The sequence below is a fragment of the Uliginosibacterium sediminicola genome, assembly GCF_039631295.1.
GTDB classification, from domain to species: domain Bacteria; phylum Pseudomonadota; class Gammaproteobacteria; order Burkholderiales; family Rhodocyclaceae; genus Viridibacterium; species Viridibacterium sediminicola.
Map to the genome: position 1 here is coordinate 1 of NZ_JBDIVE010000008.1, position 57671 is coordinate 57671.

43 protein-coding genes, 1 pseudogene and 1 CRISPR repeat array (1 of these 45 running past the window's edge) are annotated in these 57671 nt (G+C 60.3%); of the genes and pseudogenes, 7 read left to right on the forward strand and 37 right to left on the reverse strand.

The genetic code is table 11. From position 1 onward, the window contains the following. From ABDB84_RS14045 to ABDB84_RS14130, 18 genes are all read right to left on the reverse strand, one after another. Positions 1-368: hypothetical protein (locus tag ABDB84_RS14045; protein WP_345920379.1), on the reverse strand; the 368-nt coding region annotated here is incomplete at its 3' end. After that, positions 359-613, reverse strand: a complete 255-nt coding sequence (locus ABDB84_RS14050) for a hypothetical protein (protein WP_345920380.1) — start codon at positions 611-613, stop codon at positions 359-361. The genes ABDB84_RS14045 and ABDB84_RS14050, both read right to left, overlap by 10 nt. Beyond that, the gene (locus tag ABDB84_RS14055; protein WP_345920381.1) at positions 610-1053 is read right to left on the reverse strand and encodes a hypothetical protein; all 444 of its coding nucleotides are present in this window, start codon (positions 1051-1053) and stop codon (positions 610-612) included. Before ABDB84_RS14055 ends, ABDB84_RS14050 begins: the two co-directional genes overlap by 4 nt. Before the next feature lie 153 nt (positions 1054-1206). Then, on the reverse strand, positions 1207-2493 hold the full coding sequence (locus ABDB84_RS14060; RefSeq protein WP_345920382.1) for a hypothetical protein: 1287 nt from the start codon (positions 2491-2493) through the stop codon (positions 1207-1209). Positions 2494-2583: 90 nt separating this feature from the next. Beyond that, positions 2584-5076, reverse strand: a complete 2493-nt coding sequence (locus ABDB84_RS14065) for a type VI secretion system Vgr family protein (protein ID WP_345920383.1) — start codon at positions 5074-5076, stop codon at positions 2584-2586. After that, on the reverse strand, positions 5076-5630 hold the full coding sequence (locus ABDB84_RS14070) for a DUF3592 domain-containing protein (RefSeq protein WP_345920384.1): 555 nt from the start codon (positions 5628-5630) through the stop codon (positions 5076-5078). Before ABDB84_RS14070 ends, ABDB84_RS14065 begins: the two co-directional genes overlap by 1 nt. Further along, positions 5627-6820, reverse strand: coding sequence for a formylglycine-generating enzyme family protein (locus ABDB84_RS14075; protein ID WP_345920385.1), 1194 nt, complete (start codon positions 6818-6820; stop codon positions 5627-5629). Before ABDB84_RS14075 ends, ABDB84_RS14070 begins: the two co-directional genes overlap by 4 nt. An 11-nt stretch (positions 6821-6831) precedes the next feature. Then, on the reverse strand, positions 6832-8940 hold the full coding sequence (locus ABDB84_RS14080; RefSeq protein ID WP_345920386.1) for a hypothetical protein: 2109 nt from the start codon (positions 8938-8940) through the stop codon (positions 6832-6834). A gap of 57 nt (positions 8941-8997) precedes the next feature. Beyond that, positions 8998-12093 carry a type VI secretion system Vgr family protein gene (locus ABDB84_RS14085; protein WP_345920387.1) on the reverse strand — a complete coding sequence of 1032 codons (3096 nt, stop codon included), beginning with the start codon at positions 12091-12093 and terminating at the stop codon, positions 8998-9000. Between the two features lie 33 nt (positions 12094-12126). Further along, positions 12127-12573, reverse strand: coding sequence for a T6SS effector amidase Tae4 family protein (locus ABDB84_RS14090; RefSeq protein ID WP_345920388.1), 447 nt, complete (start codon positions 12571-12573; stop codon positions 12127-12129). 51 nt (positions 12574-12624) lie between these two features. Further along, positions 12625-15342: a type VI secretion system ATPase TssH gene (gene tssH, locus ABDB84_RS14095; RefSeq protein ID WP_345920389.1), complete on the reverse strand. Its 2718-nt coding sequence runs from the start codon at positions 15340-15342 to the stop codon at positions 12625-12627. A gap of 32 nt (positions 15343-15374) precedes the next feature. Further along, the gene (tssG, locus tag ABDB84_RS14100) at positions 15375-16502 is read right to left on the reverse strand and encodes a type VI secretion system baseplate subunit TssG (RefSeq protein WP_345920390.1); all 1128 of its coding nucleotides are present in this window, start codon (positions 16500-16502) and stop codon (positions 15375-15377) included. Beyond that, positions 16466-18307: a type VI secretion system baseplate subunit TssF gene (tssF, locus tag ABDB84_RS14105; RefSeq protein WP_345920391.1), complete on the reverse strand. Its 1842-nt coding sequence runs from the start codon at positions 18305-18307 to the stop codon at positions 16466-16468. The genes tssG and tssF overlap by 37 nt, the downstream gene beginning before the upstream one ends. Before the next feature lie 13 nt (positions 18308-18320). Further along, positions 18321-18806: a type VI secretion system baseplate subunit TssE gene (gene tssE / locus ABDB84_RS14110; RefSeq protein ID WP_345920392.1), complete on the reverse strand. Its 486-nt coding sequence runs from the start codon at positions 18804-18806 to the stop codon at positions 18321-18323. Between the two features lie 134 nt (positions 18807-18940). Then, positions 18941-19450, reverse strand: a complete 510-nt coding sequence (locus ABDB84_RS14115) for an Hcp family type VI secretion system effector (protein ID WP_345920393.1) — start codon at positions 19448-19450, stop codon at positions 18941-18943. Positions 19451-19491: 41 nt separating this feature from the next. Then, positions 19492-20973 (reverse strand): type VI secretion system contractile sheath large subunit, encoded by a 1482-nt coding sequence (gene tssC, locus ABDB84_RS14120; RefSeq protein ID WP_345920394.1) that lies wholly within the window; start codon positions 20971-20973, stop codon positions 19492-19494. Positions 20974-20976: 3 nt separating this feature from the next. Then, on the reverse strand, positions 20977-21483 hold the full coding sequence (gene tssB, locus ABDB84_RS14125) for a type VI secretion system contractile sheath small subunit (protein WP_345920395.1): 507 nt from the start codon (positions 21481-21483) through the stop codon (positions 20977-20979). Between the two features lie 87 nt (positions 21484-21570). Continuing rightward, positions 21571-22128 carry a tetratricopeptide repeat protein gene (locus ABDB84_RS14130; RefSeq protein WP_345920396.1) on the reverse strand — a complete coding sequence of 186 codons (558 nt, stop codon included), beginning with the start codon at positions 22126-22128 and terminating at the stop codon, positions 21571-21573. Between the two features lie 486 nt (positions 22129-22614). On the opposite strand from ABDB84_RS14130, the gene tssJ reads away from it, so the two are divergent. Genes tssJ through ABDB84_RS14160 form a run of 6 tightly spaced genes read left to right on the forward strand, consistent with a single transcriptional unit; the run spans position 22615 to position 30466 of the window. Then, entirely contained in the window at positions 22615-23250 is a 636-nt protein-coding gene (gene tssJ, locus ABDB84_RS14135) for a type VI secretion system lipoprotein TssJ (RefSeq protein ID WP_345920397.1), read from the forward strand. Between the two features lie 31 nt (positions 23251-23281). Further along, positions 23282-24631 (forward strand): type VI secretion system baseplate subunit TssK, encoded by a 1350-nt coding sequence (gene tssK, locus ABDB84_RS14140; protein ID WP_345920398.1) that lies wholly within the window; start codon positions 23282-23284, stop codon positions 24629-24631. Next, positions 24628-25407, forward strand: a complete 780-nt coding sequence (gene icmH / locus ABDB84_RS14145) for a type IVB secretion system protein IcmH/DotU (RefSeq protein WP_345920399.1) — start codon at positions 24628-24630, stop codon at positions 25405-25407. Before tssK ends, icmH begins: the two co-directional genes overlap by 4 nt. Before the next feature lie 58 nt (positions 25408-25465). Next, a complete protein-coding gene (locus ABDB84_RS14150) occupies positions 25466-28381 on the forward strand; it encodes a type VI secretion system Vgr family protein (protein ID WP_345920400.1) in 2916 nt (971 codons plus the stop codon). After that, positions 28378-29742, forward strand: a complete 1365-nt coding sequence (locus tag ABDB84_RS14155) for a LysM peptidoglycan-binding domain-containing protein (protein WP_345920401.1) — start codon at positions 28378-28380, stop codon at positions 29740-29742. The genes ABDB84_RS14150 and ABDB84_RS14155 overlap by 4 nt, the downstream gene beginning before the upstream one ends. Then, positions 29717-30466 (forward strand): hypothetical protein, encoded by a 750-nt coding sequence (locus tag ABDB84_RS14160; RefSeq protein WP_345920402.1) that lies wholly within the window; start codon positions 29717-29719, stop codon positions 30464-30466. Before ABDB84_RS14155 ends, ABDB84_RS14160 begins: the two co-directional genes overlap by 26 nt. Before the next feature lie 131 nt (positions 30467-30597). Here the strand turns inward: ABDB84_RS14160 and ABDB84_RS14165 are convergent, their stop codons facing one another. Both ABDB84_RS14165 and ABDB84_RS14170 read right to left on the reverse strand, forming a co-directional pair. Further along, entirely contained in the window at positions 30598-31233 is a 636-nt protein-coding gene (locus tag ABDB84_RS14165; RefSeq protein ID WP_345920403.1) for an HD domain-containing protein, read from the reverse strand. Between the two features lie 8 nt (positions 31234-31241). Further along, positions 31242-31997, reverse strand: a complete 756-nt coding sequence (locus tag ABDB84_RS14170; RefSeq protein ID WP_345920404.1) for a hypothetical protein — start codon at positions 31995-31997, stop codon at positions 31242-31244. 24 nt (positions 31998-32021) lie between these two features. Here ABDB84_RS14170 and ABDB84_RS14175 point away from each other — a divergent pair. Further along, positions 32022-32264, forward strand: a pseudogene (locus ABDB84_RS14175) (transposase); the annotation flags it as partial. 27 nt (positions 32265-32291) lie between these two features. On the opposite strand, the gene ABDB84_RS14180 reads toward ABDB84_RS14175, so the two are convergent. The 17 genes from ABDB84_RS14180 to csy3 all read right to left on the reverse strand — a co-directional run. Then, a complete protein-coding gene (locus tag ABDB84_RS14180) occupies positions 32292-32816 on the reverse strand; it encodes a hypothetical protein (protein ID WP_345920560.1) in 525 nt (174 codons plus the stop codon). Beyond that, complete coding sequence (locus ABDB84_RS14185; RefSeq protein WP_345920405.1) at positions 32813-34339, reverse strand: LysM peptidoglycan-binding domain-containing protein; 1527 nt, start codon at positions 34337-34339, stop codon at positions 32813-32815. The genes ABDB84_RS14180 and ABDB84_RS14185 overlap by 4 nt, the downstream gene beginning before the upstream one ends. Then, complete coding sequence (locus ABDB84_RS14190; protein WP_345920406.1) at positions 34336-34461, reverse strand: hypothetical protein; 126 nt, start codon at positions 34459-34461, stop codon at positions 34336-34338. The genes ABDB84_RS14185 and ABDB84_RS14190 overlap by 4 nt, the downstream gene beginning before the upstream one ends. A 91-nt stretch (positions 34462-34552) precedes the next feature. Beyond that, complete coding sequence (locus ABDB84_RS14195; RefSeq protein ID WP_345920407.1) at positions 34553-35887, reverse strand: DUF2345 domain-containing protein; 1335 nt, start codon at positions 35885-35887, stop codon at positions 34553-34555. Positions 35888-36101: 214 nt separating this feature from the next. Next, positions 36102-37013: a T6SS immunity protein Tli4 family protein gene (locus tag ABDB84_RS14200; RefSeq protein WP_345920408.1), complete on the reverse strand. Its 912-nt coding sequence runs from the start codon at positions 37011-37013 to the stop codon at positions 36102-36104. Next, positions 37010-38785 (reverse strand): alpha/beta hydrolase family protein, encoded by a 1776-nt coding sequence (locus ABDB84_RS14205; protein ID WP_345920409.1) that lies wholly within the window; start codon positions 38783-38785, stop codon positions 37010-37012. Before ABDB84_RS14205 ends, ABDB84_RS14200 begins: the two co-directional genes overlap by 4 nt. A 17-nt stretch (positions 38786-38802) precedes the next feature. Then, complete coding sequence (locus ABDB84_RS14210) at positions 38803-41889, reverse strand: type VI secretion system Vgr family protein (protein WP_345920410.1); 3087 nt, start codon at positions 41887-41889, stop codon at positions 38803-38805. Further along, entirely contained in the window at positions 41886-42830 is a 945-nt protein-coding gene (locus ABDB84_RS14215) for a hypothetical protein (RefSeq protein ID WP_345920411.1), read from the reverse strand. Before ABDB84_RS14215 ends, ABDB84_RS14210 begins: the two co-directional genes overlap by 4 nt. A gap of 45 nt (positions 42831-42875) precedes the next feature. Beyond that, positions 42876-43778, reverse strand: a complete 903-nt coding sequence (locus tag ABDB84_RS14220; RefSeq protein WP_345920412.1) for an OmpA family protein — start codon at positions 43776-43778, stop codon at positions 42876-42878. A 5-nt stretch (positions 43779-43783) separates the two neighbouring features. Further along, positions 43784-44785, reverse strand: a complete 1002-nt coding sequence (gene tagF, locus ABDB84_RS14225; RefSeq protein WP_345920413.1) for a type VI secretion system-associated protein TagF — start codon at positions 44783-44785, stop codon at positions 43784-43786. A 7-nt stretch (positions 44786-44792) separates the two neighbouring features. After that, positions 44793-48590, reverse strand: coding sequence for a type VI secretion system membrane subunit TssM (gene tssM / locus ABDB84_RS14230; RefSeq protein WP_345920414.1), 3798 nt, complete (start codon positions 48588-48590; stop codon positions 44793-44795). Between the two features lie 22 nt (positions 48591-48612). Beyond that, positions 48613-50046 carry a hypothetical protein gene (locus ABDB84_RS14235; protein WP_345920415.1) on the reverse strand — a complete coding sequence of 478 codons (1434 nt, stop codon included), beginning with the start codon at positions 50044-50046 and terminating at the stop codon, positions 48613-48615. Positions 50047-50125: 79 nt separating this feature from the next. After that, positions 50126-50395, reverse strand: coding sequence for a PAAR domain-containing protein (locus tag ABDB84_RS14240; RefSeq protein ID WP_345920416.1), 270 nt, complete (start codon positions 50393-50395; stop codon positions 50126-50128). A gap of 24 nt (positions 50396-50419) precedes the next feature. Then, the gene (locus tag ABDB84_RS14245; protein ID WP_345920417.1) at positions 50420-51262 is read right to left on the reverse strand and encodes a M15 family metallopeptidase; all 843 of its coding nucleotides are present in this window, start codon (positions 51260-51262) and stop codon (positions 50420-50422) included. A 319-nt stretch (positions 51263-51581) separates the two neighbouring features. Further along, the gene (gene tssA, locus ABDB84_RS14250) at positions 51582-52673 is read right to left on the reverse strand and encodes a type VI secretion system protein TssA (protein WP_345920418.1); all 1092 of its coding nucleotides are present in this window, start codon (positions 52671-52673) and stop codon (positions 51582-51584) included. A gap of 181 nt (positions 52674-52854) precedes the next feature. Beyond that, positions 52855-56912: a CRISPR direct-repeat array (repeat unit 28 nt; unit sequence TTTCTGAGCTGCCTATTCGGCAGTGAAG). Between the two features lie 127 nt (positions 56913-57039). Next, positions 57040-57603, reverse strand: coding sequence for a type I-F CRISPR-associated endoribonuclease Cas6/Csy4 (gene cas6f / locus ABDB84_RS14255; RefSeq protein ID WP_345920419.1), 564 nt, complete (start codon positions 57601-57603; stop codon positions 57040-57042). A 1-nt stretch (position 57604) separates the two neighbouring features. Continuing rightward, positions 57605-57671: the 3' portion of a type I-F CRISPR-associated protein Csy3 gene (gene csy3 / locus ABDB84_RS14260; protein WP_345920420.1), read on the reverse strand. 959 nt of this gene lie beyond the right edge of the window; only the last 67 of its 1026 coding nucleotides appear in the window; its start codon lies beyond the right edge, outside the window; it ends in the stop codon at positions 57605-57607.

The following is a 57671-nucleotide window of genomic DNA, read 5'->3' on the forward strand; positions in this document are numbered from 1 at the left end:
GGTGCTCGGTTGGCAAAGCCGTACTCGCAACTGTGGGGATCGTTCGGGATGTCTGGCCAGTAGTCGTGAATCAGCACGTTCGTGATTCGCCAGCCTCTCATGGGGTCCCTCTTTAGGTAGAAAATGTTGCGACCAAAGGGCATTGACGGTGGTTTGTCGTTTTTTTGGCCATTTGGATAAACTACAACTTTCGCAGTATCGCCACTGACAATTGGTGTTTCGATCAAGGCTTTTGGAATCGCTTCGCTTCGAGTGGAGGGCGATAAGCTCTCGTCATCAAGGTACGGAAATCTATACCGTGCTTGACAGGTTGTATTTTTATTGCCATCTTTTTTTACTAAGCTTTCATCAAAAAAAATTAATAGCAAGGAGCATTTTTTTCTGGGAAGTATTTTGAGTTTTTGTCTATATTTTTCTGATTTATTTTAAATGCCGACAGGTTTTTTTTGTCGAACTCTCCGTACTCGAAGGTTGCGGGATCATAAGAGTACATGTTTTCAATTAGCTCCCTGATCTCTTTTTTTGAGTTGCTTGGCAGCTCTTCTCCTTGCACGTTCATCGTGGTGATGGCTAGCCACGCTATTAAAAAATTAATATATATTTTTGTTTTCATTTAAGTATCTCCTCAGACAGGTATTTTTCAAATAAACTCAGTAGATAAGTCATATCCATTGGTTTGTTGTCTGCAGTGAGTCGATGTGCGTTCTGGCTGCCGCCCGGCAAGCTTGTCCACTCGCTAGCCAATGAGGGTTTACCCTTTGATGTTTTGACTTCTAAAGCCTCTTTAATTTTACCAGTCCGAATCAGGTGCAGAACGCCCCGGTCTTCAAGTTTTATTACAGCGATTCGATCCTGAATGAGCGGACTAAATTTCTCTCCCTTTGCTGGTATAAGGCCTTTATCAATCAGCTCCTTCCATGTGCTCGCTAGCACCTGGTAAGCGCCTGCTGCAGTAGAGAACGGGCTGGCGGGTGGCGGCAGTTCCTCCCATGGATGGGTCTTGTAGCCGTTGAATCGACGGCGCGACGTATTCGGCGTGTCGTAGTTGAGCATCTGGTAGCGCTTACTGTCGTCAATCTCTGCTTGGCACTCAAATTCTCGGATGCAGCGAAGAAACGCGCGAATGCGCTGAGTAGGGACGGGGTCAAATATTTTTCTAAAAATGCGGATATTGACGTAGTTGGGGTAAAACTGGCCCTCCGGAAATTAGCCAGATTTATTTGCCTTCCGCGTATCGAACCAACGAGGATGCATACTCACCGGCAAGTGATCACTGATGTAGGTTTCGTAGTCACGGATGTCGATATGACCGTAGTTCGGGAGTTTGTCATTCTGCTTTTCGGTCTTTCGTTTGGCCCATGTCTCATCTGACCATGCATAAACAATCACGTCACCTGCTGCAGCCCAGCGAGCATCCGGGACAGAATCAGTGACGTCGACAAAATCCACGCCTTTGGCTGTGAGTGCAGCGCCTGCAAGCGACGCGCATTCTTGATGTGCTGCGGAGAGTTTTGCCCCCAGAACGCCATCTACGATCTTGCTTTTAGCCAAGGCAACCTTAACGTAGGTGTAGCAGAGACCAATAGAGCGGGAAGATTCCTTTTCGTTCGCTTTGTGCTCGAACTTGCGCTTGGCCATGGACTCCAGAACACCAGCAGTACCCTCTTTGTACCAATATTCCGTTTGCGTCTTTGCAAATTCCAGAAGCTCCTTCACTTGCTGTTCCATGCTGGCACTCACTTGCACGTAAGCCTTCGCTGACGTGCCTTGTGCGGCATTCGCGCCCCACAGGTTGAGTGTCGGCAAGCGCCAGCTTCCCCACCAGTCTTTGGCCTTGTTCACAAAGACCGCCATGGGGTGTCCATGCTCATCGCGGCCGGGTTTGGGCTTGTCTTTTTGAGCGGACGCTCCGGAAATTTTTTGTGGGGAAGATGTCGCAGTCTGTTTGGCGGGCGCCGCAGGCTTGCTCTTTGGCATTTCAGCCGCCACGGTGGGCTTGCTCACGGGTTTTGATGGAGTCTGCGCTGGATCAGCTGGCAGGTTCTCGTTTGATGTGCCGGCAGTTGAGCCTGTTGGTGCGGCGGGCTGAAGGTCTCCGGCGTCTGCCTGAACAGGCCTGGGAATCGCTTCTTTCGCCGTCCCTGCTGAGCCTTCGTGCTTCTCGGTGGTGGTCTCCACGACGAGACTGGGGCTGATGGCTGTCAGCAGCCCGTCGGTGGCGGGCATGACAGATGTGCCGATTTCTTTGTAGCTTTTGTCGAAGCGTTGCACCGCTAACGTGAGCACTTCTCCCGCTGGGGCTTGAACGGGAGCGATCCGACCATCCGCATCCGTAAATGCGGTCAACTCGCCACCGCTCCAGCGGACGTTCACGCCCAGTTTGACGATGGGTTCGCCGTCCAGGGCAAGCAGACGGACGACGAGCTTGGCAGGCTGACCCAGTGATGAGTTCGAGGCGGATTCGCTCTCATCGTTGACGACCGGCTCGTCCAATGAAGACTGCGGCGCTTGCTTTGAAGGGCTCTGTTCCAGAACGGGGCGTATTCATATCTACTCTCTTCGCGGCTCTGATTCGGGGGCGGCTCAAGGATGCTCAAGGTCTTGCAGCAAGGTCCATTCGCCAGTCTTGACGACGACTTTCAACTTCTCAACCTTGCTGGTGAAGATGCGGTCGGTGCTGCCGTCTGGTTTGAGTTGGCCCGCTGCGAGCTTTTGCCCCTTTTGATCGAAGACCTCGTAAGCCATGCCGGTGTGCAGGGCTTGTGTATCCGGGTCCAGTCCCAAGACACCCGCAAGGTTCAGGCGTTGACTGAAGCGGCCATGCTCGGCCGGTGGCGGCAAGTCGACCGAACTCGACCCAAGGCTTGGAGTGATGACGGCCGCACTCTTCGCCCCCGTCAAATTCCGCTGACTGCCCAGCAAGGACACCTTGCCCGGCGCCGTGAGCGTGATGTTCCCGCCCGAGATCTGTATCGACGCACCGCCCGCCGTGAGCTGCAGGTCGTTCTTGCCCTGCAGCAGCACGTCCTTGGTTGTGGAGGTGATCGTCACTTTCTTGTCGGCGTTGAAGTCGGCCTTGTCGCTTTGCGCTTGCACACTCAGCTTGCCTTTGGCGGCGTGGAGCATCAGGCCTTTGTCTTGTACCGGGCGGCTGCCGTCGGAGGCTTTGCCGTAGGTGTAGAGCGCGATGCCGTCCTTCACCGCCCAGGCGCTCTTGCCTTGTGCGGCGAGGTGGATGTCTTGCGCGGTGAGGCTGAGCGTAGCGCCGGCGTTGAGGATGGCGTCCTTGGGCGTGAGCGCGCCGATGCCGGCGGGCGATTCGGCGACGATCATGGGTTCGCTCCAGGCGGGCACGGTGCCCCCTCCGCCGCCAACGGCGGCGGTGCCACCCTGTGCGCCGCCCAGCTGTTCGCTGGCGGTGCTGCCGGTTTCGGTGGTGTCCAGGATTTCCTGACTCTTGGCGAGCGCTTCGGCTGCAGCGAGTTTCTCTGGCGCCGGGTCGCCTTGCAGATCAGCCTTCTGCTTCTGCGCCGATTCGGCCAGCGTCTTGACGAGGCTCAGCGCTGCGTCGAGCTGGTTGATGGCGAGGCTCGCGTCCATTTGAGTGCCGCTGGCGTTGTTGCGCGCATCGGTGCTGAGCAGCAGGCCGCTGCCGGCGCGCAGTGCGCCGGACTGCAGCGTGGCGAGCTCGGCGCCGTGAGCGCGGTAGGTGAGGCGCTGGTTGTCGGTCTGGTGGCGGATCGCGCCGAGGCTCAAGCAACTGGCGAATTGCGTGGTGGCGAGCTGCGTGCGCGGCTCGTTGGGCGTGAGGTCGAAGACCAACTGGTTGTAGCCACCGCTGCCGGACTGGCTGGCAGACATGGCTTGGGTCTTGATGCCAGCGAGCGTGTCGGGGTGGGCGTGGCGCTCGCCGCCTGCGGCGGCGTGGGAGTGGGGTGTGGGGAGTGGGGAGTCGGTCGAATCGCCCGCAAACCACGCGGGGGCGTTGCCGGTGGCTGCGCCTGCGCCGCTGGTGACCTGGTTGTTCTGAGCATTCGCGGAGCCTTGCCCGTTGTAGAGCGTGCCGACCACGACCGGGCGGTCGATGTCGCCCTCGATGAATTCCACCAGCACCTCTTGCCCCACGCGCGGGATGAAGTGGCCGCCCCAGTTGGCGCCGGCCCACGCGGTCATTACGCGCACCCAGCTCCAGGCCGCCTTGTCGCCCGAGGCATCTTCCGCGCCCGAAGGATGCGTGAGGCGGCTGTGACTCTGCTTGCCACGCTGCCAGTGGAACTGCACGCGGATGCGGCCGTCGCGGTCGGTGTGTACGGGCTGGTTTGCATCGCCGACGACGATGGCCGATTGCGCGCCGCGCACGCTGGGGCGGGGGCGCAGAGTGACGCCGCGTGCATCTTGTGCGATGGGCCGGAAGGGGACGGGCGCGGGGAGGAGGGTGAAGTGGTTGGTGTAGAGCGGGGAGTGGGGAGTCGGGAGTGGGGAGTCGGGGGGGGGTGTGAGTCCCTTGGTCAGGCTGGGGTTGAGGTTGTTGCGGGCTTGATGGGTGACGCGAATGAGGGCGTAGCGGTTGCGGTCCGCTGGGTCAGTGTCGGCCGGCATGTCCGCATCGAAATGATTGTCGAGCGTAAAGGTGGTGCCGGGCGAGAGCGTGCGCACGGTGCCGCTGCCGGTGAGGGCTTGGCGTGCGGCTTCGAGCGCTTCGATCTGGCGGGCGGCGTAGCGCTCGCCCTGTTCGCGCGTGGGCCAGATGTAGGCGCCAGGGGCATCGAAGCGCGTGAGCGGCATGTCGGCCACCGCTTCGTCAGGCGTGCTGCTGGCGGAGGCGCTGCGCGTGTCGAGGCTGCGATAGTCCCAGCTGGCGATTTCGATGCTGTGGGTGGCGAGGCTGCGCTGCGGCACGATGGACTGAATGGTGTCCTGCGACTCGGTGGCGTTGGCGCGGTGGAAGCGGATGCGCGCCTGCGCGTTCTCAGTGAAGGCGTCGCGGTGGTCGGCGATGACCATCGTGTGTGAGGCGCCTTCGAGTGCACCGGTGGCGGCGTGCTCGAACCAGTAGTAGAGGCCTTCCTCGGCCATCAGGCGTTCGATGAAGGCGAGGTCGGTTTTGTCGTTTTGCGGGAGGGACTGATTTTGCGCCGCTTCGCAGTCTGTGGGTTGGGCTTGGCTGACCAAACGATGAAGACTGCGATGCAGCCCCAGATTGTGAATCCAGCACCCATAAAAAGCGCTATAGCGCTGCCGAACCAAGGATCTGCTGCATTGGCAAGTCGAACACGTTGCGGACTACCGTCATCGGCATCCTGTACGTACAGGAGGATGGTTTGACCGATTGCGTAGTTTGAGGAGCTGTCGCGCGTGTCGGGCTCATAAAGCCTCACGCGTCCATTTGAATCACGGTATTCCACTATTGGTGCGTAAAGCGCTAATCCTCTCTCCCCGATCCGAGGGCGAGAGACCGAGCGATCCACGACAACACCTTGGACTTCGTGTGCGCGGGCCAGGAAGCGCGTTGTGCTCACCGCTTGAAAAACGCCACCGACCAGCAAGCCAATTCCGACAAGCAGCAGGATTGAACTTGCGGCCAACTCGATCGCAATCTGCTTGAACGGGTTTTCCCGGGCTTTACTCACTTTCGCCAGGGCTTTGGGTCGTTCAGGGCGCAGCGGAAGGAGCTGGTTCTCTCGGGGTTGTCGATCTCCCATGATTCACGGCCCATCAGTGTATGAAAGATGCTGTACGCCCCCACTCGTGCCACCTTTTTGCTACCTGTCGCTGGACCTGTTGGATTGCGTTTCGCGCTTACGTTGTAGTAGTTCTCGTCATACCAGTCGGCTACCCACTCGCGACTCCCGCTGCTCACCACGTCTTGCATGCCGATCCGGTTTTCACCATTGAGGCTGGGGGGGCGGGGCGACAGAATGTCGTTGCTCTTGCCCGCTTTGGCCTGAATGGTTGGCAAAATCTCATCCACCATGTCGAAGTCGGGCTGGTACTTGTTCTGCCATTTCAAGCCCGGCCAGTGATACATGGGGTAGGCAATCAGCTTGCCACCTTCGCGCGCGGCGTATTCCCATTGCGCTTCGCTTGTTAACGCAAAAGGCTTGCCGGTCAGCTGACCCAACCAGCGGCAGTAGCCATCTGCATCGGCCCACTGCACGCCACCCACGACGTAGCCAGGACGTTGAGAGGTGACGTAGCTTTCGCGCAAAAGCGCTGGCCTACCCGTATCTCGCAAGAACAATTCATACTCGCCATAGGTCACCCGGCCCTTCATGATCGAGTAGCCGTCCAGGATGACTTCATGCGCTGGGTTGTCGCTTTCGCCACTCAAAGTCAGCTTGTCCTTGAACACCAGAGGACCGAAGTCACCCATGATGAATTTGCCGCCCTTAAGGTGGATCATGCGCGTCTTGAGCGAAGCAATCAGCGCATCCAGCTCCGCTTTGTCGGGCTTGCCCAGGGAGCGATAGTAGTCCAGCAAAAATTGTTCGTTGTCGCGCAAAGGGTGTCTCGGTGACTTGGGAAAACCATAGCCCTTCAAGGCCAAGAATCGCTCGCGCTCTTCATAGCTGGGCAACGGTATCCGTGCCAGACGAATGAGTTCCTGACGTTGCTCTTCGACTGTTTTTGGCAGCGTGGCCAGCATCGCCCGTTGTTTCTCGCTAGGCTGCCAGCGCGCCAAAGGATCTTCAGTCTGCGGCCGGTCCTGAGCGGCAGGAGCGGGCGCGACGAGGCTATCTTGGGCGCACGCCGTGCCGAAGAACCAGATGCCTAGCATAGAAAACACTGCGGTCACAGAGTGGCGCAAGGTGATAGACATTGTCCCGACCCTCAAACGATACGGTTGTTGTTGTTACCGAAGCCTGAGCGCTGCCAGGCGATGTGTGTGCCCATCCCGTTAGAGAAGCGATAAGCCGGGTCGTCCGCAAATGCCAGTTCGTATCCGGGGGTCGGTACACTCTTGAGGGCGACTAGTACGCTGTTTATGGCGTCTACTCCTCCAGCAAGCGCCGCGAGGCGCATTCTTCCGGCATTTTGATCCACGCGAGTATCCATCGTGGTGGCGATGCGTGAGGTGATGTTGTCGGCTTCTTGCGTAGTTTGCGCTGCGCTGAACAGCCAACGTGAGAGGTCCTCTATATCCTTCCTCAGTTCTTGAAAATCTTGTTTCATCTGCTCAAGCAGGCCCAACAACAGCGCCTTGGCTTCGGCTACCGAAGTCAGGACGTAGTCTTTCGACGCCTTAATGCGATTCAGCACTTCTTTCGAAGCAGTATTCACGAGATTCTTCCACGCTTCGATTAGTTCATCGACCTCTCGACCCAAATACGCAGAGAGCTTCTTGCCTTCGGCAATCGCCAGCGCCTTCATATAGACAAAGGCTTTCCAAGCCCGGTCCCCGAAGTACTTCAGATTCTGATCCAGCGCATTAACCACCTGGTGCTTGAACCACAGATCGAACTCGACGATGTGTTCCACCCCGATCTCTGCATCGATGCTGCCCTTCAAGCCTAGACCCACACAGGCCCCCAACTTCATCTTGATGCGAAATTTTCCGTCTGTGTAACCGATCTCGAACATCGCGGCACCGCCAATACCAGCTTGCCCTTTGCCTTCAGCATTGATCTTCGCAAATGGCTTGAACTCGGTGGACTTCTCCTTCTGCCATTCCACCGCGCCGCCGATCTTGCCACCTGCTTCAGCCCCCGCAAAAGCGCTCAGTTCCGCCTTGCCGCCAACTTCGGCCTCCACCTTCGAGTCAACTCTGGCTTTCGGGTTGGCCACTGCGGCAGCAGTTTTTTTGGCTGGTACGCCTTTGACTCCCTGCGTCATGTCGGCCTTGAGTTTGAACTCCAGCCCTCCCTCTGCCAGTACGCTGGCGCCGCATGTGGCGCTGACCTCCCCCGTGATAAGCAGGCGCACGTAGCCCAGCTCCAGCTCTTGCTTGCCGCCTTTTGCGTTCTTGCCTGCTGCGACGTGTAAGTGCAGGCCTTTCTTCGCGGGCAGGTACAGGCTTAGATCGCCCTGCGCTGAGGCAAGGTCGACGCCTGCACGTGCAGAGCCGGTGAACTTTGCGCCAATTTCTCCGCGCCCTTGGAGTAGCTTCTTGAAGCTCTCCGTCGAGAGTTCTGAGCTGGCTGTGCCGCCAACGCCAGCAAAGAATCGCAACAGGGATGCTCCTCCAGAAAACTGCAGGCAGGCTTCGTCCGGGGTGTCTTTGTCGGCTTTATCTTTTGCGGCCTTCGCATCATATTTTGCATTGAAGGCTTCAACAAACTCGGGCGCCCAGCCTGCCGCCCATGATTTGAACAAGTCTGCTTCCGTCAGCTTTCCCTTCAGCGGGACCGACCTGAACGCGTCCCCCAGCTTTTTTGCATCGAGCTTATAAGCGCCGCTTTCATCCTTTGTGTAGAAGGATTTGAGTTTGGTCGCATCGCCAGGCAGGTTGTGATAGGTGCGAGTTTTGTTCTTGACCTTGTCTGAGCGTAAGAAAGTAACGCGTCTGGTCTTCGAGAGTTTTTGGCCTTTGCTCGTCGCGAGTGGGAGCAGCTCCATCAAACCGCTGGCACCGTCGTTGAACTTGGGTAGGTCCTTGAATTCTTTAAACATGGCCTCACGCGCCCTCTCTTGGGCCGCAGTCGCCTGCTCCAGCGCTTTCTGTGACTCATGTTTCTGCGCCGCGTCAGCACTTGCCTCTGCAACTTGAAGCGCCTGGGTGGCAGCATAGACCTGTTCCCCGCTTCGGAGCAGATCGTCCGCCAGTTTGCTTAGCAGCTCGGCTTCCTGCCGAATGTCTGCAACATTCTCAGGGGGGCACTCCAGAATTTCGCCGGTGGCCGGGTTCAAGAAGTACAACGGATCGGGCTTGACCAAGCCCTGAACCACCGACTGCGGGGTGGTGTTGCACGTCCCTGTGCAAATTGCGTCAGCAGCTGCCATTTCGTGGATTCCTCACGCGTAAATATTGGTGTTCGAGCTTGGTGGGTTTGGGCTGCTTTAGCCTCGATGAACCTCAAGCACATCGGCCTTTTGTGCGAACACCCGTCGAGTCTTGCCCGAGGAGTCCGTCACGCCTTCGGCAACCACATCGCCGGCGGCATTGACGATGCGATATGGCTCACCGGCCAACGGCTGCCCAGTCAGCTCATCGATCAGTTGGAACTGCTCGTCATACCTTTCGCGTTTGCTGCGTTGGATGCTCAAGTCTCCGCCCTGCGCCAATGTCGCCGATCCACTCGCACTCTTCGCCCCCGTCAAATTCCGCTGACTGCCCAGCAAGGACACCTTGCCCGGTGCGGTCAGCGTGATGTTCCCGCCCGAGATCTGGATTGCTGCGCCGCCTGCGGTGAGCGTGAGGTCGCTCTTGCCCTGCAGCAGTACATCCTGGGTAGTGGAGGTAATCGTCAGCTTCTTGTCGGCGTTGAAGTCGGCCTTGTCGCTTTGCGCTTGCACACTCAGCTTGCCTTTGGCGGCGTGGAGCATCAGGCCTTTGTCTTGTACCGGGCGGCTGCCGTCGGAGGCTTTGCCGTAGGTGTAGAGCGCGATGCCGTCCTTCACCGCCCAGGCGCTCTTGCCTTGTGCGGCGAGGTGGATGTCTTGCGCGGTGAGGCTGAGCGTAGCGCCGGCGTTGAGGATGGCGTCCTTGGGCGTGAGCGCGCCGATGCCGGCGGGCGATTCGGCGACGATCATGGGTTCGCTCCAGGCGGGCACGGTGCCCCCTCCGCCGCCAACGGCGGCGGTGCCACCCTGTGCGCCGCCCAGCTGTTCGCTGGCGGTGCTGCCGGTTTCGGTGGTGTCCAGGATTTCCTGACTCTTGGCGAGCGCTTCGGCTGCAGCGAGTTTCTCTGGCGCCGGGTCGCCTTGCAGATCAGCCTTCTGCTTCTGCGCCGATTCGGCCAGCGTCTTGACGAGGCTCAGCGCTGCGTCGAGCTGGTTGATGGCGAGGCTCGCGTCCATTTGAGTGCCGCTGGCGTTGTTGCGCGCATCGGTGCTGAGCAGCAGGCCGCTGCCGGCGCGCAGTGCGCCGGACTGCAGCGTGGCGAGCTCGGCGCCGTGAGCGCGGTAGGTGAGGCGCTGGTTGTCGGTCTGGTGGCGGATCGCGCCGAGGCTCAAGCAACTGGCGAATTGCGTGGTGGCGAGCTGCGTGCGCGGCTCGTTGGGCGTGAGGTCGAAGACCAACTGGTTGTAGCCACCGCTGCCGGACTGGCTGGCAGACATGGCTTGGGTCTTGATGCCAGCGAGCGTGTCGGGGTGGGCGTGGCGCTCGCCGCCTGCGGCGGCGTGGGAGTGGGGTGTGGGGAGTGGGGAGTCGGTCGAATCGCCCGCAAACCACGCGGGGGCGTTGCCGGTGGCTGCGCCTGCGCCGCTGGTGACCTGGTTGTTCTGAGCATTCGCGGAGCCTTGCCCGTTGTAGAGCGTGCCGACCACGACCGGGCGGTCGATGTCGCCCTCGATGAATTCCACCAGCACCTCTTGCCCCACGCGCGGGATGAAGTGGCCGCCCCAGTTGGCGCCGGCCCACGCGGTCATTACGCGCACCCAGCTCCAGGCCGCCTTGTCGCCCGAGGCATCTTCCGCGCCCGAAGGATGCGTGAGGCGGCTGTGACTCTGCTTGCCACGCTGCCAGTGGAACTGCACGCGGATGCGGCCGTCGCGGTCGGTGTGTACGGGCTGGTTTGCATCGCCGACGACGATGGCCGATTGCGCGCCGCGCACGCTGGGGCGGGGGCGCAGAGTGACGCCGCGTGCATCTTGTGCGATGGGCCGGAAGGGGACGGGCGCGGGGAGGAGGGTGAAGTGGTTGGTGTAGAGCGGGGAGTGGGGAGTCGGGAGTGGGGAGTCGGGGGGGGGTGTGAGTCCCTTGGTCAGGCTGGGGTTGAGGTTGTTGCGGGCTTGATGGGTGACGCGAATGAGGGCGTAGCGGTTGCGGTCCGCTGGGTCAGTGTCGGCCGGCATGTCCGCATCGAAATGATTGTCGAGCGTAAAGGTGGTGCCGGGCGAGAGCGTGCGCACGGTGCCGCTGCCGGTGAGGGCTTGGCGTGCGGCTTCGAGCGCTTCGATCTGGCGGGCGGCGTAGCGCTCGCCCTGTTCGCGCGTGGGCCAGATGTAGGCGCCAGGGGCATCGAAGCGCGTGAGCGGCATGTCGGCCACCGCTTCGTCAGGCGTGCTGCTGGCGGAGGCGCTGCGCGTGTCGAGGCTGCGATAGTCCCAGCTGGCGATTTCGATGCTGTGGGTGGCGAGGCTGCGCTGCGGCACGATGGACTGAATGGTGTCCTGCGACTCGGTGGCGTTGGCGCGGTGGAAGCGGATGCGCGCCTGCGCGTTCTCAGTGAAGGCGTCGCGGTGGTCGGCGATGACCATCGTGTGTGAGGCGCCTTCGAGCGCACCGGTGGCGGCGTGCTCGAACCAGTAGTAAAGGCCTTCCTCGGCCATCAGGCGTTCGATGAATGCCAGATCGGTCTCGTTGTACTGCGTGCAGATGCTGCGCTTGGGGTAGGCCGCTGCGTCGGCGAGATCCAATCGCCAGGCTGGAACCAGTGCGCCCTGCGCGGAGTAGTCGGCGAAGACCGCTTCGATGATCTCGGGGACCGACATGTCGTGGAAGACGAAGCTGTCGCGACGGTGGCCAAGAAAGGCGAGCCAGGGCTCGATGCGCAGACGGAAGTAGCCGAAGGCGCCCGGATTTATGATCGACGACAGTCGCTCGACGCTCCCCTCGCCCACTTGCGGGAGAGGGGTTGGGGGAGAGGGCGGGGCCTGCAGGCGTTCGAAGGCGGTGATGTGGCCGTGGAAGGGGCGCAGTGCGAATCGCGACTGTTGCGTGAGTAACTCAATCAGGATGGGCTTGCCCAGCCAGTCGGGCGCGTCGAGGCTGGCGGTGGCGCAGAGGACTTTGAGGTCGAAGGCGAATCCAGCTGCGCACTCGTGACCGCTGGATGAGGGGCCGATCTCTTCGACGCCGCTGAGTGATTCGGCGAGCAGGCTGTGCACGACGTTGCCGGTGTGCAGGCGGATGAGGCGCGTGCTGTCCGTGTGGCCCGGCATCAGGGCTTTGCGGATTTCTTCAGCGATGGTGTTAGGCGATAAGGCCATGAGTTACCTGATGGTGCGGCGAGGGGGCGGGGCTCAGGCCAGCGGCCAGAACCAGATTTCCTTGCAGTTGAAGTAGCCGTGCTGGCTGCACAGCAGCGCTGCATTGCCTGGCTCGATCAGATCGATATGACCGCCTTCGTAACTGCTGCTGGCCTGGAAGAACACGACGCCACGCTTGAGGCTCAGTTCATGTTTGGCCACATCGCCGTCAGTGAATACTTCGGGCAGGTCAAATATCGTGTGCAGCGACAACTGCTCGGCCAGGCGCCGTGCGCCGGGCTCGGCGTATTTGCCGCGATGCTTGCCCGTGCTGATCGGCAAGCGGCCCATGAAGGCGAGGCTGCAGTCGAGCAATGCCAGGCTGATGCGCACAGCGCTCTTGTTGATGCTCGCCGGATGCGTGGCCTGGCTGGCGAGTTCGGTGGCTTGGGCGCTGGATGCGAGGACCGCTGCCTTGAGCGTGGCATAACTGGGCTTCATGGTTTCTCCTTGCGAGCGAGATTTGTCCTGGCGCGTGTAGCGGGCCGTGCTTTAGCTGATTGCATACTTGAACTCCCCCTTGTCATTGGTGCTGAGCTTGATCTTCTTGATCTCGCGCCCCTCGGCCATGCGCGAGAGCACGCTGCCGGCGATCTCGGGCAGCATGGTGCCGCCCAGGATGTTGTCGACGTTGCGGGCGCCGGAGTCGACTTCGGTGCAGCGGGCGAGCACGGCTTCGACGAGGTCGTCGGTATAGCTGAGTGCCGCGTTGTGGTTATCAAAGACGCGGCGGGCGATGCGGTCGAGCTTGAGGCGGATGATCAGCTCCAGCACGTCGTCGGAGATCGGGTAGTAGGGCACGACCTTGAGGCGGCCGAGGAAGGCGGGCTTGAAGGCTTTGTTGAGCTGCGGGCGGATCAGGCCGTCCAGATCCTCAGGCGTCGGCATTTCTGCAGCGGGCTTGTTGAGGCAGGCCTGCATCAGTGTGCTGGAGCCGACGTTGCTGGTGAGGATGATCAGGGTGTTGCGGAAGTCGATCTCGCGACCTTCGGCGTCGTCCAGCACGCCTTTGTCGAAGACCTGGAAGAAGAGTTCGAGTACGTCGGGGTGGGCCTTTTCGACTTCGTCGAGCAGTACGACGGAGTAGGGCTTGCGGCGCACGGCTTCGGTGAGCACGCCGCCTTCGCCATAGCCGACGTAGCCGGGGGGCGAGCCCTTGAGGCCGGAGACGGTATGCGCTTCCTGGTACTCGCTCATGTTGATGGTGATGAGGTTGCGCTCGCCGCCGTAGAGCGATTCGGCGAGGGCCAGTGCGGTCTCGGTCTTGCCGACGCCGGAGGGGCCGACGAAGAGGAACACGCCCTTGGGTTTGTTGGGGTCTTCGAGGTTGGCGCGCGCGGTGCGCACGCGCTGGGATATGGCTTCAAGCGCATGGGGCTGACCGATGACGCGTGCTTCGAGCGATTCCTTGAGTGTGAGCACGGCCTGGATTTCGTCTTTGACCATCTTGCCGAGCGGGATACCGGTCCAGCTGGAGATGATTTCGGCGACCACGTTGCCATCGACCTGCAGCGGCACCAGCGGGGTCTCGCCCTGCATGCCGCGCAGTTCGGCGGAGAGGGTTTCGAGTTCGACGTGGGCGTCGCTCTTGGGCGCAGCCTTGGCCTTGCCCTTGGTCTTCTTGCCGTCGTCGCCTGCAGCAGGTTCTTCGGTGCTGGTGGTGGCCTGGTGTTCGAGGGCGGCACGCTGTGCGCCGATCTTCTCGACGAGGGCTTTCTCCTGCTCCCAGCGGGCGCGGTCGGCGCTGAGCTGCGCGTTCAGGGCTTCACGCTCGGCCTCCAGCTCCTTGATGCGCGCGGCATGGTCGTGGCCGGTGGCGCGCTCGCGTGACAGCGAGGCGAACTCGGCTTCGATGCGGTCGAGGCGTTTGGTGGTGTCGTCAATGCGCGCGGGTGTGGCGCTCTGGCCGAGGGCGACGCGGGCGCAGGCGGTGTCGAGCACGCTGATGGCCTTGTCGGGCAGCTGGCGGCCGGTGATGTAGCGAGCCGAGAGGCGCACGGCTTCGGTGATGGCTTCGTCAAGGATGCGCACATTGAAGTGCTTTTCCATCAGCGCGCTCATGGCGCGCAGCATGGCGCTGGCGAGTTCTTCTGTGGGCTCTTCGACCTTGACGACTTGGAAGCGGCGGGCGAGGGCGGCGTCTTTTTCGAAGTACTTCTTGTATTCGCTCCAGGTGGTGGCGGCGATGGTGCGCAGCTCGCCGCGCGCCAACGCGGGCTTGAGCAAGTTGGCGGCATCGTTCTGGCCAGCCTGGCCGCCCGCGCCGATCATGGTGTGGGCTTCGTCGATGAAGAGAATGATGGGCGTGGGGCTTTTCTTTACTTCATCGATGACGTTCTTGAGGCGGTTCTCGAACTCGCCTTTCACGCTGGCGCCGGCCTGCAGCAGGCCCATGTCCAGCGTGTGCAGGGCGACGCCCTGCAGCGGGGGCGGTACGTCGCCCTGTGCAATACGCAGCGCGAGACCTTCGACCACAGCGGTCTTGCCGACGCCGGCTTCACCAGTGAGGATGGGGTTGTTCTGGCGGCGCCGCATCAGGATGTCGATGGCCTGGCGGATTTCCATGTCGCGGCCGATGACCGGGTCGATCTTGCCGTCCTTGGCACGCTGCGTGAGCTTGGTGGTGAACTGGTCCAGCGCGGGCGTGCGCGGATTGCCTTGCGCGGCGGCGGCCATGTCGCCGGCATCGACGTCGCCATCAGGAGCGTTCGCGGCGTGGCTGACGGCCTGCACGGCTTCGTCGGAGCCCACGGTGAGCTCGGTGAGCTTGTGTTTGATCTCGTCGAGCGGGAACTTGACGAACAGCTTGGAGCCACGGAAAGCGAGTTGCGACAGATCGGGCGAGGTGAGCAGGGCCAGCAGCAGGTGGCCGCTGCGGATCTGTGCGTTGCCGGATTCGAGCGAGGCGATCAGCCAGGCATGCTCGAACAGCGCCGGCAGATGTTGCGAGAACACCGGTGTGCGCGTGTTGCCATCCTTGAAGCGGGCGATCTCGGCATTGAGGTCGCGCTCCAGCGCGGTGAGGCTGACGTCGCACTTGCGCGCCAGGCGGGCAAAGTCGGAGTTGTCGGTCTCGCACAACGCGAGGAACAGGTGCTCGATGTCGACTTCGAAATTGCCGCGCGCCATGCACAGCGAAGCTGCGCGCTCGGCTGCCTTGCGACAGGTGTTGTTGAGTTTGCCGACGAGTACTTTGAGATTGTTGGACATGGTCTGGAGCGATGCTAAGTGGATGAAAGGGTTCAGGCGGCAAGTGGCTCGACAGCTTCGTGGGTGATGTCGTAGGCCACGTCGCTGCGATGCGCGTGTGTCATGCGGGTCAGTACCCAGGTGTTGTGTCCGAGGCGCAGAGCGGGCTGGCCATCAAGACGTGCCGGGCGCACATCCTCCTTGCGCAGGATGGGACGCACGGTGCATTCGAGGGTGATGCCGCTCAGCATGAGCAGTAGCTGGGTGATGGCTTGCGCGGCTTCCCCGCCCGGCAGGAAGCGTTCGAAGTCCTCGCGCCTGAGTGGACCGACCTGCAGCTCGAATGCTGTCTGGATGTGCCACACGCGTTCGCCGCACAAGGTATCTACGCCCAACTGCATGCCCTGGCCGCCGAGCACGCTGAGCTGATCAGGCGGCAGGCGATGCCAGCGGCCGTGAAACTGTTTGAGTTTGACCGGTACGCAGAAGTAATCAGCGACGATGCGCTCGACAAGATGTGCCGGGCGGGCGCTGTGGCGTAGTGCGCCGGCATAATAGGCCAGCGTCTCGGCCAGTACCGGGCGCTGCTGCTGGCAGCGGATGTCTTGCTCTGACGGATTACCCGAGCCCAGCAGCGACAGCATCATTGGCAGGAAGCGCTCCTGACGGTTTCGTTCGTACTGGAAGTAGAGACGGTATTTTTCCCAGGCACGATAGAACAGGGTGACGGCGCGATTATTGAAGATGTCGAGAAAGGCGCGTGCACCGCGATCACGGTGACGGATTTCGCGCTCGATCAGCTGTTCGGTGTAGGCGCGGGGCAAGGTGCCTTGATTGCCGCTCAGACCGATGAAGGCTGGCGTCAGGCGCGCCTCCCTGATCTGATCCACAGGCGGCATCGGCGCTTTGTCAGGCCACCGTGTGGACTCGCTGCTGGCGATGTCGTAGTCCAGTTGCAGGGCTTCAATTTCGCTGGGCGCGAAGCCAATGCTCAGCGAGTTGCTGAAGCGGATCCGCTCGCCTACCGGATCTTCGGCCGGGTTGCCGTTTCCGCTGCGGGCATCGTGCAGACGAAAATGCGCAACCAGCACCCGTACCGCCTGGAAAAATTCAAAGCGGTAAGGTTCAGTGCGCAGTGTCTCGATTACACCAGGGTCTGGTCGCCGTTGCGCGGTGGGCATCGCATGATCTCCTCGTTGGTGTCGTAGCGAACCAGGACGAGTTGGGTGAAGCTGTTGATATGGACGTAGAGACCGAAGAAATAGTCGAGCAGACGGCCCACGTGTTCTACGCCGGTGCCGACGAAGAACTGTGGGTCCACGCTCAGCGTGATCTCGATGCCCTTGACGAAGCTGGGGAAGGGATCTCCTTTGACACGCGCGGTGACGACGCGATGCCGAATGCCTTGCAGACCATCGATAATCTTGCGTGTCACCGGAGAGCGCGTGATGTCATACAGCGCCAGGGTCTCCTTGAGGGACGATAGCCCGGACTCGGTCAGCGAGAGGTGATTGAGCGCGAGCTGCGAGATCAACCGCCAATGTGCGCCGCTGCGGTCGATGCGTGCGGTGGCCGTGGGCTTGCGCAACAAACTGATGCTGCGCGCGATTGACCCGCCTTCGAGGAACAGGTCTCCGCCGGCGACGCCGACCGGAATCTGTGCCGGCAAGTCGCGGTTGGTGCAGCTCAGCTCAATGGAAAGGGTTTCCGTTTTTTCGGCGCGTGGATCAAAGTCGAGATCGACCACCGACATCTCGTATTCAAAACCCGGGCTCAGTTCGGCGACCTGCTCGTCGCGCCGCAGGTGATAGAAGCGGCCCGCCTCAGCGAGTGATTCGCCGTGACGCAGCGCGTAATAGGGACGATATTCAAGCTGGCGTTCGCCCCGCACCGTTTTCTCGATCTTGCAGACCGAATCGACCGAATACAGCTCGAAGGCGTGCGCGCGCCGGCTGTCCGGCAGCACCGGGTAGCTGGACTTGGTGTGGGTGAGGCGGATCGGCTCGGCGTGCTGACGGAACAGATTCACTACCGGTGTGCAATGGGTGAGGAAATTATTGGCGCCAATGCGTTCAAGCAGTCGCACATCACGGTCATCCTCGCGCTGCGAGCCGAGGATGAAATGCAGCGTGAAGGCTGTGCAGCCTGGCGGAAGCTGAGTGCGCAGCACGCTCAGGTCGATATCGACGAAGTTGAATTTCTCCGGGAAGGCGAAGAACTCGGACAGCAGACGGTATGCAAGGTGCGAGCGTGCGTCGTAATCGAGCAGCTCTTCGTCGAGCGCAAAGCCCACTGCATGGGCGATAGCTGTGGTTTGCACGCGCCAGCGATGTTCGCCGGGGATTTCAAGGGCGACGTCCAGAGCACGGGACAACATGGCTTCGCGCAATTGGGCGATCAGCGAGGCTTCGCCATCGATGAACAGGCGCAGGCGCTCAAGGGGCAGTACATCGAGCGTCAGCTGAGTGGAGCTCGATTCGAGCTTGAGACTGAGCAGGGCTCCAGCGCCCGGCGGGGGCAAATACGCCCGCGGCGGCGTGAAGGCTTCTTCGAACAGGGCGGAACTCACACGCAGCGGCGCGAGATGGACCGGGTAGGCCGTGCGGAATTTGCAGGCAACGCCTTTGACGGGGCGCGTACTCAGCTGGGTGCCGCGCGGAATTGTCGACACATCGGAGAGCTGGGCATCGGCACCGCCCAGATCGAAGCGCGCAATCGAAAAAGCGGGCAGCGGCCGCAGATAGTGGGGATAGAGTACGTCGAGAAACGAGGTCGTCAGCTCTGGGAAATCGTCTTCAAGCTTCTTTTGTACTCGCGCTGAGAGCAGCGCGAAAGATTCGATCATGCGTTCGACATGCGGGTCTTCGCAGGCATCGCCGGAGATCAGCAGGCGCGAGGCGATCTTCGGATAGCGTGTTGCAAACTCGCGGGCGTGACGACGCAGGAAGGTGAGTTCGCGTTCGTAATAGGGAAGCAGGTCGCGCATGATGTGTTCGCTCTCAGCGTGCGCCAGGGCGCGCGCGCGCGATGGAATACTGCTGGGTGTTCGGGTGCAGCAAAGCGTCAAAGCTGACCGGCTCGTTGGCCGGCGCAACATAGAGCACGGCGCTGATGCTGAACTGCAGGCAACCGATGCTTGAGCGGTCGGCTTCAAGGTGCACAAGCACATCGCGCAGGCGCGGCTCGTGGATGGCAATCGCCTCTTCGAGGGTGCGGCAGATCAGGGCGCGGTCTCCCGGATTGGCCAGACTGAGACCGACGAAATCCTCCATGCCATAGCTGATGAGTGAGCGTCGCGATTGTGGATAGACGGCGAGAGCTGCTGTCGTCAGCGCGGTGCGGTTATTGAGCAGTGATTCCAGGTCACGGATGACCGAATCCTTCAGCTCTTCAACCGACCATCGGCGCAGCGGGTCGGCCTCGGCCTCGCGGTGCGGCGCGTCGTCGAACAATCGCTCGAAGAGCGTCGGCAAGAATCCCGCCATGGCTGGGTGCGTCCGGATATAGAGAGTGAATCGGGGGGTGGATAGCAAGGGCGTCCTGCAATACGGAACCCGGAACAGCACGGAGAGGGAGGCTCCGTGCTGAGCCGGGTTCCGCATGCAGAACCCGGTCAGACTTACACTGCGTAGCTGGGCGTGTTCTTCGCCAGGCTCCAGGCTTGCACCTTGTTGCCCTTGGCGGAACCGGTGATGTCCTGCTGCGTGTAAGTCCATTGCACGGCGGCGTAGGTGAGCGCAAAGTTCTCGGTCGGAATGCCTTCGCCGAGAACCGAAGGCGTCACCGACGAGATGAGCACGTTCTTGAGCTTGATTTCCAGGTACTTGATGCGCTTGGCGCCGTCCGAACGCATGAAGTCGATGACCACTTCATTGAACGTCTGACCGGCCGAACAAGCGGCCCAGATAACCGGTGAAGTCAGGTCAAGATCCTTCGTGAAGATCATTGCGCCGTGCTCGCAACGCTCGGCAGTGTGACCACCGGCCGTCGATGCGGTGGCCGACTTGGGCTGGATGATCTGGTGTTGCCACGAGCTCACTTCGAACCAGTCTTTGTGACCGTCGTCGCGCGACTCGCCCTTCAGATCAAATGAACCGCCTTTTTCGAACTTGACGTAGATGTCTTTCACTTAGTGCTCCTTTACGGGGGAAAAAACTTGGGCGACGCTCCTCAGCCCTTTGCCGACTGCGGCAGTTCCGCAACCAGGCGCAAAGAGACGGAGAGTTCGTCGAGCTGGAAGTGAGGACGCAGGAAGGACACGGCCCGATATACACCGGGACGGCCCGGAACCTCCGCCACCTGGATCGAGGCCTCGCGCAACGGGAATTGCGCCTTGGTCTCTTGTGTTGCACCGTCGTCGAGCAGCACGTACTGCGTGATCCAGTTATTCAGATAGGTTTCAACATTGCCGGCGGAAGCGAAGCTGCCGATCTTGTCGCGCATCATGGCCTTGAGGTAATGGGCAATGCGTGACACGGCAAAGATGTACTGCAGCTGCGAGGACAGCGAGGCATTGGCATTGGCCGCTTCGCTGCTGTACTTCTTGGCTTTTTGCACCGATTGCGCACCGAAGAAGGCGGCATAGTCCGTGCCCTTGCAATGCACCAGCGGAATGAAGCCGAGGTCGGACAGCTCTTTTTCGCGCCGGTCGGTGATGGCGATTTCCGTCGGGCATTTCAGCGCGACTTCACCATCATCGGTCTTGAACGTGTGGGTCGGCAGACCTTCGACCAGGCCGCCGCCTTCAACGCCGCGGATGGCGGCGCACCAGCCATGCTGGTCAAACGCATCGGTGAGGCGGGCAGCGAAGGCGTAAGCCGCATTGACCCAGAGATAGCGGCTGTGATCGCTGCCGTCGACTTCTTCGATGTAGTTGAAGCCGTCAACCGGTGTGCCATCCTTGGGGTTGTAGGGCAGGCGACCGAGGAAGTGCGGCAGGGTCAGGCCGACATAGCGCGAGTCTTCGCTTTCGCGGAAAGACTTCCATTTGCCATATTCGACGGTGTCGAAGACCTTGGCCAGATCACGCGGCTTGCCCAGATCGGTGAAGGACTCCAGGCCGAGCAGGTCCGCGCCGGCTGCCGAGATGAAGGGGGCGTGAGCAGCGGCGGCAATATGGGCCATCTGATCGATGAAGTACATGTCTTCGGCTTGACGGCCGATCTCGAAGTCACCGATCAGTGCGCCGAATGGCGAGCCGCCGAAGGTGCCGAACTCCTCTTCATAGACCTTCTTGAAGAGCACGCTCTGGTCGAAGTCGATGGCCGACTTGAAGTCGCGCACCAAGTCCTTCTTGTTGGTGTTGAACACCTTGACCTTGAGCGTTGCGCTGGTTTCACTTTGCGTCACCAGATATTCCAGACCGCGCCAGGTCGATTCCACTTTCTGGAATTCAGGGGCGTGCATCACTTCGGAGAGCTGCGTCGAAATCAGTTGGTCGAGTTCGGCGATGCGTGCATCCAGAGTCGCTGAGAGGTTGTCGGAGATGACCACCGCACCTTCCATGACCTGAGTGACGAGTTCGCCGATCAGATCCTTGGCGCGCGAGTGTTCGGCATCGGTTTTGGCAACCTTGCTGTCGGCAACGATGCGGTCGAGCAGCCCCAGTTCGCTGGTTTCGGCGGTTTGCGTGGCGAATTGTTGTGCGCTCATGGCTTACTCCTTGTTCGCCGCTTCGCTTTGCAGCGCAGCCAATTGCTCGGTGCTGTGCAGCACCTGGTGAAGGATGTCGTCGAGCTTCTCGTTGCCGGCGAGCTTGCCGCGCAGATCGGCCAGCTTGCTGCGGGCCTCCAGCAGCTGGCGCAGGGGTTCGACTTGTTGCACAACGGATTCGGGGCGGAAGTCTTCCATCGACTGGAATTTCAGTTCGACCGCCATTTCACCGCCGGCTTCGCTGAGCTTGTTCCTGACCCGGAAGGTCGCGCGGGGGGCCGCACCCTTGAGTACCTCATCGAAGTTTTCGCCGTCGATGTTGACGAACTTGCGATCACGCAGCTTGGGCAGCGGCGCCTCCGGCGTGCCTGACAGATCGGCCAGCACGCCGACAACGAACGGCAGCTCCTTCTGTTCGACCTGATCGCCGATTTCAACGTCATACGACAGCTGGACACGTGGCGGACGCACGCGATTGAGCTTCTTTTGAGTACTTTCAGATTTGGCCACGACATTTCTCCCTTGCGAATGACCGTTTGAACTGCGTTACATGAGGCGTGCGGCAGGCGTCCTGCCGCACGCGGAACTGGTTGCGCTTTACTTCTTGAGAACCTGGAACGGATTGGCGGCGCTGCTCGCACTGCCTGCACCCGTCGACTTGCGTGTCGGCGACTTGGAGGCGGGCGAAGCTGGCTTGGCTGCGGGCGCGGCGGGCGCCGGCACGCTGGACTTGTTGTTTGGCGCGGGCGCTGCAGGCGCGATGGGCAGGATTTGATCGATGCTCAGTGTTTCGCGCAGGGTGCGGGCCAGCTTCTCGGCTTCTTCACGCGTATTGCCGCGCAAGCCTGAGTCTTCACGCATTTCGCCGAGTGCCTGGATGGCTACGCGCAAACTGGCAACCACGGCGATGGCCTTGGTTTCACGCCGCGCCGGATCGCGCTTGGTGGCCTCGTCGGCAGCCTTGATGGCCATCGGATAGTTGGCCGCGTCGAAATAGATCTGCGCCATCTTGACCCACGGTTCGGCATAGGTCGGATCGGCACGTGTTGATTCATCCAGCAGCTGGATGGCCTTGTCCTGATTGCCATCGGCGAGCGCCTTGGTGGCGTCGTGATAGAGCGTTTCGTGTTTTCCCGGTGTTTGATTTTGCGTCATGGTGCTGGCGCAGGCCGACAGCAGTAAACACGACAGAATTACCAAAAACGAAGACTTCTTGCTCGAAATTGATTTAAACATGATGACCACAATGCGGCAAAAGGCTGTGGCCTGATTAATCACGCGCGATAATCATGGCTGTAGCCTTGGTGAATCGGAGTGCTGATGTCGAATACGCGCTTCGAATATTCAGCGGAGCGGATCATAGCATTGCGTGGAATCTGTTTTTATACAGACCAAGGTACATGTAGCTGCAAGTTCTGGTCGAATAGCGGATACTTGATGCCATCAGAAGGCTGTGGTGTGTGTTTTTCTGTGAAACGCTTAATCTATTTATTAAGTTATTGAAAAATAAACAACTTGTGTGTTTTTAACGAGTTGCATTGGTTGTTTTTTGACGGGTATTTTTTGAATGCAGTGCCGTCTTTTGATTAATGTTTGGCAGAAGCGATCAGACGAATGGTAGTTCCCGGGGAGTGAGTGGCTGTGAATGAATTTGTCATTTGTTTGTCGAAATTTGACAAAAACTACAATCGAATTAAATTCGGTATTGGTGCGTTGCTTTTAATGTTTTTGCTGAGTGCTTGTGCGTCGCCGGCCGTGCAAATTGCGTCGGGTGCATTGCAGGCAATCGGCTTGGTTAAAGAAAGTCCTAAAATCGACATGCCCAAGGAAATTACGATCAGGATTTTTGCAGGATCAAATATGAATGCCGATGCAAAGGGGCGCCCATTTGCGATAGTTTTAAAAGTTTATAAATTGCGAAACGACAGCAGTTTTATTTCTTCGCCTTATGAGACGCTGAACAACGCTGCTCTGGAGAAACAGACGCTGGGTAGCGATTTGATCGATAGCCGTGAACTGGTGCTGACGCCGGGGCAACAGCTCGAATTCAAGGAAAAGCTGCCCCAGGAGGTGGGGTATGTGGCCATCGCGGCCTTCTTCCGTGCGCCAGCCGCCGAGCGCTGGCGTTACAGCTTTGCGACGAGTGAGCCCAACCCGGCGGGGATCAGCCTGGGCATACACGCTTGCGCGCTGACCGTCTCGCAGGGCACGCCGCATGCTGCAGGCGGAGGCGATCCGCGATCGCTCAATGGCGTGAGCTGCGCACTGTCGCGCTGAGTTCTGTTTGATAACGTGTGTGGATCATCGAGTGAAAACCGTACAAAAATTACTGTGGGGTGAGGGCTTGTTCCTCAAGCCCCAGCATTTCCAGGTGCAGGATCTCTACCATGAGCAGCGGCTTGCCCAGGCGCTGCGCCAGGTCCATCCCTATTTATGGGGGGTGGCCGAGCTCTCGGTGGACCGCGATGCCTTGAGCAGCGGTTTGCTGCGATTTTCAGCGCTGCAGCTGATGTGGCCTGACGGCGAGAGCTTTGACGCGCCGTATGCCGATACCTTGCCCGCTGCACGCAATCTGGCGGACATCGAGGTGCCGGCCGAGGGCCTGGTGTTCCACCTGGCGCTGCCCCTGTTGCGCGAAGACGGCAGTAACTTCTCGGCCAAGGCGGGTGATGGTGCTGCACTGAGCCGCTATGTGCAGGGCAGCGAGATGGCGGCGGATCTGTATACGCGTGCCGTGGCGGGCGAGCTGACGGTGCTGCGCAAGCAGGCGCGCGTGGTGGCTGATTTCGAGCCGCGCGAGCAGTTCGTGTCGATCCCCTTGCTGCGCATCCGGCGCACCGCTACCGGGGGATTCGAGCTGGATGCCAGTTACCTGCCGCCTTCGCTGAGTATTGCCAGCTCGCCCTTGCTGACAGGTTTGCTGCGCCGTCTGCTGGACATGCTGCAAGCCAAGGTGTCCGCGCTGTATGGGCACCATCGCGAGCCTACGCGCAATCTGATCGAGTTCCGTTCCGGCGATGTGGCCTCGTTCTGGTTGTTGCATACCGCCAATGCGGCCTTCGCCAGCCTTTCACATTTCATGCATCACCCGCGCCTGCATCCGGAGAGGCTGTTCCAGCGCATGCTGGAGCTGGCCGGACAGTTGCTGACCTTTTCGAAAACCTACACGCTTGCCGATCTGCCGGCGTACGACCACATGGCGCCGGGGCAGGCTTTCCTGATGCTCGACAAGATCATTCGCGAGCTGATCAATACGGTGATTTCGGCGCGTTACATTGCCATCGGCATCAACGAGATCAAGCCTGGCTTCCACCACGCGAAGCTCGATTCCGACAAGCTCACCGAGGGCGCCGCGCTGTATCTGGCGGTCGCCTCGGACATGCCGCCGGCCGACCTGGTTGAGGTCGTCCCCTTGCGCTTCAAGGTCGGCGCGGCGGACGACGTCGAAAAGCTGGTGCTCTCCTCGATGCCCGGCGTCAAGCTGATGGCCGCCCCCCAGGTACCGGCGGCGATTCCGGTGCGGCCGGGCAGCTACTACTTCTCCATCGAGCCGCACGGCCCGATCTATGAACGCATGATGCAAGCCAGGAACGTGGCGATCTATGTGCCTTCTGGCTTCAAGGATTTCAAACTAGAACTGATGGCGGTGATTGAATGAGTCTTTCTGCTCCCAGCCTTTTTGGCGGCATGCCCGCCCCCAAACCCGAGATGGCGGTTGCCGAGTCGCGCACGCCGCGTCGTCTGGTTGACCTGATGCACGACGGTTTCTATTTGTTGTTCCTGCTGCGCCACCGTGCCGCGCCCATCGACGCGCAGGTGTTCCGCGAGCGAATCCGGCGCTTTCTCGATGCCTTCGAGCAGAATGCACAGCGCTTGCAAGTGAGCCCTGAAGACATCTTCGTCTCGAAGTATGCGTTTTGCGCAGTGATCGATGAGGCCGTCCTCAGCTCCAGTTTCAGTGTGCGCGAGGCCTGGGAATTACAACCCCTGCAACTGCAGCTGTTCGGCGAGCAGCTGGCTGGCGAAGGCTTTTTCACCAAGCTCGAAGAGCTGCGCGCGCAAGGTGCCCGACGCGTGCAGGCTCTCGAAGTGTTCTATCACTGCCTGTTGCATGGTTTCAAAGGCAAGTACTTGCTCGAAGGTGCCGAGAAGCTCAATTACCTCGTCGCGCGGGTCGGCGATGAGGTGGTGCATCACAAGGGCAAGCGCGCGGTGTTCGCGCCGCATTGGGCGATTCCGGATCGCGTTCGTCATGCGCTGCGCAGTGAGATCCCGATGTGGGTGATCGCCAGCACCATGGCCTTGTTCGGCCTGGTCGGATTTTTCAGCTTGCGCGCTTGGCTCGGCCATGAAACGCGTCAGACCCTGGCGGCCCATCAGTCCATCGTGCAACTGGCGCCACGCAGCGCCAATGTGCATATCAGCCTGCCTTGATCTGCTGTAGTACCGTCCCCGGCGAAGTGCTTGGCCGGGTGTGTTTGTCGGGAATTCCATGTCCGCTTCAACAATGAATGCAATTGCTTCTTCAACGGCCGCGGCACTGGCCGCTGCCGCACAACAGGCCTTGCCAAGCCGGGAGCTGTTTCTCAAAGCGCTCTCGCAGCATGCGCGTCTGATCAATCTGCGCACGCCTTTGCCCGATGCCGCGCTGATTGCTGAACGTCTGCACGGACGTGAAGCTGTGTCGGCACCCTATCGTTTCGAGATCGATTGTCTGTCGAGCAGTGCACACTTATCGCTGGCACGCCTGATTGGTGAAGAGCTGAGCGTCAGTTTGTTGCTGGCAACGGGGCAGCGGCGCAGCTGGCATGGCATCGTCACGGCAGCCGCCCAGCTCGGTGCCGATGGCGGCCTGGCGCGCTATCGTTTGAGGCTAGAACCCTGGTTTGCCTTGCTCGGCCAGCGGCGCAACAGCCGCATCTTCCAGGACCAGACGGCGGAGGACATTCTGCGCAGTCTGTTTGCCGACTACCCGTTGGCGCGTTTCGAGTTTCAGCATCAGCAAATGCTGGCGGTGCGTGCGCTGACGACCCAGTACCGCGAGACCGATCTGAGCTTCGCCTGTCGCTTGCTGGCTGAGGAAGGCTTGAGCTATCGCTTCGAGCATGATCAGTCTGAAGGTCTTGACGGCGAGCCCGGCGGAACGCGGCACACGCTGATCGTCTTTGATGCGCAGACGCCCTTGCCGGAGTGCGCCCAGTCGCAGATCCGCTACCACCGCGTCGATGCCTCGGAGGCGAGCGACACTCTGCAGCGCTGGGAGAGCGCACAGCGTGTCGGCACCAACAGCGTGGCGCGTGCCGGCTGGGATGCGCGCCAATTGCTGGCGCACGCCGGCAGCGCCGGCATCGATGATGGCCTGCTCGCGCTGGGCGAAGTACCGACGCTGGAAGACTGGGAGGGCGCGGCGCTCGCCTGTTATGCCGATGCCGCCGCAGCCGAACGCGCTGCGCACCTGCGTGCGCAGTATCTGGCGCTTGCTGCACGCAGCCAGCGCGTGGCCGGTAGCGTACGTCAGCTGGCGGCCGGCAGCTGTTTCACGGTGATGCAGCATCCGCACTTCAGCGGCGAGGAGGCGCGCTTTTGCGTGCTGGAGGTCGAGCATGAAGCGCTCGACAATCTTGACAGTCAGGCCAGCCACGCCCCGCAACTGCAGACGCGCATCGACGACGCAGCCGTGACCGGGCGGGGCAGCTATCGCAATCGCGCCCGCTGCGTCTCCGCGTCCTTGCCGCTGGTCCCCATGCCCTTGCCGCGCCCACGCCTGCCCGGCTTGCAGACAGCCATCGTTGTCGGCAGTGCCAAGGCCCATCCGGGCAGCGGCACCCACAGCGAGCGCGATCACCGCATCAAGATCCAGTTTCCCTGGCAGCGTGGCGCCGTGCCGCTTGCTGGTGGATTGAGCAGCGCCACCGAGCGCGCGACGGGAGATGAGGCCAACGGCACCTGGGTGCGCGTCAGTGAGGCCCTCGCCGGTCCCCACTGGGGCAGCGTCTTCACGCCGCGCATTGGCAGTGAAGTGCTGGTCGACTTCATCAATGGAGACCCCGACCATCCGCTGGTTGTCGCCGGGCTCTACAACGGCCAGGACGCGCCACCCTGGCCCGCTGGCGAAGGCAGCAGCGCCAACCATCCCGGTGTTCTGGCCGGTTTTCATGCGCCGACGCTGGACGGCGCCGGCTGGAGCCAATGGCAGCTCGACGACGCCACCGGCCAGCTGCGCACGCGGCTGGCCACCAGCTTCGCCCGCAGCGAACTCAACCTCGGCTACCTCATCCACCAGACGCCCACCAGTAGCCAGCGAGGCACCTATCGCGGCCAAGGGTTTGAACTGCGCACCGACGGCTGGAGCATCACCCGTGCAGCCCAGGGCATGCTCCTCTCCACCACCGCGCGCCAGCACGCCAGCAGCACCCAGCTCGACACCGCTGAAGCCGCAGGCCAGCTCAAAGCCGCGTTTGATGTCGCCAACCGACTCTCCGACGCAGCCAGCCAATCCGAAGCCGACCCGCTCGCCCAAGCCAAGCAGATCGACGCCTTCCGCGCAGTGATTAGCGCCCCTCTCCCGCAAGCGGGAGAGGGGGAGAGGGCAGGCAAAGGCATGCCCGACGACGAAAGCAAACCCTTCACCGCCCCCGCCATCCTCATCGAAGCCCCGGCCAGCATCGCCCTCACTACACCGCAAAGCGCCACACTGTTTGCCGGCGAACAACTCAGCACCAGCGTACAAGCCGACACCCAGATCACCGCCCAGCACACCGCCAGCCTTGTCTCGGGAGAGGCCACCAGCCTCTACACCCACGCCGGCGGCATCAAAGCCATCGCCGCCAACGCTCCGCTGAGCATCCAGTCGCACGACGGCCCGCTCGAAGTGCTGGCCGACCAGAACGTCACCGTCACCTCATCGAACGATGAAATCCACATCCTCGCCAGCTCCAAGATCGTGCTGCAGGCGGGCCAGTCGTCGATCACCCTCGAAGGCGCGAAAATCACCTTTGCGTGTCCGGGTAACTTCACGGCCAAGGGGGCGAGTCATGTGATGGCGGGTGGGGGCTCCAGTGCGGCGAGTTTGGGTGAGCTGCCGAGTGGTTTCGCCGATGTTGTGCCTGCTGGCGTAGATCATCCGAGCCTGGCCCCTGACGTGTTCAGTCAGGCACTTGGATTTGCGGAGTACCCGTCGCAATGGCTCCCGTTCAGCGGCCTTAGCGTTCAAGTGTTCAAGGACAAAACTCAAGTAGCTGGGGAGTCCGTGCCTTGCGATGAGTTGTTCACTCGAAGCTATTTGACAGAAGCCCCGACAGATCTGCGTTATGCAGTAGCTTTGCGGTCCGGGTGGGCCGTCGAACAAAGTATTGATATTGCGGTGCCTGAAGCCGAAAGCGCGGGGGCAGAGGAGGACGACCAATGACCGCAGGAACCGTTACCGATCCATATCTCGTCAAGTCGGGCGATACGCTCGGTGCGATTGCAAAGCAATCTGGACAGTCTGTGCAGGACTTGATGCGATGGAATGGCATCAAGGACGCTAACCGAATTAGTGTCGGTCAGTCCTTGTACCTTTCTGAGAGAAGTGCATTTGGTGTCAGTGTCGTGTTCTTGGATGCCTTGCGCAGTCCTATTGAGAATTTGCCCTACAAAGTCCGCTTCGATGGCAAGACGGTCGCGGGCAAGACAGCGACGAATGGCCGGGTGGATACGGTTGTCACCAAAGATGCGAAGTCATCCGTTGAAGTCCTGGTGCAAGATCTTCGCGGAGACTGGATCAGCATTTGCAAAACCGCATCTGACTATGGGCACAAGTTGCTGACACTCGTGAGCGGGGCAATCGTTATAAAAGGAACTACAGAAAAGCATCCTCCTGCGGCTCCAACAAAGCCGAAAGAGGAGCAGCCAGCAAAATCAGCGAAAGATGCAAAGCAGGCGCCGCTTCCGACAAAGCCTACCGGCGCTCCGACCAAAAACAATCCAGCGGTTAAAACGAAGAAGACGAAGGCCAAGCAAGGGCAGTCAGTCATCGAAGTTGGCGTCGACATTCCACAGGGCTTGTTGGACTTTTTTGCGAACTATAAGGGAGGCGAAATTACTGAGAAGGAGTGGAAGGATACTGCAGCTGGAATTGATTGCGAGCCGGAAGTTCTTAAAGCCATTGCAGAGGTCGAAAGCGGGGGGCGCTATGCCTTCTGGCGTTTAAACAAAGCGGATGGAGAAAACATCCCGGCTATCCTCTACGAGCGTCACTACTTCAGCAAGGAAACGAGTGGCCAGCACGACAAGGATCATCCCGATATTTCTTGGCCGACTGGTTATCGGAAAAAGAGCCAGATCGGCGAGAAAGACAAGAAAATGTCGGACGGTAAGATTGACGACGATGACGTGTACGGTAGCTACGCCAGCGCGTACCTTCGACTGATCAACGCATATAGGCTGGATGCCGCAGCAGCGCTGAAGTCATGTTCGTGGGGCAAGTTTCAGATTATGGGAGCGAATTACGAGTTGTGCGGCGCACCTAGTATTGGCGTGTTCGTTAAGAAAATGTGCACATCAGATGCTGAGCAAATCGGTTTGCTCGCGGGGTTCATTCGTAAGAAACCTCAAGCTTGGAAGAATCCGAAGAACAAGAAGTTGGGTAAAGAAATTTCACTTCATGATGCAGTAAAGAAAAAGGACTGGGCTCTGATTGCGTTTAACTACAACGGGCCCGGCTACAAAACTTACGACTACGATACCAAGCTGAAAGCGGCATATGAACGTCTCAAAAAATCGGCTTAATTTTTTCCTTGGAGGGATGGCCTCATTTTTTGCGTTGTTGGCGACGCCAGCACAGGCGGATTTGCGCTTGTCCAGCGAGTGGAAAGCTGACTACAACGTAAATCCGATTGCAGACGAGGCCTCACCGCTTGAACCTGCTGCGTTGGAGTATGCAAAGCAATTCAACGCCGTCGACGTAGCGACAGGCTGGGGGAAGCCGGCTAACTCGTTGGCGTTTCAGCTTTACTTTGGAGAGACCAAGTACTACATCCAACCCCTTAGCTTCATGGCAAAAGACCGCCCTGATGAGGTATGCACACCCAAAGACTACTCGGGTCAGCCAACGTACCAGTGCGAGCAGGGGCAGCGCTACAAGTACTCCTGTCACTTGTTGTTTTTCAATGCGAAGTATCAGCCCGTAGGAGCCTTCAGAATCCGGATCAACGAGTCTTCCGAGGTGTTCTGCAATGCCATGCCGGCGATGGGTGTTTATGACAAGACGCGCAACGAGTTGCTTGTGACCTCTCAGTACTTTCCGATAGATCGCAAGGCTGCGAGCAAAGCCAGTGAGGTCGGTGCGAACTGGATGCGCATGACGTCCTTGTTCCGTCTGCGCGAAGAGGGCGGCAAGATTCTGGTTGAGCAAGATGATGCGTGCTTGAAGAATCCGAATCGCTACGAAACCATTCCGGATGCGCGCAAGGCGCTTCGAGCCTGCTCCAGTCAGGCTTTACCCACCAAGTAAAGCTGCTGAATCGATGATCAACAACTGTCTGAGGTCTCTGTGTGCACTTCACGCCACGCATTGGCAGTGAAGTGCTGGTCAACTTCATCGATGCGGAGTCAGCTCTCACGTAAAGGCTGGCTCAGGGCGTCTCAAGTATTCTGACTCTCCAGGCAAACGCGGCAGACTTTTTGCAGATTTTCTCGTGCCTGACTCTCAAGTCGTGCTTGGAAAAACGGCGAACCATATATGCAGGGCCTTGCGGCCAGTGCGGATAAAATTTCAAGGCGTTTTACTTTAAACGTGGCATCTGGCACAAACGAGTATTCAGCCCGGATTTGTTGCTCGTACTCTTCAAACCTGGAGGGCGAGGCTCCAAGGATGGCCAGGTCGATGTCGACAAGCAGTTGGGCATCTGGCGCTGCGGGCTGTTCTGCATGCTTGGTACTGATGACGAGGTCTGCAACGCGTGACGCAGTTGGGGCCGAGACGCCCGCAGATAGCAAGGCACTCAGTGCCCATTCAGCACTCCGCTCTTCGTTGTCGTGGCGCTCGCAATCGTAGATGGCGTCGTGAAACCACAAGGCAGCCTCGATTTCGGCTGGGGACGCGGCAAGGTGGCGGGACTGGTTGAGCCAGTCGATGCACTCGGTCAAGTGTTGCAGCGTGTGATAGTGCCGATGTGGTTCGGAGTAAGCATCAAGCAGCATGCTCAAGAGCCGATCGCTCTCTGTCTTTGCGCCGAGCGAGAGCCACATGATTTGCCAGGATTTTTGTAAATCCACCATTGAGTCGGCTACCTTTCCAACCATACCCAGTCGACCTTGAGGCCTTGGTGCAACGGGATGGGTGAGCCTTCCTCAATGCGCTGACGCGCATTCAAGTCACCGACGACACCCCACATGCCACTACGTGGGCATAAGGCTTCGCTCTCGGCGCGCGGCGGCAGTTCGAAAGGCAGCTCTGGTACAGGCGCGGGTTCTTCCTCTGGTACTTCGTCAGCGTTTCCGTAGGGGCTTGGTGGTAGCCCTTGGGCGACGCGTTCGGCGGCGAGTTGGTCTTGGTCAACAAAATCCTTGAGCTGTGCGTAGAAATCCCAGTCCTTGTACTCAATCGGAAAAGTGAAGTCGTTCCAGTAGCCATAAAGAATCGGCGCGGCGTCGTAGATGGCTTTGTAGCGAAGTTGTCCGCTGTCGTGATCCAGAAGTCGGAATTCGATCCACCGCTCTCCGTTTCCAGAGGGCAAATCAATGCGTGGTTCAAACTCGCAGCGCAGGCCGGGTTTTATCTCAATTTTGTCTCCGGATGAGGCCTGAAAAAGCTCACGGTATGGCCTCCCGTAAACGTTTGGTGAGTCCGATGGGACGCCGTACAAATAGACTCTTTCGTTACCAATGTCCGCAAAGCAACCGTCAATAGGTGAGTTTTCGTTGCTCCACGAAAAAGCATCGGGAGGTAACTCTGATCTTTCAATGCGGCGAGACGCGAGAGAGTCCGTGTCGAACTCAATCGCATAGCGCACGAGATTGAACTCTTCGAGCAGTACTTTCATCTTTAACCTTTCTTGTTCGCCGCCATGACATGCGCTCGAATCTGTTCAAGAAGTTCTTTTGCCTTCGCAAGCTCGCTCAAGCAAGTCGAAGGTGGCGCGCCGGTACCTGAACTGTGCCACGAGCACGGTATGCGCTCGGCGACGTTCTACAAGTGGCGCGCCAAATTTGGCTGCATGGAAGCTATCGCTGATGGCACGGCTCAAAAGCTTGAAGATGAGAATCGGCGTCTGAAGAAGATGTATGCCGAAGAGCGGCTCAAGCTTGAGTCTCATGGCTGCTTGAGCAGCAGCGTTTTATTCGACAGGCCCGATGACGTCTTCGCCTGTTGTGTACATATACTTCAATGGGCCAAATATTGTTATGTAAGATTTCTTGGCTCCCCATTTCGTGCTTATCAGCTCGAAGCAGGACTTCCCTGTTGGATTGTGTCCGAAGCGATTCGATACAAATGGGGATTTTCCTGTTAAATCAATAATCACATATTCGTGAATGCACATCCCCGACTCAGATAAGAGTAATCGCTTTATCCGGGCTCTCCCTCGTTCGTCACGTACGACCTTTCCGTTCGATCTCACAATATCGACAGCGGCCTCGGAGAGACTTATAGGAGTGTCCCATACATCTTTCCGACCAATCACAGAGTAAATTTTGATTCCATCAAGATAAACGCCATCAAAATTTGTTCTTGATAGCTTCTCTCCATATTTGAACTCAAGTGTGCCTAGAGGTGTGCTGTGAATAGCCCATGCCTCTTCTTGAGTAAGCGCATATGTGATGTTCGAAAATAGAATAATAAAAACTAGTGTGACGGTTTTCATTTTTTGGCTATTGAATCCGTGGTCGATATTAATTTGGTTGCCGCGCTTTTGTCGGGGGCGCAAACGAACTTCTTCGTGTCGATTTTTTCATCGATGTATCCTGCCAACCACTTGCGGTGGGCATTGATATAGCTTCCCTCTTCATCGAAATATACGTCTGCTTTCTTGCCCCCAATCTGTTGCTTCAACAGATACTCAGCGCGGCTGTCGGAAATGGTGTTCTGAATAAAGGACTTAGCATCGCCAAGACCAAGGTGGTGAGTTAGATACATCAACTTCGCCTTATCTCCATCACTTAGTCCGTTTAATTCGTAACCGGCCGCTTCCAAGCCCTTGAGATTCTGCATGCCATAGTCCACTGCTGTTTGTATGGCGTACTCCGGCTCGAATCTCAGGTCGAGCAGCTTTTGCAGGTTTGCGTCGCTCGACTTTGCTCGGCCGGTGACGTACTTCCTGTTCAGCGTGTTCGCAAGTGGTGCTTTGGTGACCAGTGTATCGTCGGCAAGCCGGAAGGCTTGCACCGTTTGGGTTGTGGTTTTTTTCCCCTTCTTGACTTCAATCGTCGTCTGCGTGAGCCAGCGCTCTTTCTTGGCTCGGGCGTTGAGGAACGTTCCCGCAGTGCAAGCCATGCCAAGCCAGGTCCCGTCAAGAAACTGGGTCATACCTCTTGCCGAGGAACGTGGAGAGGCTGATTTCGCATCCCACTCTCCGGTGTTCTCTCTAAATGTCTTGAAGACAGGTTTGCCGTCTTTGCCAATCTTTTGTTTCTTCGTCTTCGGATCAATGACAGGAATGTGATGAACGATGGTGATAGTCGCGGCTTCGGCATTCATGATCGCCGCTACTGCTTGCGGAATGACGCCTGCGCGCTTGGCTGCGGCGATAACGATGTCGCGGTATTTGAAGTTTGAGCCCAGCTTCAGATTTTCTGGATTCGGGCATTCCAGGGAAACCTGCTGCACCGGATTGCCGCCCGCACTGCGAGTCTCTTTGACTTCGCCAGGTTCGGCGGGTTTTGTTGGCGCAGGGGGGCGGGTTGCACCGTCGTGTTTGCGCATGACGCTTGTTATGGTCACCTTCGGGCTGGCAATTCGAGCATGGGTTTCACCGGCAGGCGCGACGAGTTTGGCGACCGTCTTTTCTGCCCCATCAGATTTTTTGACCGTGATGGTGATGGGAGTGTTGGGTTTGCTCACAGCGTAAGCGGGCAAGCAGCCGTTAGCATCGGTTGTGCATTCAAGGCGTTCATCGCCAAGATGAAGCGCGACCTTCAGGCCTTGAATCGGATTGTTGAGCGCATCAACGAACTGTGCCCAGAAGGTTCCCCAGTCGTCTTGCTTGGCGACTGCCGGAGGCTTAGCCTTCGGCGACTCAGACAGTTTCAGGACTTGACCGACCGCAATGCGATTGGGGTCGGAGATGTTGTTTAGGCGCGCGAGCTCGTTAACGGTGGTGCGGTGCGCATTCGCGATCTTGCCGAGCGTGTCACCCGAGCGGACCGTGTAGAGGGCAGCTGTTGTCATGCTTCTTCACTTTCTTGATCGTCCTGGAATGGTTCAGCCGTCTCATCCAGCGAAGCAGGTTCATCGGGTTGCGTGAGGTTGATTGTCCAGTCGCCGCTCCCTACCAGTGCCATGAACTGCATGGCTTCGCCAGCATTCTTCGCGCGAGCGGTTCGCCCGTCTGCGCTGGTGCTGTGTGTACTCGCGGTTTGGTCTACAGCATGCGCAACCACATCAACGTTTGCGGAGGGTTTTCCGGTGACAGCCGATACCACTTGCCACCTGAGGCTGTAGGTCAAATCGAGCCCCGAGGCGGGGAGTTCGGGTAGTTCGGCTTCGGCTCGCCCACCCCCCCGCAAAGCTCTTGTTGGACGCATGCACCGTCAGCACCCCCGGACACTGCACCGTGATGTTCCCGCCCTCAATCGTGATCGCTGATCCACCTGCCACTGCCAGGTGAATCTTCTTCGGGCTCGCCACGTCGAGCTTTCCTGAGACGGAGACCATCTTCAGTTGCTCTTTGGCGGCGAGCGTCATCGCATCCGCCTGTGCCTGCGCTAGCACGGGGCCGCTGGCGGCGATGGCTTTGAGGTGGCCGCTGCCTTTGGCGCTGCTGAGGACGCCCAGCGCCTGACCGGTGTGGATGCGCAGGTGGCTGGCCAGGGCGAAGTTGCTGTCTTGCCCGCTGGCCCAGGTGAGGGTTTCGCCGGCGGCCCATTGCAGGCTCTGGCCGGCGACCATGCCGAGTCCGCCCTTGGCGGCGAGGGTGAGGAGGGCGTCGGTGCTGTGCGGGATGGCGCCTTTGGCGCCATCAGGGGCTAGGGACGAGGGGCCAGGGTCTAGGGAATCGGCCTTGGCCATTCCGCCGACACTCTTGTGCTGCGCAGGCAGGGGCGCGGCTTCTTTGCTTAAGGCCGACTGATTTGCGCCAGCGCTGCCCCGGGCTGACGCGACGGCGACCGTCTTGTGCGTGGTGGCGATCTGGCTGGTGTTCTTCGTCAGCTCGCTCGCCTGTTTGAAGAGCGCGATCGCTGCGGTGGCGTCGCCGGCGGGTTCGCTCTGCGTCTTGTCCGGCGCATGGGCGATGCCCCAGGTGGTGAACAGTGCGCCGCGCGCCGCGCGCACCGCGCCGTAAGCATCGCTGCGCAGCTCGAAGCCGTCGCCCCGGTGGCTGCCACGATAGTTGTCGGCCTGATGGATGAGGTGGCCGAGGTTCAATTGCGTGCTCGCCTGCGTGGTCGCCAGCTGTATGCGTTGCTGGCCGTCGGTGTCGTCAAACACCAGCTGGCTGTAGCCGGCGTGGGCTTGATTGAATTCTGCAGACTTGAAGCCGGATAGCGCGCCGGCATTGCGCTGCGCACCGTAGGCGCTGGCCTCGCCGTGCCAGGCGGGGCTGTTGCCACCGGCGAGGTTGCCTTGCGCGGCAGGGCGGTGATCGGCCGCCTGCTTGAAGGCCGCTTCGCGCCCTTCGCCGCCACGCTCGCCCGGTGTCGGAGCAATGCCTCCATCGCCCTGACCATTGAACAGACTGCCCAGCACGATGGGGCGATTACCGCACGAACTGCGCACTTACTCTGGACGATCGTGGTGGGAACAGCATCGGGTGGCAAGGGTGGTTACTCGCCGCGTCGCTTTTGGTTGGACGCAAAGACATGCCCGCACAAATAGCGAATCGCATGATGTGGGGGGATGCGGATTGCCGATGTGCTGGCGGCTGCGAGCAGTTCCGGGGATGTCATGAGGCCAAGCAGGCCAAGTACAAGTGAGCGACGGAGTGCCGAGATCATACGGCCCCCGGGCGCAAGCGGATGGAATCGATCAGGGTATCCCACAGTTCGAGTGCTTCGTCGTCGTTCTTGAAGGACTGAGCATTGGTTTTATAGGCACTCTCGCTGACTTCGAGTTCGACATTAAGTTGTGGTTCGCTGAGCGATTGTGACTTGCCGGGCGCTTCCCACTTGAAGCCATAGCCGCGCTTGCCGTTCTGCGTTCCCGCTACCAAGATCTCTTCAGCCCAGATGGGTCCGACCGGGCGCTCGCGATTGCGCAGACGCGACAGACCGATGGCCATACCCAACATGCCAGTGACGATGCCACCGGCTCGCTGACGTAGGGTCTGTTCGACTTTTCCGATAACGAAGGAGGAGACCTCCAATGATGCATCTGGCTTATCCGCAAGCTGGATGACTAGCGACCAGCTTTCGTAGTTGAAGTCTTTATCTACAAGCAGCATTTCACCAGCGACGAAGCCGATTTCGGTTGGAATGATGCCGGGCGAGACAACACGCCAATCCTGCATGCTCTGAAAATTTTCTACCACAACGCGCCGTTTGCTGGGGTCAAAATCCCCAGAGTACTTAATGGCTTTTTTTTCTGCCCGAAAATAACACTCATATCGATGTTGTATCTCAAAACCAGAGTCTGCCTGGGAAATCAGCATCTCGTTCCCTCCGGGATGGCTGATGCGTTCAATGAACATAGAGCCACGAGTTTCGTGCTTCATCGCACGAAGCTCAGCCTCGCGTTTTGAAACGATTCGCTCGAAGTCCGCTTGGTCGCGAATAAGAAATGCTTCGAAAGGCTGTCGAATGAATTTCCACTGAGCAATTAACTTCGCATCTACGGGCACGTCAAGAAGATGCCGTCCGATGGCATAGGTCTTCCAGCCTGGTTTCACGGTGAGTCCTTTCGTCATTTCTGGTGCCATTGTGCTTGCTGAGCAATCTTGATGATGGCGTAGAGGCTGGCGAACAGCGCACGCTCATCGCCATAGCTCCCCTGATGGTCGTAGCCAAAGCGGGTGTTACATTTGCCGGGATTGCCATGGCCGTGTGCAAAGCTCATGGTGACGCCGGCCTTGCCCGGGGCTGCGCCTGAGTAGATTGGTACGGTGCCGTCGCCGGGGCAGTCGGGCTTGGCAATCCCAAGTTTCACCCCCGTGCTGGTGGTGAGCTCTCCATTTTGATCATCTTCCTGAATGATGATCTTTGCTGGATCAAGTGTTGCGGCGCCTGTGCCTTCCCAGGCCACTTCGCCCCAGCTAAACAGATTTTGGCTGGCCAGAAAGCCCGTTCCAAAGAGCCCACCGGCTTGTTGTACGCTGTCGCGTTTGCCTTGTGCGCAGTAATGAGCGTAGGTCGGTGTTTTATATCTCTTCTCAATTGCCTTATGAAACTCTCGAACTTTCATTATTGTTTTGTTTAATTCGCTCCGACCCAGGTTTGGGTCCTCTTTCGCTCCCTGTGGTACAAGGCCCGAGCTGCTGGCCTTCGGACTCACCAACCCTTCATTTATCTCCGGCACCATGCCATACCATACAGGTGAGGTGTAAATCTCGTCGTAGGGGTTACCGGTTTTGGGTAGGGCGAGAATCTCTTGTCCGTTCTTGTCGCGAACCTTGAGCCATGGTTTGCCGTCGTTGTAGTCAGCTGTGGGGAGCAGCTCCAGCCCGCCTGGGGCCTGGCTGAGGATGGCGACCACATCGGCAGCATTTCGGCCGAGGAACAGCTGTTCCGCACCTTCGAAGCCTGAGCGCATACGCTTGTAGGTGGCGGGGGCTCCGGTGGCGGGCTGCACGCCGTGCGAGACCCCCAGGACTTTGTCGCACTGATGGATTTCGGTCAGTGCGCGACTGACCATACCGCCCATTGAGTGCGTGACAACGATGACGCCTTCCGCGCGCGGGCGTGTGGGTTTCTTGCGCTGGATGCTGCACGCGGCGTTGCCTTTTCCGTCTGGGGTGTCTTTGACGGTGACCGTCTTGCCTTCGTTGTAGTAGGGCAGGATCACGTTTTCGATGTAGTCCTTGATCGCCGCGCCGGAGTCGCGGTTGCTTTGCAGCCAATTGTAGCCACCGGCCCAGACGTCGAACTGGTAATTCGCCGCATGCAGGATTTCAGTCTCGCTCAGTGGTGTGGCGCCGCTGCTGTTTGCACCCCAATCTGAGGGGGCGTCAGCACCGTGCTGGGCCGCCCAGCCCTGCAGCTTTGCTTTGCATTCTTTGAAATCAAAGATAGAGAGCTGATTGAGTTCGTGTTGCAGTTGTCCCAGAAAGGGGTGATAGCAGGAGCGCATCACGCTGCCCCAGCCGCGTGCCACCAGTACGTTCTCGGGCAGACCGCTGTCGCCTGTGTCAATGGGGCCGCGAGGGTCAATTTCAACGGCAGGCGTAGTAAGTTCTTCGGCGCGCTTTTCTGTGCTTTTGAAGGCGTAGCTAAAGAGCTGTCCGATCAAATCCATGGCGCCCGATGCATCTGAATTGGGCGGGCGCCATGCTTTTTTCTTGCTTCCTTTGCTGCGCAGATTAGTGCCCATGATGCCGGGCAGGAACAATACGGGAATGACATAGGGTTTAGCGAGAATAGTTTTTTCGCGCTGATCCTCAGCACTGGTGAGAGTGGTCTGTGCGACTTCATCGCCATTGGGCAGGGTTTGAGTGTGATGAATGACCGTGGTGTTTTCGCTCATGGCTTAACCTGTATGGATCAGTCGAGAACGCGCAGACTGACGCTCTCAAGAAACTCGCTTTTTTGCACCGGGGTCTTGCCGGTCGCGTCGGTTTTGACGCGTAGTTTGGAACCGTCGCCACGCGTGATTTCTACGGTCGCGTTTGCCAGGGGCGCGCCTGTGGAGGGATTACGGACCACGTAGGCGTCATCAAAACCGGTTGACTGAGGCAAGGCGTTCATCGCTTGGCTGTAGTTTTGCGGGCCACTGAACGACTTGTTACTGGCATGCACCGTGAGCACCCCCGGACACTGCACCGTGATGTTGCCGCCCTCGATGGTGATGGCGGCACCGCCAGCAACGGCGAGGTGGATTTTCTTGGCGGAGGCGGCGAGGAATTTGCCGGAGACGGAGACCATCTTCAGCTGCTCCTTCGCTGCGAGGGTCATGGTGTCGGCTTGTGCCTGGGCGAGCACGGGGCCGCTGGCGGCGATGGCTTTGAGGTGGCCGCTGCCTTTGGCGCTGCTGAGGACGCCCAGCGCTTGACCGGTGTGGATGCGCAGGTGGCTGGCTAGGGCGAAGTTGCTGTCTTGCCCGCTGGCCCAGGTGAGGGTTTCGCCGGTGGCCCATTGCAGGCTTTGGCCGGCGACCATGCCGAGGCCGCCCTTGGCGGCGAGGGTGAGGAGGGCGTCGGTGCTGTGCGGGATGGCGCCTTTGGCGCCATCAGGGGCTAGGGACGAGGGGCCAGGGTCCAGGGAATCGGCCTTGGCCATTCCGCCGACACTCTTATGTTGCGCAGGCAGGGGCGCGGCTTCTTTGCTTAAGGCCGACTGATTTGCGCCACCGCTGCCCTGGGCTGACGCGATGGCGACTGTCTTGTGCGTGGTGGCGATCTGGCTGGTGTTCTTTGTGAGCTCGCTCGCCTGTTTGAAGAGCGCGATCGCTGCGGTGGCGTCGCCGGCCGGTTCGCTCTGCGTCTTGTCGGGCGCATGGGCGATGCCCCAGGTGGTGAACAGTGCGCCGCGCGCCGCACGCACCGCGCCGTAAGCATCGCTGCGCAGCTCGAAGCCATCGCCCCGGTGGTTGCCACGGTAGTTGTCGGACTGATGGATGAGGTGGCCCAGGTTCAATTGCGTGGCCGCTTGCGTGGTGGCCAGTTGCACGCGTTGCTGGCCGTCGGTGTCGTCGAAGACGAGCTGGCTGTAGCCGGCGTGGGGTTGATTGAATTCTGCAGACTTGAAGCCGGACAGCGCGGCGGCATTGCGCTGCGCGCCGTAGGCGCTGGCCTCGCCGTGCCAGGCCGGGCTGTTGCCGCCGGCGAGGTTGCCTTGCGCGGCAGGGCGGTGATCGGCCGCCTGCTTGAAGGCTGCTTCGCGCCCTTCGACGCCACGCTCGCCCGGTGTCGGCACAACGCCCCCATCGCCCTGACCATTGAACAGACTGCCCAGCACGATGGGGCGGTCGATATCGCCTTCGAGAAAGCCGACCAGCACCTCTTGCCCGATGCGCGGCACGAACTGCGCCCCGAGACCGGCGCCGGCGTAGCGGCTGGCGACGCGCAGCCAGGTGGTGTGGGGCGCGCCATGCTCGGCGCTACGTTGCCAGTGAAAGCGCACACGTATGCGGTGCAGCGCATCGGTGTGGATTTCGCCAGCGGCGCCGGGCATGGTCTCGCCCTCGGGGCCGACGACGATGGCCGTCTGCACGCCGGGCGCCGTGGGGCGCGGATTGATGCGCAGGCCGGTCTCATCGATCAGTACCGGGCGCCACGGCACCGCGGCGCGCTGCGCTTCAAAATGGTTGGCATAACCGCGTGCGCGCGCCGCCTCGATCAGCCCGGCGGCGGCTTCGGGCAGCGCGTGGCTCACATCGCCCAGTGTCGTCGCAGCTTGGGTGAGCGACTTGGGCAGATTGTTGATGCCCGCGTGCTGCACGGCGAGCAGCAGGAAATGACGCGAAGCGTTGGCCGCCGAGGCTTCGAGTGCTTCGCTGCGCAGCGCCGCCTCCCGGTCAAGCGGGCTATTGCTGAGCACGAAGCGATGGCCGGGGCGGAAGCTGCGTACCGAGCCGGTGCCGGCAAAGCGCTTGTAGCGTGCTTCACGCGCCTCCTGCGCCAGGCGCACATAGCGTTCGGCCGCAGCGGCCGAGGCAAAGGCGTAGGCGCCGGGCACATCGTAGCTCTCCAGCTGGGGCGCATGTGCGCTGCCAAACTGGTGGGTGGTGGGCAGCGAGGCACTGATCGCCGCCTTCGCTTTGTAATCCCATGACAAGGCGGTGGTGAGGGCGGCGGCGAGCACGCGCTCGCCACCAAAGGCGGTGATGGCGTCCTGCTCTTCCTGGCTGGCGGCGCGATGGAAGCGGATGCCAGAACCTCCGAGTGCATGAGCGGAAACTACATCCTCCGGCAACGAATCATTGGCCGAGAAGATCAGCAGGCTGTGGGCAGTTTCTGAGGCCAGTTCCACATCGGCACGCTCCACGAAGCAGTAACCCAGGCCTTCCTCGGCCAGCAGGCGGGTGACGAAGTCGAAGTCGGTCTCGCGGTACTGCACGCAGTAGCTGCGCACGGGCGCATCGGCCATGAAGGACTCGACGCCCTCGGCAAGCTGCCAGTGGGCACGCGGCGCATACGCCGAGAAGACCGCTTCGACGATCTCCAGCACCGTCTTGTCCTGGAAGACGCGGCAGTCGCTGCGTTGCGTGGCGAGCCACAGCCAGGGTACGACACGCAGGCGGTAACGGCTGAGGCTGCCATCGGCGGCGAGGCGCTCGACGCGGGATATGTAGCCGGAGCGGGCGAAATCGGCGCCGTCGGAGAGGCGTGTCATGAAGCGCAGCTGGCGGCCGACCAGGCTGTTGAGCGGGATGCCGGCATTGGACGACAGCACGATGATGTCGTAGGCATAGGGCGTGGAGAGCGCTTCCTGGCCGCTGAAGGCTTCGAGATTCAGCGCCCAGTCCGAACCGCCTTGCTCCAGCTCAAGGCGGTAGAGACGCGTGCTCGAATCGATGCCGAACAGATTCTCCAGCTGCGAAGCGAGGCGCTTGGCCAAAACGCTGGCGGCAGCCTCACCCAGACTGGCAGTAAGTCCGGCCGGAAGGGCGGTGTTGGCAGAGGTGCTCATGGCGTCAGCTTGAGTGTATTGAGGAGTTTGTCGCCCGCTGCAGAAGCTTTCTCCTTGACCAGTTCGTTGGCCTTTTCATTGGCGCTATCGCTGAGTTGGCTGCGCGCGACCTGCAGGGCCGATGGCTGTTCAGATGTGTGCTGCGCTGTGCCAGGCGTTTCTGTACGGGTGTCGCCCGTCGCTTTACGGCTTGCGCTGGCAGGCATTGCGCTGGCTTTGCCCAGGGACTTGGCGGCGGGCGTGGTCATCAGCGCTTCGATGATCATCACGTCGGTATCGGCAGCGGCGCTGTGTTTGCCTGCCGGTGCTGCGTTCAGTGTGGCGAGCGGATTGCGTTTCTTGTCTTTGGCCGCGGCTTGAGCCGGCTCGGCTTTGCTGGCGGCCTTGCCTGCCTTCGCAGGTTTTCCTGTCTTTCCATGTGAGGCGCTCGCCTGATGCTTTTTTGCGGCGCTGCGGGCCGCGGGCGCCTGGAAGGCGGTATTGCCGATGGGCACCGTGACTGCGGGGGATTCGCTCAGGCTGCTGAGCGGATTGACGGGGCTGGCTTCAGGCGTGTTTTCCACCCGCGCCGGCAGGCCCGCGCCAGCAAGACTGTCATCGGATAGCTGTGCAGCGGATTGCGTCGCCGCGACGGGCGGCACAGCGGCTGGCGTGGTGTCTGCGTGCGGCGCTTCGGCCATATCGGTGGAAGGAGGGTTGTCGCGCCACACCAGTACGCTGAGGATGGCGATGAGCACCAGACTCAACAGCGCCAGCAGCAGCGCACCCTGGCTTTGCCAGTTCCGCTGCCGCGGGTCGGGCAGCTCGCTGGCCAGCGCGTCCAGCACGTTGATGTGAGCGGGGTCGGCCGCGCTGCCGGCGCGTGCGTCCGCTGGCCGCAGGAAGAGCTCGGGGCGGGCGCTGGCCTGGCGGGCTTGGGCGGGCATGTGTGAGTCGGTCATGGTGTGTTTCGCTGATGTTGATTCAGGGCGTGAAGGGCTCTGGGCTCAGGGCTGAGCGATCAGCGCCGACGGCGAGGCCGTGCTCAGCTGTCCGGCCGTGGCGGCCTCGGTGACGGCGATGCGGAACTCGATGCGCCGGTTACGCGCGCGTCCTTCGGGGCTGGCATTGCTGGCAATCGGCTCTGCGGCGCCCAGGCCCTTGGCCGAGAGCCGTTCGACGGCGACGTTGCGGCTGACCAGATAGCGCCGCACGGCATCGGCACGTGCTTGCGAGAGGATCAGGTTGGCCTCTGGATGGCCGGAGCTGTCGGTGTGGCCGATGATCTGGATGTTTTGCTTGCCCACGCGCTGGATGGCGCTCGCCATCTCGTCGAGAATCTGCGCGCCGCGTGGGGTGAGCTTGCTGGAGCCGGATTCGAATTCGATGATGCGCTCGGCCAGGGTGTTGTCGAGCAACTGCTGTTCGCCGGCGCCGACGCGCAAGCCGTTCTTCACCACCCAGGTCGGATTGAGCTGCGCGGCCAGCTTGCTGGCCAGTTGTTGGCGCGCCGCTTCGTTGCTGATCTCGCCGCGCACGACAATATTGTTGCCATCGACGCTCAGTGCGCCGGCGCTGACTTGCTGCAGCTCTGGGGTGAGCAGCTTTTGCACGTATTCCGACCAGTTGGCTGGCGCGACGACCTTGCCTACGCCAAGCTGGTCGAGCACGCGCTCGGCACCGTAGATGGCGCGCACTTTGGCCAGAATGGCCTGGCGCGTCGCTTCGTCGGGCACCGTACCGCTGACGATGACCGGCTTGGCCCCTGCATTGCCGGGCGGATTGGTGATCAGCCCTTGTGCCGCGGCCGGCCTGCCGCCGCTCAGCAGCAGGCTTGCGATGAGCAGCAGCGCGAGCAGATACAGCGGGCGTGATGAACGATGTGGGCGAAGGCGTGGCGTCGTCTGCATGATGATCAGGCTCCGAGGAAAACTTCGTTGAAGGTCTGGAGGGCTTGCGCCAGCGACAGATCGGGGAGCGAGAGGTAGCTCGACAGCTTGTTCAGCGGGTACTCGCTGGCGATATAGTCTTCGACCCAGTCGGCCGCACACATGTCGATGTTGTTGTCGAAAGCGCACGCCGGATTGAGGATGGATTCGATGACACGCGGGTGTGCGCCATTGAAGCTGATGATCAGCTGCGGGCGACCGGCAAGCTGGGCGCGCAGCACGCTCAGATCAAAGTCGCTGCGCGCCAGAAACGGTGCCAGCATGCTCAGCCACAAGGCAGCGACCAGGGCGGCGGCACCATTGTTGCCGGGGAGCGGCAGCGCCAGCCCCTTGGTGGCACTGCCGGCCGACTGGCTCAGCAGCGGTGTCAGCAACAGGCCCAGGGCGATGATGGTCTTGCGTAGATCGACTGGGTTACCCGCGCCACGCACGCTGATTTGCAGCGTGCTCAGGCTGGTGTTGTGGAGATAGCTTGCAAAGCGCGCGTCGAGTCCGTCGCTGTCGGTATCGATGCTCAGGCGGGCTTGCTCGATGCGTTGCAGGGCGGTCTCGATATGCGCGGCGGCCAGCGCGACCTGCAGCAGTTCATCCATCTCGCTCCAGGCGGGCAGCAAGACCAGGGGCAGAACGGGGAGCAGCTTGAGCGGCGTCTCCGAGCGCAGATGTCCGGCAATCAGGAAGGGGTAGCGTCTGCCGGCGCGATCATGGCTGCCGCTCATGCGCCCGGCCAAGACGCTGTTTGAGCGCTTGCCGATGAAGGCAAAGTCGATCGGCGACATGGTGTCGAATTGCTGCTTCCAGTCCGGTGCCAGTGCCAGCTGTTCAAGATTGACGGTGATCCAGCGGTCTAGCGGTTGGATCACCACGGCGCCACTCTCGCTGCGGATGAAATCATCGCGCGAGGGCAGCTTGCCGAAGTAGAGCAGCGGCTCGGTCGAGGCCAATAGGTGGAATTCGTGCTTGTCCATGGCGACCTCAGCGCGCTGCAGGGGCCGCAGTGGGCGCCGGATTGCCGTTCATGACGCCGGGGGCTGCGCCGCTGGCCACGCTGGCAGGCAGGCGCAAGCCCTTGAGGCTTTGTGCCGGCGCCGGGCTGGCGGCCTCTGCTGCTTCGGCGGTTTGCTGGCTGATGATGCGCAGGCTTACGGTGATGGACTGCGCACCGTTGGTCCAGGTCAGGTCGAAGTCGCCATTGTCGCGCCGCGTGCGCTGGGCGGCGCCGAGCAGCTTTTCCAGACCAAAGCGACCGGGAATATTGACCAGCTCGACGCTTCGCCCGTCGTGGGTGACCGCGCTCAGGCGTGCGCCGGGCTGGCCACTGCCGGGCCAGCGGAAGCGGCTCCATTCCGGTGCGCCATTGCGGTAGCGCATGGTTTGGCCATCGATTTCCAGGGTGTATTCGGTGGTGCCCGGTGCCGGGCTGGGCAGCATCTGGAACACCGTTTGCGCTTCACCGCCACTGCTGGCTGCAGTGTTGAGCGCTCCGCCCGGCTGCGCCACATAACGCGGGAAGTTGCTGACGAACTCTGTGTTGAGGTTGATGCCGATATCGGCCCAGGTACGCGCCGAGAGCGCATCGCCACGGCGGATGACCAGGCTGCCCAGTGCGCTGGCGGCGTATTTGGCGATGGCACCGTCGGGGCCGAAGTACTGCGCGATTTCGCCCGGCGTGGCTTCGATGCGCGAGTCGGCCGCGAAGGGGTACTTGCTCGCCAGGCCGCGCGAGAAGGGTTCCTGCACCTGGGCGAGCCAGATCTTGTTGAGCTCCGATTCGGTTGGTGCCACGATGACCGCGAAGGACTCCATCAGCGGCCGCACCAGCAAGGGACGGACGGTGGCGCGTGCGCTGTCGGAGAGGCCGACGAGCATGCTCTCATCGACATAGCGCAGCGAATCGGCCAGCTCCGAGCCATTGGCGTCAAGGGTTTGCTGCATCAGCGTGCGTGCCGCAGGTCCGGGGTCGCCACCGGTTTTCATCTGGTTGAAGCGCGTGCGCAGCTTGGAGAGATGTGCGAGGTACGCGTCGAAGAGTGCCGTGTCGCGGTTTTCGCCGCGTTTCATCATCAGCTGGCTGATGCCGGCAAATTCACGGCTGACCTGTCCCAGACCATCTCCGACGGGCAAGCTGGTGTTGCCCAGTTTCACAGTGACGCCCTGGGGTTGGCGACGCAGGATGGTTTCGCGGAACCAGTCCACAATGCCGCGCCGGGCCTCGGCTATCCCTTGCGCGGCCAGCGAGGGCGTATCCCACGAGGTTTCGCGGAATAGCGTGTCCATCAGCTTCTTGAGCGGGGAACTGAGCGGATCGCCCATGCGGTTGAGCCCCTGCACGGCGCCATCGAAGCTGGCAAAGCCGGTGATCGATACGCCTTGCAGGAATTTCTTCCATTCGACGATGTAGTCGCGCTTGTACATGTCGATCAGCGCTTTCTGGATCTGCTCGGGGCTGCCTTGCAGGGTCAGGTCATCGCGGCTGCTCGATTTGAGTACCCAGTCGGTGCTTTGCAGCTCCTTGTTGGCCGCTTCCTTGATGGCATCCTCGATGTATTTTTCCCAGGCATCGCGGGTGTAGGTGCCGGAGATGGCGTAGCTGCCGGCGACCAGGCGGCTGTCCTGCTCGCCGACCACGCGCGCCACGGTGATCGGTGCAAAGCGTGTCGAGGCGCGGGCGCGGATCTCGGCATAGACGCGTTCGCGTGCCGGCATGCCCTTGACGACGCGGCGCAGATTTTCGCGCGCCTGATCGACCAGGGCCAGCTTGTTGTCAATGGTCGGGAAGTCCGGCTCATTGAGCTGGGAGAGATAGAAGCCCATCAGCCGTTCGGCGCTGCGGACCATTTTTTCACGCGGCATGTTGCCCCGATTGGCGTCGAGCCAGACGCGCCAGAAGCGCGTCAGCTGATCATTGAGATGGCCGTTTTCAAGATGCTCGTGGCTGGAGAGCATGAGGTAGGTCTTCAAGGCGTTGTAGGCGTCCTCGACATTGGTCGGCGAGATCTCCTTGTAGAGCGTCATGGCGCTGGCCGTAGCCGGCGAAGTACTCGGGTTGCCGGCCGCCGGATTGCCCGCGCTTTGAGCGGCGAGCTTGTCGGCATTGGCATTGACGTCGCTCAGATAGGCCTCCAGGCCCTCGACAACCGGGTTGAGCAGCAGCGCACGCATGCCGTTGAAGTACTCCTTGCGCAGGTGCTGTTCGATGCGCTCGCCCTGATAGAGCCCCATGCCGAGCGAGGCCGGCGTGTCGTCACGGAAGTTCTGCAGTTGCTGCAAGCGGTCCTGCAGGATTTCCAGCGCCTCCATGCGGCTGCCGATGTCCTGATGGCCTTGCTGGACCAGCTTGGCGCGCATCAGATCCGCTTCGGTATTGGCCAGCAGCTTTTCGTTGGACAGGTAAGACCAGGTCCACAGCGAGACCGCCAGCGACAAGGCCAGTGCCGAGCCCAGGAAGGCGATCAGCCGTGCGCGCTGTGCGCTGCGGGAGGCGAACTGGCGCACCAGGTTCTTGTCGGCAAAGATCACCTTGGAGAACAGGTCGGCCAGGAAGAAGCCTTTGCCCTCGTAATTGACCACTGGCGGGCGCTGGTATTCAAGTGGTCGCAAACCGAAGGTTTCCGAGACCCGCCGGTCCGCTTGCGTGACCGGCATGCCTTCGCGGACTGCGCTGGTGAAATAGAAGCCGCGAAATACCGGTTTGTACTGGAACGGGTTTTCCTCGAACAAGGTGGCGATGAAGGCGCGCAGTGCCGCACGGGTGGCCGAGAACTCCAGCGGAAAGCTCAGTACCCCTGCGCCATGCTGGCCGTCGCGGGACATCGCCATGCGCGCCACCGCCAGTTCGTTGAGGCCGTCGAGCAGTTGTTCGAAATGCTCGTCGAAGACGGCCACTGCGTCGGTCTTGCCTTCAGCGTCGTAGGGCAGGGTGGCGCCCCAGGTCCGGTCGCGTTCTTGCTGGTCGGCATCCTCGAAAAACTCGGCAAAGCCGGCGACCAGGTCCACCTTGGTGAACATGACATAAACCGGCGCGAATACGCCGAGCTCGGCCGACAGCTCCTGCACCCGCAAGCGCAGCTGCTTGGCCAGCTTGATGGCTTGCTCTGGCTTGCTCTGGCTGAGCTCCCCGATGCTGGTGGCAATGATGATGCCGTTGATCGGCGCCTTGGGGCGGTACTTCTTGAGCAAGCCGAGGAAGGACAGCCATTCGCTGCGGTCGGCGTCATACACCGAGTAGCGCCCGGCGGTGTCGAGCAGGATGCCTTCCGAGGTGAAGAACCAGTCGCAATTGCGCGTGCCGCCCAGACCATGGATGACGCTGCCAGCACTGTCGGAGAAGGGAAAGCGCAGGCCCGAATTGACGATGGCCGAGCTTTTGCCCGCCGCCGGATTGCCGATGATCAGGTACCAGGGCAGTTCGTAGAGCGCGGCCTTGCCGGTGGCCTCACCCAGCTTGGAGGTCTTGATGGTCTTGATGGCCTCTTGCATGCGGTTGCGCAGGGCTTCGACTTCCGGGCGCTTGTCTGGCGCGGCGGATTTGATGGCGCGCTCGGCTTCATCGTCCATCATGCTCGAAATGGCTTCGCCGGCCCGTCTCGCCTTGCGCCGCTGCCAGGCCCAGCTTGTCAGCACGCTGAGCAGCAGCAGGGCGATCAGCAGCAGCGGCCAGAGCAGGGAGATGCCCAGCAGCGCGGCCGATAGCAGCATGACCAGCGAAAAGGAGACGAAGCCGAACAGGGCGACGAACAGAGGACGGGTGACGAAATCGATGAGGCGTTGCATGTGGGTGTGAATCCGGAAGAAGTCAGGAGTCGGCCATGCCCACGTCCTGCGTGGGCGGGCTGAGCGTGGTCAGACTGCGCCATTGCACGTCGTGCATGCAGGCCAGCAGTACGGGGTTTGAGTGTTCGGCTACATGGCGGGCGGCGAGGGCCATGGCGACGGCGGCATGCGCTTCACCCAGATTGCCCAGTGCGCTGCCGGTGGCCAGGTGCTGCTCGACCGGGTCCAGCTCCGGCAAGCTGCTGGAGATCAGGCTGGCGGCTTCGAGCTGCCAGTTGGCGCGGTGGTCGCAGTCGGAGAACAGGGCGGCAATCTGGGCAGCCTCGACCCGCGCCGCTTGCAGCGCCAGCGCACTGAGGCTTTCGAGGGTGCTGGCCTCCACACGGCCGGAGGCGCTGAGCGGCTTTTGTCTGACGCCAGCGGCAACCCGATGCACCTGGGCCAGCACATCGCAGGGGCTGCGCGCAGCCAGCGCCGGCGCTACGGCAAGGATGACCGCAGCGGCTTCGCCGGGCACCTTGCCCAGCGGCGTGCGTGCGGTGTAGAGCGTGTTGCTGGCTTCGAGGGCGGCCAGGCTGCTCTCGTCAACCAGGCTGTCACTGGCGACGATCAGCAGCACTGCATCGGCGTATTCGCGCGTGCTGCCCTGGCAAAAGGCATCGACCACCTGCAACAGATCGGGCGTGTGTCCGCTGGCCGCGGGCAGGTCCTGGACGAGGCCGACGGCCGCCTGCGGCAGGGCGGCGAATTTGTCGCGTACGTAGGCGGCGACGATAGGGCGCGCTGCCTCGGGGACGCAGAGCCGGGCGTGCACCGGCAAGACCGGCTGGGGCTGCGCGTCACCGCTGAGCCGGGGCTCGCCCACCTGCGGCACAGGGAGCTGGGCCAGCACTTCAGCCGCCGCCTCCAGGGGCGCATCCAGCATGGCGAGCAGGCGTAGCAGTCGCGCTGGTTCCAGCGTGTGCGGAGTATGTGTGTGATGGCGATCCAGCCAGGCTTGGGCGGCCGCGGTGTCGAGTTGCGCGTCCATCGACATGCGCAGCGGCAGGCCTTCGCTGTCGAGCTGTTCGAGGTTCAGCGCCGGGCGCAGACTTGATTCCTGCATCGCGCTGATCAAAGTGGCGGCATCGTCGCCCGCAGGCGTATGCAGTTCGGCCAGCAAGAGCTGGAGTTTGAGAAAGCGGCTTTCGTCCTCCGTGCTCGCTGCCGCAGCCGGTGTAGCGGCGCTGCCGTCTGCGCTGGCTGCCGCCTGTTTGCGCGCCTGCATGTGGCGCCAGCTCCAGCGCAGCAGGCCATAGCCGAGCAGCAAAGCCAGCGGTAGAAGCACGAAGCCGCCCAGCAGTTCGGCCGGGGTGGGCTCGACATCGGCTTGCTGGAAATAGATCACCCCACCCAGCCATGCGAGCAGGGTGAGCAGGGTCGGCAACCAGAGGGCGGACAGCAGCTGGAGGATCATCGGAGCGCTGAGTCGCACCCGTGCATGTCGGGCATGGCGCGGTGTTCTAAGGGCTGTAGGATTCGGCGCGTTGGCATCGTTATTCGTCCGTCGTACTGCCTTGGCTGGCAATCAGGGTGGCCCCGCAGGCCGTCTTGTCGCCGTGGCGGGCGACCGGTTTGCCATCGATCAGGCAGGTCGGATCGCCGGTGACGATCACGGTGACGCTGGGGCAGTTACGCTGCGGGCAGCTCACCTTGTCGCCAACGCGTGCGATGCGTTTGCCATTGATGTCACTGGTGGGCGAACCCTCCAGCACAACGCCTCCGTGTGAGGTTTTGTCGCCGATGAGAATGATGGGCTTGGGCATGGTTGGATGATCTGTGGTCGGGATTCAGGGGAAGCGGGCAGGCTGGTTTGCGCGCCGCAGTTCGACGTGACCGAAGTCCATCAGCTTCCAGCGCCCGCCCCAGGTCAGTCCCATGGACTCGGCGACCTGTCCGTAGAGCGTGTAGCCGCGCATCGCCCATTCGTCTTTCTCCGAGATGAGGATCTTGCCGTCGCGCACGAATGCACAGTCGGCTGCCAAACCGAACTGGTGGTAACTCTGGAAGGCGCGCGCATTGGTCACGTGGCTGCCCAGGGCGGAGAGCTGCTCCTGGCGCTCCGGACTGCGATAGCCTTCCAGCAGCACCATGTCATAGCCGAGCTCATGCATGCGCTGGAACACGCGCAGCAAAACTTGCTCGAAGCCGGGATTGAGAAGCTTCCAGTCGCGACTGGCCGAGACCAGCGAGGGGCGTTCGGCCAGCACTTCCCGCGTGGTGAAGGCTTCCGGAGGCATCGGGGGCGGGGGCACCAGTTGTTCGCCGTCAAGCAGGGCGGCGATCTGCTGCGTGTCCGTGGGCGGCATGTCGGCGTAGCCTTCCAGTGCGATATGGCCGCGCATCAGCCAGATGCACAGCACTGGAATGCCGGTCATCAGCGCCGCAGCGACTAGCCACAGGCGGTAGCGGCGGAGCTGTTGGCGCAGTGAAGCCAGCGCAGCGGCGAGTGCCGAGCCACTCTGGCGTGTCCATTGCGCGGTATTGTCGGAAAAGAAAACAAAATATGACGAGGCCCGCGTCGCACAGCTACCCAGCTTGTGGAGTTGTCTTTTGCGGAAATCGCTGAAGACAAACAGCATGCCGGCCAGGATCACTACAGATGCATAAGCGCTCAGTAAGATCAGTGCCATGGTGTTCCCCTGTGCAGGTGGGCCGTCACAAAATGGACTGCGCGCCTTCCGCCAGGGACGGAAATGCCTCGCTGCAGATTCATCGAACTCTCGAGTATTCACTCGCTGCTGCATGCAGCGAGGGCCGGCTTCATCGAACCGGACAGACTTGCCTTTTTATGCTCGAATGGTCGCGAAGCTGAGCGGGCTTTGCAATGTCAGATAAATAACTAGTGTTGTTTTTGATGAATACGCCGCCGAGCGGTATTCAAAAACAGACCGACCGGAGCGTTTTATGCGTTCATCAAACATCGCCCGCCCTTAAGGGCAGGCGGTGCATTCATGGCTCTTCAGGCAGATCGGCCAGGCCCAGCAGGTCTTCAAAGCGGGAGAAGGCGCCATCCTCCTTTAGGACCGCCTTGAGCCACACATGCAGCGGCATCTCACCCCAGTTGGCAGCCTTGTCGGCAAGGTAGGCGACAGGGCTGTGCGGTTCGGTTTTACGGAAGAATTCCGCCACCACGCGCAGCTGCCTGAGCGCTTGCTCGCGCGTGCGGATCGGTCCGCCGCCGTTGCCGTGATCGTTGCCCGCGGGCGATATAGCGTCGGCGGCGGGAGCGTCCGCGCCCTCATCGGCCGGCTGGATGTCTTCGGAGGTATCGATGACACCGTTTTCCCTCGCCAGCCTGGCCAGGGTGTCGAGGTAGTCATCCAGCGCAGCGCGCAGTGCGGTGAATGAAGGGCCGTCCAAGCCCAGGCGCTGGTCCGTGATATCGGACAGGCGGCCCAGCGCTTCCTTGCTGGCATCGGCGCCGTGCAGCAGGTTCTGGTAGAAGCTGCGCGGCGTAGCTTTCTGCGCGTCTTTGAACTGCTGCAGGCTGATGTGCGCGGAGTTCTCCTCCGCGCTGACCAGGCCGCGATCAATCTGTGCCTGGCGCAATCTGGCCGCCTCCAGCTCGAGCAAGCCATAGCTGCGCCCCTTGCCTTTGACCAGCGGCAGACCGCGGACCAGTTCGATCGAGCGTTTGATGAACAAACTCAGATTGCCGATGCGTTGCTCCTGATCACCGTCTTCAGGCAAGGGATGCAGGCTTTCCCAGAATGTCTCCAGCAAGCCGCTGCTCAGCTGTACACCATATTGAAAGCCGGTCAGACCATGCAGCTTGGCCGCAGCCTCGCAATACCACAGTGCGATGCGCAAGTCCTTGGAGCGGTTTTGCAACAGGTTCTGGCAGTGATTCAGGATGAAGGGCCAGTCGGCCTCCTTGATCTGGGTGATCCACTCGCCCTGGTCCAGACTGGGATCGTCTTCACGCCGTGCTTCCTGCAAACGGTCAAAATCCTCAGAAAAGCTGAGATCTTCGCCGCTGGCCGTGTGTTCACTGATCGGAGCGAGCAATTGCGAGACGGAGAGCAGGGTGTCGAGGCTCATTGAATATTCTCTATGAATGCGTGAGCCGCTCATCATAGGTCATGCAGACAGTGAGAGCATGTACGTTCGTCGCCCGCCAAGTACATGATAAATATGTCGAATGTTTTGAATTCTGGTGGTTTTTTGGGCGTGTGGATATGATTTTGGCGTTGTTGTCAGAATTGCGTGCGGGAAATTCAGTTTTCTGAGCTGCCTATTCGGCAGTGAAGTAGCAGACCGGCATTTTGAGCGCGCCGGCTATTTTCTGAGCTGCCTCTTCGGCAGTGAAGCGCTAAAAGTCGAAGCCCCTGTCCTCGCCAAATTTCTGAGCTGCCTATTCGGCAGTGAAGAGGTGCGGGTTCGCGGCCTCAGCGGCATTGACTTTCTGAGCTGCCTATTCGGCAGTGAAGAACGCAAATACCCCGGCGCCAGCAAGCAATGGTTTCTGAGCTGCCTATTCGGCAGTAAAGAGGAACCCCCGGCACCCATGTGCGGTGCTCCGTTTCTGAGCTGCCTATTCGGCAGTGAAGCAAACCACCGACACCGGCCGGTAGCCCGGTGATTTCTGAGCTGCCTATTCGGCAGTGAAGTGCGCGAATGGGTCAGCCTGGGCTACCTACTCTTTCTGAGCTGCCTATTCGGCAGTGAAGGCGGGTAGGTCAAACGAATCTAATTCGCTTCTTTTCTGAGCTGCCTATTCGGCAGTGAAGCCCGTCGTCGTCGAGTCGCTGATTTGCGCTGCTTTCTGAGCTGCCTATTCGGCAGTGAAGTACAAGACGCACGAGCGCATTCTCAATGGCAATTTCTGAGCTGCCTATTCGGCAGTGAAGCCATGAAGGAACAGGGCAGGGTCATTGCTACTTTTCTGAGCTGCCTATTCGGCAGTGAAGACTGCAAAAAGCCAGCAGCTGACAGCTCTGTCTTTCTGAGCTGCCTATTCGGCAGTGAAGACATCGGCCGCCCTGCAAGAGCTCTCGCAGGATTTCTGAGCTGCCTATTCGGCAGTGAAGTGCCAGCGCTGACGTTCGCAATCGACGTACCAATTTCTGAGCTGCCTATTCGGCAGTGAAGCAAACGCCCCCACTTGTTGCCCGCCACAACATTTTCTGAGCTGCCTATTCGGCAGTGAAGTACTCGCGCGGCTCGCGCTTGGGGTTGATGTATTTCTGAGCTGCCTATTCGGCAGTGAAGCTGTGCGCGCCCTAAAACTTTTGCACGTTATATTTCTGAGCTGCCTATTCGGCAGTGAAGCTCGACAACGTGATTGACGCGCTGCTCGACGTTTTCTGAGCTGCCTATTCGGCAGTGAAGACTTGGCCGATGCGGTATGGCGTCCGGGGAGTTTTCTGAGCTGCCTATTCGGCAGTGAAGGAGAAGGCCAGCTCGCGCTGTTCATCGCGCGCTTTCTGAGCTGCCTATTCGGCAGTGAAGGTCGGAATGCGCGCTGTTTTTAATTCTCTGCATTTCTGAGCTGCCTATTCGGCAGTGAAGAGCTACTGGCGTGGTCAGGACTCAGGGATTGTTTTCTGAGCTGCCTATTCGGCAGTGAAGTCGGCGACGATTTCGGCACGCTTACCCTCGTGTTTCTGAGCTGCCTATTCGGCAGTGAAGGAGTGATAGAGCTTGCCGGCGCGGTCGTAATATTTCTGAGCTGCCTATTCGGCAGTGAAGCTGATCAATATCGATGCTTCGCGGCTCGATACTTTCTGAGCTGCCTATTCGGCAGTGAAGATGCACGTCGTAAATCCTCCGGTCCCGCAAAATTTCTGAGCTGCCTATTCGGCAGTGAAGTTAAAAACTAAATTACTGCCGGGGTGCTCTATTTTCTGAGCTGCCTATTCGGCAGTGAAGCCCCCGGCGCAGTCAATGTCACGTCTCCGCGTTTTCTGAGCTGCCTATTCGGCAGTGAAGAGGGGCGCGACAAACGCACTTGGCCTTGAGATTTTCTGAGCTGCCTATTCGGCAGTGAAGACGATGACGACCGACGAGATGCCACGCGCTGATTTCTGAGCTGCCTATTCGGCAGTGAAGGTACATTTGTCCCGTATGTCACGGGCGTGCTATTTCTGAGCTGCCTATTCGGCAGTGAAGTTGCCCGCCAGATCCGCACCGGCAGCTTCTGCTTTCTGAGCTGCCTATTCGGCAGTGAAGGCGCCACTATTACAACCGACACCTACCGTAACGGTTTTCTGAGCTGCCTATTCGGCAGTGAAGTGGAGGGCGGTTTGTATGTCGCGTTTTGCTTGCTTTCTGAGCTGCCTATTCGGCAGTGAAGTCAACAACCAGGGCGTCAAGTCGTCTCGCGGCTTTCTGAGCTGCCTATTCGGCAGTGAAGTCAGAATCAACCGAGATACCAAAGTTGGGATTTTTCTGAGCTGCCTATTCGGCAGTGAAGTTCCCTCGCTACGCTCGGCTGCCCCTTACTTCTTTCTGAGCTGCCTATTCGGCAGTGAAGATTGCAGAGTTAGCCGACATGCTCGGCGGAAATTTCTGAGCTGCCTATTCGGCAGTGAAGCGGCGCCGGCTGCACTGCATTGGTCTGCGCGCTTTCTGAGCTGCCTATTCGGCAGTGAAGCCCGTGCCACGCCGCGTTTCACGTCGCGATTCTTTCTGAGCTGCCTATTCGGCAGTGAAGGGCAGGTATGGGACCACCTGCCGTCACCGAGATTTCTGAGCTGCCTATTCGGCAGTGAAGCCGACCATGGCGGCACCGTAGTGAGCGACATCTTTCTGAGCTGCCTATTCGGCAGTGAAGTGCCACGCGCAAACCGAGCGGCACCGCGATCTTTTCTGAGCTGCCTATTCGGCAGTGAAGGGTTATGTTTTTCCGACGAGGCCACGGACTTTATTTCTGAGCTGCCTATTCGGCAGTGAAGTACGGCACAGGTTCTGTAAGCGAAAAGACCTTTTTCTGAGCTGCCTATTCGGCAGTGAAGGCGCAGCTCGCGGACAAGATGGCGGATCTACATTTCTGAGCTGCCTATTCGGCAGTGAAGGTCATGCAAGGTCTCTCATACTGATGCACAGATTTCTGAGCTGCCTATTCGGCAGTGAAGATTTGAATTTTGTATTTCTTTTCGACATCAAATTTTCTGAGCTGCCTATTCGGCAGTGAAGGCCCCGGCGACCGCCACCAGGAGCTATGAACATTTTCTGAGCTGCCTATTCGGCAGTGAAGTCTAGTTACGCTGTACCGCCGCTGCTCACGCCTTTCTGAGCTGCCTATTCGGCAGTGAAGCTTATTCGGCAAGGCTTTCGAAGAGGTTTTAATTTCTGAGCTGCCTATTCGGCAGTGAAGGTGCTGTTTGCAGATGAGATTGCGGCAGAGGTTTTCTGAGCTGCCTATTCGGCAGTGAAGTGTCATCGGAATGCAAGTAGCGGCGCTTCTCATTTCTGAGCTGCCTATTCGGCAGTGAAGGAGAGCTGCAATCTCTTTCATGGGATCAGAGATTTCTGAGCTGCCTATTCGGCAGTGAAGATTGACTGCAACGAAAACCGGCACCCTCAAGTTTTCTGAGCTGCCTATTCGGCAGTGAAGGACACGCCGACGTGGATCGGCGCCTACGAGAATTTCTGAGCTGCCTATTCGGCAGTGAAGACTGCAAACAATGCACTGGGCGCTGCGCAGTTTTTCTGAGCTGCCTATTCGGCAGTGAAGCAGGGGCATGTGCTCGATCAAACGGGCGCGCTTTTCTGAGCTGCCTATTCGGCAGTGAAGGTGGTTGGACCTTGCCTATCTTCCAGATTTGGTTTTCTGAGCTGCCTATTCGGCAGTGAAGTCGGCGAGCGCTCGCTGAGCGTGGATGACAAGTTTCTGAGCTGCCTATTCGGCAGTGAAGACTGAGCCCTCCTGCAATTTAAGGCCCGCCACTTTCTGAGCTGCCTATTCGGCAGTGAAGATCGAGGGGCTTGATCGCTTGTCGCGTGACCAGTTTCTGAGCTGCCTATTCGGCAGTGAAGTAGCAGAACGTGAGGCGTGTGCAATAACAGGATTTCTGAGCTGCCTATTCGGCAGTGAAGGCGCTGGAGGGGCATTTGTCGCGTGCCGCGGTTTTCTGAGCTGCCTATTCGGCAGTGAAGCTCTCAGATCTCGACCGAGAGATCAGCAACCTTTTCTGAGCTGCCTATTCGGCAGTGAAGCGTCAAGTGGCGCTCGAAGTCCGGCACCTTGCTTTCTGAGCTGCCTATTCGGCAGTGAAGCACCGCTGACGACATCAACATGCCCGCGCCAATTTCTGAGCTGCCTATTCGGCAGTGAAGTACAAGTCTTTCTCCGCCAAGCCCGGCCTGCTGTGCTTGGCGGTGAAATTATCCGCTAAAACCCAATTTTCAGACCCCGTGCAAGTCCTTGTTTTGCAAGGGCTTGCATGGGGGCTTCAGAAAAGGGTCAAAACCAGGGGATGGTGGCGGTGTTGCTTAGGCCGTAGGCGTTGAAGCTGCCGGGAACGGGGTCGGCCTGGCTGGGCAGGTGCTCGATGAACAGGCGGAAGTTCTGTCCGCTGCTTTGGCTGCGCAGCGTGAGCCAGGGCAGGTCGAGGCGTTGTTCGACGCGGTCGGGGACGCGCTCGCGTGCTTCCTGCTCCGTCCAGCCGTGACGCTTGATCTGGCGGCGGCGGATGCGCTCGGCGTTGCTATGCACTTGCACACGCCGCACGACGCGGTGCTTGGCGCCTGCGGGCACGGGGAGCACGTCGGCGGGCTGCACGTGGTCGGCCATGCCGCTGAGCCAGTTGGCCTGCATCAATTGCTGCAGACGCGGCCGGCTGCCGTGCAGGCGCAGGGTGTTGCCCAGGCCAGCGCCTTTGGCATTGTGCTGCGGGAAGCTCACGCCGATGTCTTCCGCCTTGAGGGCGACGAGTGCGCGGTGCAGCTTGGCGGCGAGCGCGTTGAGCAGTTGCGGCACCGGGAACTCCGGGTCGGGCCTTAGCCGTAGATCGATGTAGTGGTCCATCTCAATTGGCCTCACCGAACACGCCGCCCCGGATCAGCACAGCGATGACGAAGTGCTGGTCGTCCGGA

Excerpts from the sequence above, each read along its gene's own strand:
- cas6f (WP_345920419.1), bottom strand. The coding sequence starts at position 57,603 with ATGGACCACTACATCGATCTACGGCTAAGGCCCGACCCGGAGTTCCCG.
- ABDB84_RS14160 (WP_345920402.1), top strand. The coding sequence starts at position 29,717 with ATGAACGTCTCAAAAAATCGGCTTAATTTTTTCCTTGGAGGGATGGCC.
- ABDB84_RS14155 (WP_345920401.1), top strand. The coding sequence starts at position 28,378 with ATGACCGCAGGAACCGTTACCGATCCATATCTCGTCAAGTCGGGCGAT.
- ABDB84_RS14150 (WP_345920400.1), top strand. The coding sequence starts at position 25,466 with ATGTCCGCTTCAACAATGAATGCAATTGCTTCTTCAACGGCCGCGGCA.
- ABDB84_RS14170 (WP_345920404.1), bottom strand. The coding sequence starts at position 31,997 with ATGAAAGTACTGCTCGAAGAGTTCAATCTCGTGCGCTATGCGATTGAG.
- ABDB84_RS14210 (WP_345920410.1), bottom strand. The coding sequence starts at position 41,889 with ATGAGCACCTCTGCCAACACCGCCCTTCCGGCCGGACTTACTGCCAGT.
- ABDB84_RS14050 (WP_345920380.1), bottom strand. The coding sequence starts at position 613 with ATGAAAACAAAAATATATATTAATTTTTTAATAGCGTGGCTAGCCATC.
- tssM (WP_345920414.1), bottom strand. The coding sequence starts at position 48,590 with ATGCAACGCCTCATCGATTTCGTCACCCGTCCTCTGTTCGTCGCCCTG.
- ABDB84_RS14220 (WP_345920412.1), bottom strand. The coding sequence starts at position 43,778 with ATGCAGACGACGCCACGCCTTCGCCCACATCGTTCATCACGCCCGCTG.
- tssA (WP_345920418.1), bottom strand. The coding sequence starts at position 52,673 with ATGAGCCTCGACACCCTGCTCTCCGTCTCGCAATTGCTCGCTCCGATC.
- ABDB84_RS14200 (WP_345920408.1), bottom strand. The coding sequence starts at position 37,013 with ATGACGAAAGGACTCACCGTGAAACCAGGCTGGAAGACCTATGCCATC.
- ABDB84_RS14080 (WP_345920386.1), bottom strand. The coding sequence starts at position 8,940 with ATGGCAGCTGCTGACGCAATTTGCACAGGGACGTGCAACACCACCCCG.
- ABDB84_RS14205 (WP_345920409.1), bottom strand. The coding sequence starts at position 38,785 with ATGAGCGAAAACACCACGGTCATTCATCACACTCAAACCCTGCCCAAT.
- ABDB84_RS14090 (WP_345920388.1), bottom strand. The coding sequence starts at position 12,573 with ATGAAGCCCAGTTATGCCACGCTCAAGGCAGCGGTCCTCGCATCCAGC.
- tssG (WP_345920390.1), bottom strand. The coding sequence starts at position 16,502 with ATGCCCACCGCGCAACGGCGACCAGACCCTGGTGTAATCGAGACACTG.
- tagF (WP_345920413.1), bottom strand. The coding sequence starts at position 44,785 with ATGGACAAGCACGAATTCCACCTATTGGCCTCGACCGAGCCGCTGCTC.
- ABDB84_RS14085 (WP_345920387.1), bottom strand. The coding sequence starts at position 12,093 with ATGGCCTTATCGCCTAACACCATCGCTGAAGAAATCCGCAAAGCCCTG.
- ABDB84_RS14180 (WP_345920560.1), bottom strand. The coding sequence starts at position 32,816 with ATGAAAACCGTCACACTAGTTTTTATTATTCTATTTTCGAACATCACA.
- icmH (WP_345920399.1), top strand. The coding sequence starts at position 24,628 with ATGAGTCTTTCTGCTCCCAGCCTTTTTGGCGGCATGCCCGCCCCCAAA.
- ABDB84_RS14215 (WP_345920411.1), bottom strand. The coding sequence starts at position 42,830 with ATGACCGACTCACACATGCCCGCCCAAGCCCGCCAGGCCAGCGCCCGC.
- ABDB84_RS14185 (WP_345920405.1), bottom strand. The coding sequence starts at position 34,339 with ATGACAACAGCTGCCCTCTACACGGTCCGCTCGGGTGACACGCTCGGC.
- ABDB84_RS14065 (WP_345920383.1), bottom strand. The coding sequence starts at position 5,076 with ATGGCCGAGGAAGGCCTCTACTACTGGTTCGAGCACGCCGCCACCGGT.
- tssF (WP_345920391.1), bottom strand. The coding sequence starts at position 18,307 with ATGCGCGACCTGCTTCCCTATTACGAACGCGAACTCACCTTCCTGCGT.
- ABDB84_RS14245 (WP_345920417.1), bottom strand. The coding sequence starts at position 51,262 with ATGGCACTGATCTTACTGAGCGCTTATGCATCTGTAGTGATCCTGGCC.
- ABDB84_RS14130 (WP_345920396.1), bottom strand. The coding sequence starts at position 22,128 with ATGACGCAAAATCAAACACCGGGAAAACACGAAACGCTCTATCACGAC.
- tssH (WP_345920389.1), bottom strand. The coding sequence starts at position 15,342 with ATGTCCAACAATCTCAAAGTACTCGTCGGCAAACTCAACAACACCTGT.
- ABDB84_RS14165 (WP_345920403.1), bottom strand. The coding sequence starts at position 31,233 with ATGGTGGATTTACAAAAATCCTGGCAAATCATGTGGCTCTCGCTCGGC.
- ABDB84_RS14235 (WP_345920415.1), bottom strand. The coding sequence starts at position 50,046 with ATGATCCTCCAGCTGCTGTCCGCCCTCTGGTTGCCGACCCTGCTCACC.
- ABDB84_RS14190 (WP_345920406.1), bottom strand. The coding sequence starts at position 34,461 with ATGCAGTTCATGGCACTGGTAGGGAGCGGCGACTGGACAATCAACCTC.
- ABDB84_RS14055 (WP_345920381.1), bottom strand. The coding sequence starts at position 1,053 with ATGCTCAACTACGACACGCCGAATACGTCGCGCCGTCGATTCAACGGC.
- tssE (WP_345920392.1), bottom strand. The coding sequence starts at position 18,806 with ATGGCGGGATTCTTGCCGACGCTCTTCGAGCGATTGTTCGACGACGCG.
- ABDB84_RS14075 (WP_345920385.1), bottom strand. The coding sequence starts at position 6,820 with ATGTCTATCACCTTGCGCCACTCTGTGACCGCAGTGTTTTCTATGCTA.
- ABDB84_RS14240 (WP_345920416.1), bottom strand. The coding sequence starts at position 50,395 with ATGCCCAAGCCCATCATTCTCATCGGCGACAAAACCTCACACGGAGGC.
- tssC (WP_345920394.1), bottom strand. The coding sequence starts at position 20,973 with ATGAGCGCACAACAATTCGCCACGCAAACCGCCGAAACCAGCGAACTG.